Raw genomic sequence first — 55,183 nt, 5'->3', positions numbered from 1 at the left:
CACCCAGGGCACGCAGGATCTGGTGCAGCCCGAGAATGCGCGCATCTACTACTACGCCAGCACCCAGCATGGCGGCGCGGGCGGCGAAGCCAGCATCAGCTACGCGCCCGGCCGCAGCGTCTACCCTTCGGGCACGGTGGTGCATTTCAACGACACCTTCCGCGCGCTGTTCATTGCGCTTGAAGACTGGGTGACCACGGGCAGGCAGCCGCCCGCGAGCCAGGTGCCCAAGGTGGCCGATGGCAGCCTGGTGCGGCCCGAGCAGGTGAAATTTCCGGTGATGCAAGGCCTGCAATGGAAGGTCGGCAGCCAACTGACCGATATTCCGGCGTTCAACTATCTAGCGCGCTACAACGACTTCGAACTGCTGGACTTCGGCCCGCAGTTCCGCCCCGAGGATGAGGCCGGCATCGCCAGCATCTTCCCGCCGCGCCAGACCGGCAAGCACTATCCGATCATGGTGCCCCAGGTCGATGCGGGCACGGGCCTGACGCAGGCCGGCATACGCTCGGTCGAAGCCCAGGCGCCGCTGGGAACCAGCATCGAGTTCAACTACGTGGCCAGCGACAAGGTGGTCGACCTGGCGAATCTCGCGGGCAGCTACATTCCGTTCCACAAGACCCAGGCCGCGCGCCTGGCCGCGGGAGACACGCGGCCCTCGCTGCAGGAGCTCTACGGTTCGCAGCAAGGCTATGTGCAGGCGGTGCAGGCGGCCGCCGACCGTCTGGTGGCGCAGCGCCTGCTGCTGGCGCGCGACGCGCAAGCCATTGTGCAAAAGGCCCAAACCAGCGCGATCTTCGACTGAGGCGCCGGCGCCAGGCGCGGGCCTGCGGCTACTCCGCGGCCTGGCGCAGCGTGGTCATCACGGGGCGGCGCAGCACTTCGCGCAGCCCCCACCAGCCGGCCAGCCAGGCGAGCACGGCACCGGCCAGCGCACCGCCCAGCGGCACCCAGGGCGAGGCGCGCCAGGCGAAGTCAAACACATAGCGCGCCAGCGCCCAGCCCACGGCCATGGCGACGCAGCTGGCGAGAAAGCCCGCGAGCAGGCCCACGCCCGCCAGCTCGGCGCGCTGCACCTGGCGCAGCAGGCTGGCGCGCGCGCCGACGGCGCGCATGATCGCGTACTCGCGTGCCCGCTCCTCGCGCGTTGCCGTGACGGCCGCGAACAGCACCACCAGGCCCGCGGCCAGCGTGAAGATGAACAGGAACTCGACCGCGCGAATCACCTGGTCGAGCACCTGCTGCACCTGGGCCAGCGTGCTCGCCATGTCGACGTTGGTGATGTTGGGAAACTGGCGCACCAGCGCGTTGTCGAAGCCCGGCGTCTGCGGCGCGCGGTAGGCGGCCAGATAGGTCACGGCCACGTCGGGCAACTGCTCGACCGGATACATGGCAAAGAAGTTGGCGCGCATCGAGCCCCAGTCGACCTTGCGCAGGCTGGTGATGCGGGCCTCGTTCTGCACGCCGCCGATATCGAAGGTCAGACGGTCGCCGAGCTTGAGGCCCAGCGTCTCGGCCAGGCCTTCTTCCAGGCTGATCGCGCCTTTCTCCTCCGGCGTCCAGCGGCCCGCGACCACGGGGTTGTGCTCGGGCGCCTGCGCGGCCGTCGACAGATTGAACTCGCGGTCCACCAGGCGCTTGGCGCGGTCCTCGGTGTAGTCGTCGGGGTGGACCTCGCGGCCGTTGACCTGCACCAGCCGGCCGCGGATCATCGGATACCAGTCATAGCGCGCCACGCCCTGGTCCTTGAGCACTTTCTGGAAGTCCCGGGCCTGGTCGGGCATGATGTTGATGACGAAGCGGTTGGGGGCGTCGGGCGGCGAGGCCGCGCGCCAGCTGCCTATCAGGTCGGTGCGCAGCAGCACCAGCAGCACCAGCGCCAGCAGCCCCACGGCCAGGCTGCTGACCTGCAGCACGGCGTACACGGGACGTGCCGATATCTGCCGCGTCGCCAGCACCAGCCAGCGCGGCGCGGTCGATTCATTGACCAGGCGCCGCAGCATCTTCACGGCCAGCCAGGCCAGGCCGGCAAACAGCAGCACCGCGCCGCCGAAGCCGCCGACCGCGATCAGCCCCAGCTTCACATCGCGGCTCACGGCCAGCAGCAGCGCCGCGAAGCCGGTCACGCCCAGGCCCAGCACCAGCCACGAGGCCGGCTTGATCGCGCCCAGGTCGCGGCGCATGACGCGCAGCGGCGGCACCTGGGCCAGCTGCAGCACGGGCGGCAGGCCGAAGGTGAACAGCAGCGTCATGCCCATTCCCAGGCCGAACACCACAGGCCACAGGCTGGGCGCGGGCAGCGCGGCATCGACCAGGCCTGCCAGCAGCTGCACGAACACATGGTGCACGCCGTAGCCTATGGCCACGCCCAGCGCGCTGGAGAACAGGCCCACGAGCGCGAACTCAAAGGTGTAGGCGCCCGCGATGCGGCGCTGGCTCTGGCCCAGAACGCGCAGCATGGCCGAGGCATCGAGGTGGTCGTTGGCAAAGCCGCGCGCGGCCAGCGCCACGGCCACGGCCGACAGCAGCGCGGCCAGCAGCGCCACGAGGCTGAGGAATTTCTCGGCGCGCGCCAGCGTCTGGCGCATTTCGGGGCGGCCGCTGTCGAGCGACTCGACACGCATGCCATGCGCTTCGCGCGCCACCACGGCCGCGTCGGCCCAGGTCTGGAATTGCCGCACCGCGGCGGCGTCGCCGGCCACGGCCAGGCGGTACGTCAATCGGCTTGCCGGCTGCACCAGGCCCGTGGCGACCAGATCGGCCGCATTGAGCATCACGCGCGGCGCAAAGCTCATGAAGCCCGAGCCGCGGTCGGGTTCGAGCACCACGATGCGCGCGATGCGCAGCGAGGCATCGCCCAGCAGCAGCGCGTCGCCCATGCGCAGATTCAATGATTCGAGCAGCGGCGCATCGACCCAGACTTCGCCGGGCGCGGGAATATCACGCGTGGTCTGGCCCGCCTCGCCGGGAGCGTTGGCGATGCGCAGCGATCCGCGCAGCGGATAGCCCGCGGGAACGCTCTTGAGCGCCACCAGGCGGCTGGCGCCGCCCTGGGCATCGGACGCGCGGCCCATGGTCGGAAAGCTGGCCGTGACCAGGCTCTGCAGGCCCAGCTGCTGCGCGCGTTCGGCGAACTGCGCGGGCGGCGGGTTGTCGCTGACCACCACCACATCGCCGCCCAGCAGCTGGCGCGCATCGCGCTCCAGCCCGCCCTGCAGCCGGTCGGCAAAGAAGCCCACGGCGGTCAGCGCCGCCACGGCCAGCGTCACGGCGACGATCAGCAGGCGCAGCTCGCCCGCGCGCACATCGCGCCACAACGTGCGCCACCCCAAAGCCCAAGCAGAAGATCCGTTCATGGACGCAACAATAGCGGATCGCGGCGCGCGGCAATAGGTGAAAGACCGCATGGGATTGCGCGGCTGCCTGGCCATGGGCGTCCAGATGCGTTTGCGGGCGCCCTCTGCGTGCGCCGAAGCAGCATCGCGCAGGAACCCAGGCCCTGCGTTCATGGTTCGACAAGCTCACCACGAACGGGCAAACCGCGGGCCCCGGGCCTGTCTCGCCGGCCGCGTCAAAGCATGAGCGGCCGGTAGGTGGAAAATCAGGTGTTCTTGCTGACCGTGATGGTCGGGAACTTGGAGCTGAAGTCCTTGGCCTTGAGCGCGATCTTCACCGCCATGTCGCGCGCCACGCGCTTGTAGATCTGCGCGGCTTCGCTGTCGGGTTCGGCGACCACGGTCGGCTTGCCGCTGTCGGCCTGTTCGCGGATCTGCAGCGACAGCGGCAGCGCGCCCAGGTAGTCCATGCCGTAGTCGGCGGCCATCTTCTTGCCGCCATCGGCGCCGAAGATGTGCTCCACATGGCCGCAGTTGGTGCAGACATGGGCGGCCATGTTCTCGACGATGCCCAGGATGGGAACGCCGACCTTCTCGAACATCTTGATGCCCTTCTTGGCGTCGATCAGCGCGATGTCCTGGGGCGTGGTGACCACGATGGCGCCCGTCATGGGCACGCGCTGGGCCAGCGTCAGCTGGATGTCGCCCGTTCCGGGCGGCATGTCGACCAGCAGGTAGTCGAGGTCCTTCCAGTTGGTCTGGCGCAGCATCTGCTCGAGCGCCTGCGTGGCCATGGGGCCGCGCCAGATCATGGCTTCGTCCTGGTTCACGAGGAAACCGATGGACATGACCTGCACGCCGTAGTTCTCCAGCGGCTCCATGGTCTTGCCGTCCACGCTCTCGGGCTTGCCCGTGAGGCCCATCATCATCGGCTGGCTGGGGCCGTAGATGTCGGCATCCAGCAGACCCACGCGCGCGCCTTCGGCGGCCAGCGCCAGCGCCAGGTTGGCGGCGGTGGTGCTCTTGCCCACGCCGCCCTTGCCCGACGAAATGGCGATGATGTTCTTCACCTGGGGCAGCAGCTCGACGCCGCGCTGCACGGAGTGCGCAACGACCTTGCTGGTGATGCCCACCGAGACGTTCTCGACGCCGGCCACGGTCTTGGCGGCGTTGACGAACTGGCGGCGCAGTTCAGGCACCAGGCTTTTGGCGGGGTAACCGATCTCCACGTCGAATGCCACGTCGCCGGCACTGATCTGCAGATTGCGCAGCGCGCGCGTGCTGACGAAATCCTTGCCGGTATGCGGGTCCTGCACGCTGCTGAGTGCGGCCAAAAGCTCTTGTTCTGTGACTGCCATTCTCGATTCACTCCTTTGGGGAAAGCCAAGTCTATCGAAGGCCCGCTGCCCGCGCGAGAAGCAGGACAATGCAGGCTTGGCATTTTTCCCACGCACCGTACCGACCCGAGGATCCCGTGAAATTCAAGATGGCCCCCAATTCCCTGTTTGCGATCCTGCTGCGTTCGCGCTGGTGGCTCAGCTTTGCGCTGGCCGCGGGCGTGACGCTGATCTGCATGCTGGCCCTGCCCGCGAACATCGCGCCGTTCGGCGCGCTCGCGGCGACGCCGCTGTGGGTCGTGGGCGTCATCGCCGCCTGGCGCCAGCTGCGCGCTCCCAGCCCGGCCCAGGTCGACCGGCTGCTGACCGACGCCGCGAACCAGCCCTGGCGCGGTTTTGCCCAGCAGCTTGAGAGCGCCTGGCGCAGCGAAGGCTATGAAGTGCAGGCGCTCAACCAGGGCGTGATCGATTTCCGTCTCGAGCGCGCGGGCCAGACCACGCTGGTCAGCGCCAGGCGCTGGAAAGCCGGCCACCACGGCGTCGAGCCGCTGCGCGAGCTCGAGACCGCGCGCAACCGCGCGGCCGCGGCCAAGGCCGTCTATGTCGCGCTGCAGCCGCTGGGCGAGAACGCCGCCATCTACGCCCGCGACCAGCAACTGGTGGTGCTGGGCGGCGCCGACCTCGCGGCGCTGCTGTCCAAGGCGCGCGCCTGAAGTCGCGCCCGGCGACGCAAAAATCTAGGGTTTGACCCAAATACAGCCCAATGGCCGCGGAGCACACTGAGGACGCCTATGATCCAGACCTCCTTGCCTGACAGCAGCGCACGGATTGCTGTGCCTGCGTCCTCCCCCACCACGGGCCTGCTGCTCACGGGCGGCGGAGCACGCGCGGCCTATCAGGTCGGCGTGCTCGAAGCCATTGCGCATATCCGGCGCGGCTGCGGTCATGGCCATGGGCCCAATCCCTTTCCCATCATCACCGGCACGTCGGCCGGGGCGATCAACGCCGCGGCCCTGGCCTGCGGCGCCGACCATTTCGACCTGACCGTGCGGCAGATGGCGCAGATCTGGAGCCATCTGCACACCGAACATGTCTATCGCGCCGATGCGCTGAGCATGCTGCGCAGCGGCGCGCGCTGGCTGAGCCTGCTGTCGCTGGGCTGGGCGCTCACGCGCTGGCGCACCATGCGCCCGCGCTCGCTGCTGGACAACACGCCGCTGGGCGAGCTGCTGCAGACCGACCTCGTTCCGCTCGCACGCCTGCCCGGGCTGATTGCCCAGGGCCATCTGCGCGCGCTGTCCGTGACGGCCTCGAGCTATACCTCGGGCGAGCATGTGAGCTTCTACGAGACCAATGCCGCGCTGCAACCCTGGGTGCGCTCGCAGCGGCGCGCGATAGGCGGCCATATCAGCCACGCCCATCTGCTGGCGTCTTCGGCGATTCCTTTCATCTTCCCCGCGACCGCGCTCGACATAGGCACGCATGTCGAGTACTTCGGCGACGGCTCGATGCGCCAGACCGCGCCGCTCGCGCCGGCCATCCACCTGGGCTCTGACCGGGTGCTGGTGATTGGCGCAGGCCGCATGCAGGGCGCGCGCGAAAGCGCGCCCACGGGCGTGGTGGCCAGCTATCCGACGATTGCGCAGATCGCGGGTCATACGCTGTCGAACATCTTTCTCGATGCGCTGGCGCTCGACGTGGAGCGCGCCCAGCGCATCAATGCGACGCTGGCGCTGATCCCGCCCGAAGCGCGCGTCAACAGCGGCCTGCGGCCCATCGATCTGCTGGTGATCGCGCCGTCCCAGCGACTGGACGCGATTGCCGCGCGCCATGTCGCGGGCCTGCCGCGCAGCATGCGCGCGTTGCTGGGCGCCCTGGGCGTGACCACCGACGCCAATGACGCGCGCGGCGCGGGCCTGGCCAGCTATCTGCTGTTCGAGCCCGGCTACATCCGCGCGCTGATGGCGCTGGGGCGCAAGGACACGTTCGCCCAGCGCGCGGAAGTCGTGCGCTTCTTCCAATGGGACAAGGCCGCCGCGGCGCCTGCGGCCAGCGCGTGCGAAGCGGCCTGCGCATAGGCCGCGCAACCCCACTTCAGCCACAGGCCGCGCAAGCCTCTAAAATCACGGGTTCCCCTAGAGAAAGCGCTTTCCGATGTCTGCACGCAAGATCTTCGCTACCACAGCCCTGCCCTACGCCAACGGCAACTTCCATATCGGCCACATCATGGAGTACATCCAGGCCGACATCTGGGTGCGCTTCCAGCGAATGCAGGGCAACGACGTGAATTTCGTCGGTGCCGACGACGCCCATGGCGCGCCCATCATGATCGCCGCCGAGAAGGCCGGCATCACGCCCCAGCAGTTCGTCGCCAACATCGCGGCCGGGCGCAAGCAGTACCTCGACGGCTTTCACATCCAGTTCGACAACTGGCACAACACCGACGGCGAGGAGAACCATGTTCTCGCCAAGGAGATCTACCTGGACCTGAAGAAGGCCGGGTTCATCGACACCAAGGTCATCGAGCAGTTCTTCGATCCCGAGAAGAACATGTTCCTGCCCGACCGCTTCATCAAGGGCGAATGCCCCAAGTGCCACGCCAAGGACCAGTACGGCGACAACTGCGAAGTCTGCAGCGCCGTGTACGCGCCCACCGACCTGATCAAGCCCTACTCGGCGCTCAGCGGTGCCCAGCCCGTGCTCAAGAGCTCGGAGCATTTCTTCTTCCGCCTGTCGGACCCGCGCTGCGTGGAGTTCCTGCAGGAATGGACGCAGAACGGCAAGCATGTGCAGCCCGAGGTGGCCAACAAGGTCAAGGAATGGTTCAGCGTGCGCACCAATCCCGATGGCACGACCAGCGAAGGCCTGGGCGACTGGGACATCTCGCGCGACGCGCCCTATTTCGGCATCGAGATTCCCGACGCCCCGGGCAAGTACTTCTACGTCTGGCTCGACGCTCCCGTGGGCTACCTGGCCTCGCTGAAGAACCTGCTCGACCGCCGCGGTGAAGACTACGCGGCCTACATGGCCGATGAAAAGCTCGAGCAGTACCACTTCATCGGCAAGGACATCGTCACCTTCCACACGCTGTTCTGGCCCGCGATGCTCAAGTTCAGCGGCCGCAAGACGCCCAGCCAGATCTTCGTGCACGGCTTCCTCACCGTGAACAACGGCGAGAAGATGAGCAAGAGCCGCGGCACGGGCCTGGACCCGCTCAAGTACCTGAGCCTGGCGATGAACCCCGAATGGCTGCGCTACTACCTCGCCGCCAAGCTCAACGGCCGCAATGAAGACATAGACTTCAACCCCGAAGACTTCATGGCGCGCGTCAACAGCGACCTGATCGGCAAGTTCGTCAACATCGCCTCGCGCGCCGCCGGCTTCCTGTCCAAGCGCTTTGAAGGCCAGCTCGCGGCCCTGGGCGCCGAAGGCCAGGCCCTGCTCGAGCAGCTGCGCGCCCAGGCGCCGGCGATTGCCGAAGCCTTCGAGAAGCGCGACACCGCGCGCGCCGTGCGTGAAACCATGCAGCTGTGCGACCGCGTCAACGCCTACGTCGATGCCAACAAGCCCTGGGAGCTTGCCAAACAGGAAGGCATGGACGCGCGCCTGCAGGAAGTCTGCACCACCTGCATCGAAGCCTTCCGCCTGCTGGCCGTCTACCTCAAGCCCGTGCTGCCATCGGTCGTGCAGCAGGTCGAAGCCTTCCTCAACGTCGCGCCGCTGACCTTTGCCGATGCCCAGCAGCAGCTGGGTGCAGGCCACACAATCGGCCGGTACGAGCACCTGCTGCAGCGCGTCGATGTCAAGCAGCTGGACGCGCTGTTCGAGGCGCCGCCCGCTCCCGTGGTTGAAAAGGTGCTGCCCGGCGGCGAGGAGATTGCCGAGACGATTGGCATTGACGACTTCGCCAAGGTCGACCTGCGCATCGCCAAGATCGTTCACTGCGAAGCCGTCGAAGGCTCGACCAAGCTGCTGCGCCTGACGCTGGACGCCGGCGAAGGCCGTACGCGCAATGTGTTCAGCGGCATCGCCAGCCACTACCAGCCTGCCGACCTGATCGGCAAGCACACGGTGCTGGTCGCCAACCTGGCGCCGCGCAAGATGAAGTTCGGCATTTCCGAAGGCATGGTGCTGGCCGCCAGCCACGCCGACGAAAAGTCCCAGCCCGGCATCTATGTGCTGGAGCCGGTCGCCGGCGCCACGCCCGGCATGCGCATCCACTGAGATTGCCGCGCATGGCTTTGTCGCCACCATGGCGCTGGCTGCTGGCAGCCGGCGCGATAAGCCTGCTCGGCGGCTGCGCCGTCGTTGCCGTGACTTCGGCGGCCGTGAGCGTCACGGCCGGGGTGGTGGGCCTGGCGGCCGACGCCGCCATAGGCACGGCGCGCATTGCCGGTAAGGGAATCGGCAAGGCCGCGGACGCGATGCTGGGTGACGATGCGCCGGCGGCTGCCGACAGCAGCGGTGTGAACGTCAAGTACAACATCGCGCCGGCGCCAGCACCTGCGCCTTGATGGCGCATGAACTCCATCCTCCCGTTCGTCCTGAGCGAGGTAAGCGAGGCTAAGCCGCGCAAGGCGTTGAAAAGAAACAGCGGGCGCCCCCCGTTCGTCCTGAGCCTGCCTCGCCGGCCGCGTCGAAGGATGAACGGCCTGCCTTATAAATTCATTCACGGCCCATCGCGCTGCACCATGCTGCGCCCGGTGCGCAGCACCCGGCCATCGGGCCCGAACGTCACGGTGAACAGCATTTCCGTGGTCGGCGGATCGACATAGCGCCAGTCCCAGTCGGTTTCCTGCTTGCGTTCGTAGGTCGTGCGCTTGGCCGGCTTGCCGAGCATGCGGCGCACCTCCTGCTCGCTCATTCCCGCGCGCACCTGGCCGAACATGTGCGGCGCCACCACCTGACGCAGCGCCGTCATCTTGCCGTTGGGGCCTATGGTGATCATGTAGTTCTGGTGGCCCGCGGGCTGGCGGTTGTACTCGAAGGTGCGCGAACCGTCCGGCTCCTGCCAGATGTTCTCGGGCTCGCCAAAGCGGTCGCGCACGTCGACTTCGGTCGACACATCCTCTTCGAGTTCGGCAATGCGCTGCGGGTCGCAAGCCGTCAGCGCCAGCAGCCCGAAAGCCGCGCCCAGACTCCATATCCAGCGATAGATTGGTCGCATAGCGCCATGTCCCGTAAAATCATGTATTCCTACGAGGTTAACAGTCCATGTCTTTTTTCGCCCGCCCTGATTACAAATCCGACACCACCCAGTTCATCGAGCAGTTGCGCGCGCAAAAGCCCGATCTCGAAGCACGCCAGCTGGCCGGCCGCGCCCTGCTGTGGGACAAGGACGTCGACAGCGAAATCTGGCAGGAATACCGCGCCGGCCGCGTGGAACAAAAGCCCTACGTCTACCAGACCAAGGCCTGAGCCTGACGACGGCCAGGCAGCTGCCTGCTGAGACATGAGCGGCCCGACCGACGGCGCAGCCGTGATCGCCCTGCCGGGCGAGGCAGCTGCGGCGGCGCTCGCCCCCGACGGCCTGGTGGACATCGTCGACCGGGTGGCTTTGGCGCGCCTGTATGGCGAGCCGCTGTTTGCCCTGCCCAACGACCTGTACATTCCGCCCGACGCGCTCGAAGTCTTTCTCGAAGCGTTTGAAGGCCCGCTCGACTTGCTGCTCTATCTGATCCGCAAGCAGAACTTCAACATCCTCGACATCCCGATGCTGAGCGTCACGCGCCAGTATCTGCGCTATGTCGAAGAGATCCGCAGCCGCAACCTCGAGCTGGCCGCAGAGTACCTGCTGATGGCCGCGATGCTGATCGAGATCAAGTCGCGCATGCTGCTGCCGCCCAAGAAGTCGGCCGACGCGCTCGAAGCCGAGGATCCGCGCGCCGAGCTGGTGCGCCGGCTGCTCGAATACGAGCAGATCAAGCTGTCGGCCGCGCGGCTGGGCCAGTTGCCCCAGCATGGCCGCGACTTCCTCAAGGCCCAGGTGCATATCGAGCAAAGCCTGCAGCCGCGCTTTCCCGACCTCATGCCGGGCGAGCTGCAGCAGGCCTGGCAGGACATACTCAAGCGCGCCACGCTGATCCAGCACCACCGCATCACGCGCGAGGAACTCAGCGTGCGCGAGTACATGAGCCAGATCCTCAAGTCGCTGCAGGGCAAGCGCTTCGTGCCGTTCGAAGACCTGTTCCAGCCCGCGCGCGGCTCGACGGTGCTGGTCGTGACCTTCATCGCCCTGCTCGAGCTGGCCAAGGAAACGCTGATCGAGATCACCCAGGCCGAAGCCTTCGCACCGATCTATGTGCGGCTGGCCTACACACCGCTCTAGGCCGTGCGGCCTGAGCTGACCCGTCATCCTTCCCCGGACGTTTCACCATGGCATTGCACGATTTCGACGTACTCATTGTGGGCAGCGGCCTGGCCGGCCTCACCGCCGCGCTGGAGCTCGCGCCCACGCACCGCGTCGCGGTGCTGACCAAGCGCAGCCTCGACGACGGCGCCAGCAACCAGGCCCAGGGCGGCATTGCCGCGGTGCTGGCCGAAGACGACAGCTTCGACGCCCACATCAACGACACGCTGATCGCGGGCGCGGGCCTGAGCGACCTGCCGGCAACGCGCCAGGTGGTCGAGAACGCCCCCGCGGCCATTGCCTGGCTGCAGTCGCTGGGCGTGCCGTTCTCCGAGGAAAACGGCGAGCTGCACCTCACGCGCGAAGGCGGGCACAGCGCGCGGCGCATCGTGCACGCCACCGATGCCACCGGCGCGGCCGTGCAGCGCCAGCTGATAGAAACCGTGCGGCGCACGCCGGGCATCACCGTGCTCGAAGACCACACGCTGGTCGACGTGATCACCTCCAAGCGCCTGGGCCTGGACGGCGCGCCGCGCTGCCTGGGCCTGTACGCGCTCAACGGCAAGACCGACGAAGTCGACACCTTCCGCGCGCCGCACACCATCCTGGCGACGGGCGGCGCGGGCAAGGTCTACCTCTACACGACCAACCCCGATACCGCGACCGGCGACGGCATTGCGGCCGCCTGGCGCGCGGGCTGCCGCGTCGCCAATCTGGAATTCATACAGTTCCACCCCACCTGCCTCTACCACCCGCATGCCAAGTCGTTCCTGATCAGCGAAGCCGTGCGCGGCGAAGGCGGACAGTTGAAATTGCCGGCGGCGCTCGGCGGCCAGCGCTTCATGGATGCGCACGACGAGCGCGCCGAACTCGCGCCGCGCGACATCGTCGCGCGCGCCATCGACTTCGAGATGAAGAAGCACGGCCTGGACTGCGTCTACCTCGACATCTCGCACCAGAGCCCCGAATTCCTGCAGGCCCACTTTCCCAACATCCTGGCCAAATGCCTGGAGCTGGGCATAGACATCACGCGCGAGCCGATTCCCGTCGTGCCCGCGGCGCACTACACCTGCGGCGGCGTGCTCACCGACCTGGCCGGGCGCACCGATGTCGCGGGCCTGATGGCGATAGGCGAAGCCGCCTGCACGGGCCTGCACGGCGCCAACCGGCTGGCCAGCAACTCGCTGCTCGAATGCATGGTGTTCGCGCGCAGCGCCGCCGACGCGATCCGCGCCGCCGCGCCCGCCCAGGCCTGCGCCCTGCCCGGCTGGGACGACAGCCAGGTCACCGACGCCGACGAAGCCGTGGTGATCGCCCACAACTGGGACGAGCTGCGCCGCTTCATGTGGAACTATGTGGGCATAGTGCGCAGCAACAAGCGGCTGGAACGCGCGGCGCGGCGCATTGCCTTGCTCAGCGCCGAAATCGACGAGTTCTACGCGCGCTTTCATGTCTCGCGCGACCTGCTCGAGCTGCGCAACCTGGTGCAGGTGGCCGAACTCATCGTGCGCTCGGCGCAGATGCGCCACGAAAGCCGCGGCCTGCATTACAGCCGCGACTACCCCGCGCTGGCCGCGCCCAGCGCCCCGACCATCCTGGTGCCGCCGGCCACCCGCTGAGCGCGCCGCCCGTTTTTTACCGAGGAGACTTTCATGCCCCATCTTTACGTCGAATACAGCGCCAACCTGGCCGGCCTGCCCGAAAAGCAGCTGCTCACCGAACTCGTGACCACCGTCTGCGACCACCCGACCATCAACGACGAATTCGACGTCAAGGGCCGGATCGCCAAGACCCAGGACTACGTGATAGGCACCGTCGCCGGCGCGCGCGGCTTCATCCATGCCGAACTGCGTCTCATGGCGGGGCGCACGCCCGAAGTCAAGAAGGAGCTGTCGGACCGCATTGCCGAGGTGCTGCGCCGCCTCACGCCCCATCCCGAAGGCATGCTGGTCCAGGTCAGCGTGGAGATCGGCGACATGGACCGCGGCAGCTACCACAAGAGCAAGCTGTAAGCGCAGGACAAGCAGGCAGGGCCGAGGACTACAACGCCCGGCCCATCCACGGCACATAGTGTGAGGCTACCCCCCATAAGGAGCCCACGATGCCACGACAGCCTGCCAAGCCCACGCCCGCCAAAACCAGCGACACGGCCCCTCGCGGCCAGGGGGATGAACTCCAGCAGCAGGCCGGCAGCAGCCATCCCGTGCTGACCACCCAGCAGGGCATTGCCGTCCCCGACAACCAGAACTCGCTGCGCAGCACGCCGCGCGGGCCCACGCTGCTCGAAGACTTCATCCTGCGCGAGAAGATCACCCATTTCGACCATGAGCGCATTCCCGAGCGCGTGGTGCACGCGCGCGGCAGCGGCGCGCATGGCGTTTTCGAGCTCACGCATTCGCTTGCCGAGCACACCACCGCCAAGGTGCTGTCCGAGAAGGGCTTGCGCGTTCCGGTGTTCTGTCGCTTCTCCACCGTGGCCGGCGGCGCGGGCTCGGTCGACACGCCGCGCGACGTGCGCGGCTTTGCGGTCAAGTTCTATACGCCCGAAGGCAACTGGGACCTGGTGGGCAACAACATTCCGGTGTTCTTCATCCAGGACGCGATGAAGTTCCCCGACCTGGTCCATGCCGTCAAGATGGAGCCCGACCGCGCGTTCCCACAGGCCGCGAGCGCGCACGACACGTTCTGGGACTTCATCTCGCTGATGCCCGAATCCATGCACATGGTGATGTGGATCATGAGCGACCGCACGATTCCGCGCAGCCTGCGCATGATCGAAGGCTTTGGCGTGCACAGCTTCCGCCTGGTCAACGCCCAGGGCAAGAGCACCTTCGTCAAGTTCCACTGGCGCCCCGTGCTGGGACTGCAGTCGACCGTCTGGGACGAGGCCGTCAAGCTGCAGGCCGCCGACAACGACTTCCACCGCCGCGACCTGTTCGAGTCGATCACCGCGGGCAATTTCCCGGCCTGGGATCTGGCCGTGCAGCTGTTCAGCGAGGAAGAGGCCGATGCCTTCGACTTCGACCATCTCGATGCCACCAAGCTGGTGCCCGAGGAACTGGTGCCGCTGCAGGTCATAGGCCGCATGACGCTGGACCGCTGGCCCGACAACTTCTTTGCCGAGACCGAGCAGGTGGCTTTCTGCCCGGCCAATGTGCCGCCGGGCATCGATTTCTCCAACGACCCGTTGCTGCAGGGCCGGCTGTTCTCCTATCTCGACACCCAGCTCACACGCCTGGGCAGTCCGAACTTCACGCAGATTCCCATCAACGCGCCGCAGTGCCCGTTTGCCCACAACCAGCGCGACGGCCACATGCAGATGCAGCGCCCCAAGGGCCGCGTGGCCTACGAGCCGTCGAGCCTGCAGGCCGACAGCCCGCGCGCCAGCGCCGCCACCGGCATGCGCCACTTCGCCGAAGCGCCCGATGACGGCGTCAAGGGCCGGGTGCGCGCCGAGAGCTTTGCCGACCATTTCAGCCAGGCGCGCATGTTCTTCCAGAGCCAGAGCGCCATAGAGCAGGCGCACATGGCGTCGGCGCTGGTGTTCGAGCTGTCCAAGGTCGAGACGCCCGCAGTGCGCGAGGCCGTGGTCGGCCAGTTGCAGCACATCGACAAGGGCCTGGCCGAGCGCGTGGCCAAGGGGCTGGGCATGGCCAAGCTGCCCGCACCGCCGCCCGCGGCCCAGCCCGCCAAGGAAATGCCGGTCTCGCCCGCGCTGCGGCTGATCGACCGCATGAAGCCGACCCTGGTCGGCCGCTGCATAGGCCTGCTGGTGGCCGACGGCTCGGATGCGGAATCGATCGCCAAGATACGCAAGGCCGTGGAAAAGGCCGGAGCCACGCTCAAGCTGGTCGCGCCCAAGGTCCAGATCCAGCTCAGCGACGGCAGCACGCTGGCTGCCGACGGCCAGCTCGCGGGCACGCCTTCCGTGTTGTTCGATGCCGTGGCCTCGGTGATTCCGCTGGAACAGGGCTCGCTGCTGTCGCACGAGGCCGCGGCCGTCGACTGGTTCCGCGACGCCTTCGGCCACCTCAAGGCGATTGCCGCATGCAAGGGCACGCGCCACATTCTTGCGGCCGGCGGCGTCGAACCCGACGCTGGCGTGTTCACTCCCGAGCAGATCGCGGAGTTCCTCGAGGCCGCGCAGACCCGCCAGTGGGCACGCGAACCCAAGCTGCGCACGCTGGCCTGAGCGACCCGCCCCAGGCTGCAGCGGCCCTCCCGCGCGGGCCGCTGCACCGGCCGCGGATTGAAGTTACAGTCTGCGGCCTATGTCGACTCCCGATTCCCTCTCCTCCGTGTCGACCGCAGCCAGCGATCGCCAGCGCAAAATCCTGCTGGCGCTGAGCCTGCTGCTGATCGCCTGCAATCTGCGCCCGGTGTTCGGCAGCCTCTCGGTCGTTCTGCCCGAAATCATGCGCGACACCGGCCTGAGCGCCGCCGGTGCAAGCCTGCTGACCACGCTGCCGATTCTCTGCCTGGGCCTGTTTTCCGCGCCCACGCCCTGGCTGTCGCGGCGTTTCGGCGCCGAACGCGTGCTGCTGCTGGCGCTGCTGCTGATCGGCAGCGGCACCCTGCTGCGCGCCGCGGGCAGCCTGCCATTTCTCTTTGCCTCGTCCGTGCTGGCCGGCGCGGGCATCGCCATGGGCAATGTGCTGCTGCCCAGCCTGGTCAAGCGCCACTTCGCGCGGCATGCGGCGCTGATGACCGGCATGTACATCCTGGCAATCTGCATAGGCGCGACGATCGCCACCGCAGCGACCGTGCCGCTGGCCACCAACATGTTTGCCGGCGCCTGGCCCTATGCGCTTGCGGTCTGGGCCCTGCCCGCGCTGCTGGTGCTGGCGCTGTGGCTGCCGCAGGCGCTGCGCATGCACACCGAGCCCACCGATCCCGAGGCGCGCAGCGGCAGCCTGGGGCGCGACGCGCTGGCCTGGCAGGTCACGGCTTTCATGGGGCTGCAGTCGTCGCTGGCCTACATCGTCATCGGCTGGCTCGCTCCCATCCTGCGCGAGCGCGGGCTGGAAAGCGATCTCGCCGGCTATGTCGTGGCCATCTCCACGCTGTCGCAGCTTGTGACTTCGCTGGTCGTGCCTTCGATCGCCGCGCGTTGCCGCGACCAGCGCGCGCTGGCCGTGGGGCTCACGGCGCTGTCGTTCGCGGCGCTGATGGGCCTGATCCTCGCGCCGCTGGCCACGGTCTGGCTCTGGGCGCTGCTGCTGGGCTGCGGCCAGGGCGGCTTGTTTGCGCTGGCGCTGAGCCTGATCGTGATGCGCAGCGGCAATGCCCAGGTCACGGCCCAGCTGTCGGCCATGGCCCAGGGCTGGGGCTACATGCTCGCGGCCTGCGGGCCGCTGCTCACGGGGCTGCTGCACCAATGGACCGGCAGCTTCGCTTCGAGCATCTGGTTGATCGCGCTGCTTTCGGCCGCCATGGCCTGGAGCGGCTGGGGCGCGGGCCGCAATCTGCTGGTCCGGCCCGCGGCCGGCGCGCGATGAGCTCCGGCGCCGGGCGGGCGCTGTGCACGCGCTGCGCGCGCGCGCAGCGCAACTGCATCTGCGCGCTGGCCCAGCGCGTGGACTGCGCAGCCGAAGTGCTGATACTGCAGCACCCGCTGGAAGTGCACGAAGCCAAGGGCACGGCGCGGCTGCTGCATCTTTGCCTGGCGCGCAGCCGGCTGGAAATCGGCGAACAGTTCGACGCGCAGCAGCTGCAAGACTGGCTGCAGCAGGACTGGCAGGGCGACGCCGGCGCGCCCGCGCCGCGCAGCGTTCTGCTCTACCCCGAGTCCGCGCCTGACCCTGCCCTGCCGCTGGCGCCCGCGCCGGCGCTGCCCGCCGAGTGGCTGCAGGCACCCGCGCGACTGCGTCTGGTGGTGATTGACGGCACCTGGCGCAAGAGCCGCAAGATGCTTTACCGCAATCCGTTGCTGCAGCAGCTGCCTCGCCTGGCGCTGCACGAGCTGCCCGCATCGCGCTATGCGATACGCCGCGCGCACCGGCCCGGCCAGCTGTCGACGCTGGAAGCCACGGCCTGCGCGCTGGCGCAGCTCGAACCGCACAATCAAGAGTTGGACCGGCTGCTGCAGGCCATGGACGCACTGGTGCGGCGCGAGCAGCAGTGGCGGCCTCAGGGCTGAGGCGCCGACTCCAGTTCGGCCGCGAGCCAGCCACGCAGGCTGTTGAGAAAGGCCCAGGCCTCGACGCGCGGCACATCGTCCAGATGCAGCACGCCTTCGCGCACGCGCCCGGCGCGCAAGGCCACGGCGCGGCCCACGCCGGGCAGCAGGCCGCAGGCCAGTGGCGGAGTGATCCAGCGGCCATCGATCAGCGCCGCGATATTGCCGCGCGTGCATTCGGTGATTTCGCGCTGCTCGTTGAACAGCAGCGTGTCGAAGACCAGCGGATCGGACGGCGTGAACGCCTCGTAATGCGCACGCCGCGTGGTCTTGTAGCGCACGAACTGGCCATGGGCCCAGCGGTCTTGCAGCGGCGCCGCGGCCAGCTGCAGGCGCACCGGCGCGGGCGTGGACGCGCAGGCAAAGGCCTCGGCCACGGCCTCGCCCTGCGCGTCCAGCTGCAGCCGCACGCGCCATAGCCCGCTCGGATGCGCGGCGGCGACAGCCGCGAGGCTTTGCGCCACGCGTCCGGACCAGGGATAGGCGAAATGCGCGGCCGCATCCTGCAGGCGCTGCAGGTGCTCGGGCAGATGGCGCCACACGCCGTCTTCCAGCGCCAGCGTCTCGAGCAGCGCGAACGGCGCGCTCGCGCGCTCGACGAAGGCGCTCTTGTGCAGCCATTCGCGCCACTCGCCGTCGGCCTGCGCGCCCGATGTGATGCCGCTGCCTATGCCGCAGACCGCTTCGCTGCCGCGCAGCACCACCGTGCGGATAGGCACATTGAACGTGGCATGCATGCGGCCCGCGCCCGTGGGCCGCAGCACGCCCAGCGCGCCGCAGTAGACGCCGCGTGCATGGGGTTCGAGCGCATGGATCATCTGCATCGCCGCAACCTTGGGCGCGCCCGTGATCGAGCCGCAGGGAAACAGCGCGGAGAACACATCGGTCAGCCGCGTGCCGGAACGCGTCACGGCCTGCACGTCGGAAGTCATCTGCCAGACGCTGGGCAGGGCCTGGGTATGGAACAGCCGCGGCACCTTGACGCTGAACGGCTGGGCAATGCGCGACAGGTCGTTGCGCAGCAGGTCGACCACCATCACGTTCTCGGCGCGCTCCTTGGGCGCGCTGCGCAAGGCTTGGGCCAGCGCCGCATCCTGTTCGGGCGTGTCGCCGCGCGGCGCCGTGCCTTTCATGGGCCGCGCGAGAATGCGCTCGCCGTCCCAGTCGAAGAACAGCTCGGGCGATACCGACAGCACCTGCTCCTCGCCGGTGTCCAGACAGGCCGCGTAGCCGCCGGGCTGGGCGCGCAGCAGCGCGTCGAACAAGGCTTGGGGCCTGCCCTGCAACAGCTCGCCGCGCAGCGGCGCCGTGTAGTTGACCTGATAGAAAGCGCCGCCCGCTATGGCCTCGTGGATCTGCGCCATCGCCACGTCGAAATCCGCGCGCGTGAGCGTACTGCGCCATTCCACGCGCGCCGCGTCGCTGGCTTGCGGCAGCGCCGCGTCGCCATCGTCCCAGGGCAAGGCCTCGGAATAGGCCGCGAACCAGGCCAGCGGGCCGTCGGCCGCATGGGTGACCAGCGCCGGATCGAAGGCCGCAGCGGCTTCGTAGCGCACAAAGCCCAGGCACCAGGCGCCGGCGCGCGCCGCGGTTTCGGCCGCGTCGAGCACGGCGCGCACCTCGCCCGGCGCGCGCGCGATCCAGACGCTGTGCGGCGTGCCGAAACGCATGCGCAGGCGCGCTTCAGCGGCACCGGCCGCGCCCTGCGGCAGGGTGAAATCAATCCGAGTGTCCATGGTCCAAAGCGCTTTCCACGCCCGCAAAGCCGGCGCGGGCCGCCATCAAACCGGCATTATCCCGCCAGGACTCAGGCGGCGCCGAGATGCGGCACCAAGCCCGCAATGGGCGCACCGCTCCTGAGCGCCGCGGTGAATGCCAGCATGCGGTCTATGGGCTGGCGCGCGCGCGGAATCAACGCCGGATCGACATGGATCGCGTTGCGGCCGGTCTCGAGCACATCGGCAACCCCGGCCAGGCCGTTCATTGCCATCCACGGGCAGTGGGCGCAGCTCTTGCAGGTGGCGCTGTTGCCCGCCGTCGGCGCCTCGATGAAGCGCTTGTGCGGAAACAGCGTGCGCAGCTTGTGCAGCATGCCGTTGTCGGTGGCAACGATGAACTCGCTGGCGTCCATGTCGCGCGCGGCGTTCAGGATGCCCGAAGTCGAGCCCACGGCATCGGCCAGCGCCACCACATCGGCCGGGCTTTCGGGATGCACCAGCACCTTGGCGCCCGGATGCTCGCGCTTGAGCGCTTCGAGCTCGAAGGCCTTGAATTCGTCATGCACGATGCAGGCGCCGTTCCACATCACCATGTCGGCGCCGGTCTCGCGCTGGATATAGCCACCCAGATGGCGGTCGGGCGCCCAGAGGATCTTCTGGCCGTCGGCCTGGAGAGCGCGCACGATATCGAGCGCGCAGCTCGAGGTCACGACCCAGTCGGCGCGCGCCTTCACCGCGGCGCTGGTGTTCGCATAGACCACGACCGTGCGGTCGGGATGCTGGTCGCAGAAGGCGCTGAAGTCGTCGACGGGGCAGCCCAGGTCCAGCGAGCAGGTGGCATCGAGATCGGGCATCAGCACGGTCTTGTGCGGCGACAGGATCTTGGACGTCTCGCCCATGAACTTCACGCCCGACACCACCAGCGTCTGCGCCGCATGGTCGCGGCCGAAGCGCGCCATTTCCAGCGAGTCGCTGACCAGGCCGCCGGTTTCCTCGGCCAGATCCTGCAGGTCGGGGTGCACGTAGAAATGCGACACCATGACCGCGTTCTTCTCCTTGAGCAGCGCACGGATGCGGTCCTTGAGCGCCGCGCGCTCGACCGGGCCGGGCTCTGCCGGCACGCGCGCCCAGGCATGGCGCGTGGCGCAGACGCCCGCGTCGCTCAGCGGCTGCTCGTACTCCACGTCCATGCGTGCATCGGCGATGGCAATCATATTTCCTCCATGCGCATAGAGAAGTCGGTGGCGCGCACATCCTTGGTCAGGCCGCCGATAGAAATGCGGTCTACGCCGGTCTCGGCCAGCGTGCGCAGGCCTTCAAGCGTCACCCCGCCCGAAATCTCCAGCACCGCGCGCCCGGCGTTGATCTCCACGGCCGTGCGCAGCATGTCGAGCGGCATATTGTCGAGCAGCACCATCTTCGCACCCGCATCGAGCGCCTCGTGCAGCTCGTCGAGGTTCTCCACCTCGATCTCGATGAATGCGGCCGTGCTGGCCACGGCCTGGGCCGCGCCCAGCACGGCGGCGATGCCGCCGGCGGCCGCAATGTGATTTTCCTTGATCAGCACGGCGTCATGCAGGCCTATGCGGTGGTTGCTGCCGCCGCCGCTGTGCACCGCGTACTTCTGCGCCAGGCGCAGGCCAGGCAGCGTCTTGCGCGTGTCGACAATCTTCGCGCGCGTGCCGTCCACTGCGGCCACATACTCGGCGGTCTTGGTCGCCACGCCCGACAGCAGCTGCAGGAAGTTCAGCGCCGTGCGCTCGGCCGACAGCAGCGCGCGCGCCTGGCCTTCGGCTTCGAACACCAGCGCGTTGGCCGCCAGACGCTGGCCTTCGTGCGCATGCCAGGTGATCATCACACCCGGATCGAGCGCACGCAGCGCTTCCTCGACCCAGGGTCCGCCGCACAGAACGGCGCTTTCACGCACGATCACGCGCGCCCGCGCGCGGCGTGCCGGATCTATCAGTGCAGCCGTCAGGTCGCCTGCGCCCACATCTTCTTGCAGCGCCAGCGCCACATCGTGGCGGGCCAGTGCGCGGATGGCCTCTTTGTCGGTCCAGTCATTCATGGGCCCGAAGTCTAGACGCATAGCGTGCGCCGCGAACAGGAATTTGTGACCAATTCCAAGCCCGTGGGCAGGCCGCAACGTTGCCCGCCGTCAACCGGTGGCTGAAAGCCGCCGCGCCAGCGCCGCCGCCTCGTCCTGCAAGGCCTGCAGCAGCGGCTGCACTTCGGGCAGCGCGGGCCGGTGCAGCGGCAGCAATGCCTGCACGCGAAACGGAATCGAGAACGCCAGCGGGCGCCACAGCAGCCGCTCGCTGGCGCAGGCCAGGGCCGTGAGCGGATTGACGATGGCCAGGCCCAGCCCCTGCTCGACCATGGCGCAGACCGCCACCGCATTGTGCGTCTGCACGCGCAGATCGCGCGCCACCCCCGCCTGCGCGAACACCGCGTCGATCTGGCGCCGGTAGGGATCGTCGGCCGAGAGGCTCACGAACGGCTGGCCGGCGAAATCCTGGGCGTGCAGCACGGCGCGCGCCGCCAGCGCATGGCCCGCGGGCAGCACGCAGACTTCGTCGAGCGCCAGCAGCGGCAAGGCCTGGGTGCCCGCGGGCGCGGTTTCATGCTCGCTCAGGCCCAGGTCGAAGCGCTGCGCCGCCATCCATTCCTCGAGCAACGGCGACTCCTGCGGCGTGACCGCGAGCCTGGCCTGCGGATAGTGCGCCAGCAGCCGGGCAGCGGCGCCGGGCAGCAGCGCATGGCTCAGCGCCGGCAGGCACAGCACGCTGATCTGCGCGTCCTCGGCCCGGCCCAGCGCCAGCGCCTTGTCGACCACGCGTTCCAGCCCCTGCCACGAGCGCTGGACTTCGTCCCACAGCGCCAGCGCGCGCGCGTTGGGCCGCAGCCGCCCCTGGCTGCGCCCGAACAGCGCATAGCCCAGCAACTGCTCCAGGCGCGCGAGCTCGCGGCTCACCGTGGGCTGGGAACTCGCGAGCAACGCGGCCGCGCCCGTGGCGCTGCCCGTGGTCATGACGGCGCGAAAGACTTCGATATGGCGGTGGGTGATGCGGGAAGTCATCGCCAAAGCATATCGAAAATGAATGACATGGGAAAAACAAAGCATTGGACGGCATGCACAGACGCGCGCATGATGGCGGCCATTTCGCGGGCAAGCTGCCCTGCGCCCCTCCCTCTTTTTGCCTCTGGCCGCACTGCAATGACCTGCCCTTTCACTTCCGCCCAACTGTGGTCGCTGGCCGACCAATTCGGCACGCCGCTGTGGGTCTATGACGCCGCGACCATACGCGCGCGCATTGCCGAGCTGTCGCGCTTCGACACCATCCGCTTCGCGCAGAAGGCCTGCTCCAACATCCACATCCTCAAGCTGATGCGCGAACAGGGCGTGAAGGTCGACGCGGTCTCGCGCGGCGAGATCGAGCGCGCGCTGGCCGCGGGCTTCCAGCCCGGCGGCGCCCACGCCGAAATCGTCTTCACGGCCGACGTGATGGACGAAGCCACGCTGGCCACCGTGGTCGCGCACCAGGTGCCCGTGAACGCCGGCTCTATCGACATGCTGCACCAGCTGGCCGCGGCCTCGCCCGGCCATGCGGTCTGGCTGCGCATCAACCCCGGTTTCGGCCACGGCCACAGCAACAAGACCAATACCGGCGGCGAGCACAGCAAGCACGGCATCTGGCACACCGACCTGCACGAAGCGCTGGCCGCGATCCGCAGCGGCGGCCTGCACCTGGCCGGGCTGCACATGCACATCGGCTCGGGCGTGGACTACGGCCATCTGTCGGAAGTCTGCGGCGCCATGGTCCAGCTGGTGCAGACCACCAAGGACGCGGGCCATGACCTCGAAGCGATCTCGGCCGGCGGCGGCCTGTCGATTCCCTACCGCGCAGGCGAGCCGGTGATAGACACCGCCCACTACCACGGCCTGTGGGACGCGGCGCGCAAGCAGGCCGAAGCCATCGTCGGGCATGCGCTGGGCCTGGAAATCGAGCCCGGCCGCTTCCTGGTCGCCGAATCGGGCGTGCTGCTGGGCACGGTGCGCGCCACCAAGAACGCGGGCAACAACCACTTCGTGCTGGTCGACACGGGTTTCAATGAACTGATGCGCCCGTCGATGTACGGCAGCTTCCATGCCATGCACATCGAGCGCCGCGACGGCGTGAGCCTGCCGGCGCGCGACAGCGTGGTGGCCGGCCCGCTGTGCGAGTCGGGCGACGTGTTCACCCAGGGCGACGGCGGCGTGGTGCTGCCGCGTTCGCTTGCCGGCGCGACCGTGGGTGACCTGCTGGTGATCCACGACACCGGCGCCTATGGCGCGTCGATGTCAAGCAACTACAACACGCGTCCCCTGGCCGCCGAAGTGCTGGTCGACGGCGAACGCGTGCAGCTCATTCGCCGCCGGCAGACGGTGGAGCAGTTGCTGGCGCTGGAATTGGGGCTTTGAGCGGCACGCGCTGAAACGCCCTTAGACCGGCTCAGGAGGACCCGCATGGAGAGGTTCGATGCGGCCTGCTCTCGAGCAGGCCCTCAGGCTACTCTTCCCTGGGATCCCTGGCCATCAATGACTTGACGGCTTCGCTCACATGCAGCCGGCCGTCGAGCAAGGCCACCACGGTTTCCGTGATCGGCATGTCCACGCCCACGAGCTGCGCGCGCTGCAGCACGGTGCGCGCGCTGTACACGCCTTCGGCCACATGGCCCAGCGATTGCACGGCCTCGTCCAGCGTCTTGCCTTCGGCCAGCAGCAGGCCGACCTTGCGGTTGCGCGACAGGTCGCCGGTGGCCGTGAGCACCAGGTCGCCCAGGCCCGACAGGCCCATGAAGGTCTTTTCGGTCGCGCCCAGCGCCAGACCCAGACGTGTCATTTCCGCCAGGCCGCGCGTGATGAGGGCCGCGCGCGCGTTGAGGCCCAGCTGCAGGCCGTCGCACAGGCCGGTGGCGATGGCCAGCACGTTCTTCACCGCGCCGCCGACTTCGACACCGACGATGTCGGTGCTCGCATAGACGCGCACATGGCTGCTGTGGAAAGCCGCAACCAGCGCTTCGCTGACCTGCGCATGGCTGCTGGCCGCGACCAGCGCCGTGGGCTGCTGGCGCGCGACTTCGAGCGCAAAGCTCGGACCGCTGAAAACACCGGCGCGCAGTTGGGGCGCGACGGCCGCGCAGACTTCGTGCGCCATCAGGCCGGCGGCGCCGGATTGGGACGCGGCCTCGAAGCCCTTGCTGAGCCAGGCGACGGGCGCGCGGCTTTGCGCCAGGCGCTGCAGCCATTCGCGCAGCGCCGCCATCGGCGTGGCGACAATGATCAATTCTGCCTGGGCTGCGGCGGCCGTGATGTCGCCATCGATGACCGTGAGACCGGGGGGGAAGGCGATGCCCGCGAGATAGCGCGTGTTTTCGCGCGCCGCGCGCATCGCCTGGGCCTGGGCCGCGTCGCGTGCCCAGAGCCGGACCGCATGGCCCGCGGGATGCGCGGCCGCGCTCATGGCCAGCGCCGTGCCCCAGGCTCCGGCGCCGATGACGAGAATATTCATGGCTTGAATCCGCATGGACCGGCGCGAGGGCGGCGCGGCGCGGCCGCGCGCCCTCGGTGGCGACTTATTGCAGTGCGGGGTTGGCGTCAGCGCCCTGGGCAGCGGCCTGGGCCTGCTGCTGCTCGTACATCGCCTGGAAGTTGATTTCGGCGAGGTGCACGGGCGGGAAACCGGCGCGCGTCACGACGTCGGCGACGTTGCCGCGCAGGTAGGGATAGATGATCTGCGGGCAGGCGATGCCGATGACGGCGCCCATCTGGTCTTCGGGAATGTTGCGGATCTCGAAGATGCCGGCTTGCTTGGCTTCGACCAGGAACACGGTCTTGTCCTGGATCTTGGTCTGCACGGTCGCGGTCACGGCGACTTCGTACACGCCTTCGGCCACGGGGGTGGCTTCGACACCCAGCTGGATGTCGACGCTGGGCTGCTCTTGTTCCAGCAGGATTGCGGGCGAGTTGGGCTGCTCAAGCGACAAATCCTTGAGGTAAACGCGCTGAATCTGGAATACGGGATTTTCTTGGTCGGCCATGGCGTCGGTCTTTCTCACTTAAACGAACCGGAATCAAAACAAAGCCCGCCCGGGAGACGCTCCCGCAGCAGGCACTTGGGAAAAGCATTATGCAGCCGCGGACAGTGCCGCGGCCAATCTGCGCCGGCGATCAGGCCGCGAGCAGGGGCTGCAGGCCACCCTGCGCGTCGAGCGCGATCAGGTCGTCGCAGCCACCCACATGGGTCTCGCCGATGAAGATCTGCGGCACCGTGCGCCGGCCCGTGGTCTTCATCATGACGTCACGCGCGGCCGGATCCATGTCGATGCGGATCTCGTCGATCTGCTCCACGCCCTTGGACTTCAGAATCTGCTTTGCACGAATGCAGTAAGGGCAGACAGCGGTGGTGTACATCTTCACAGCTTGCATCGGAGTTCTTTCTTCTAAGGGGGACAAGACCCACAGATGGGGTCGGTTCAGCCTTTTTCAATCGGCAGGTTGGCTTCGCGCCAGGATTTCATGCCGCCGGCCAGCGCCTGGGCGCGGGGATAGCCGAGCTTGCGGGCAATGCCTTCGGCGCGCTGAGCGCGCGGTCCCTTGGCGCAGACCAGGATCACCGGCAAGGCCTTGTTCTTCACGATGCTGGGCAGGCGCTCCTGCAGCTCGCCCAGGGGCACGTTGCGCGAACCGTTGACATGGCCCGCGGCATATTCCTCGGGCTCGCAGACATCGATCACCACAGCCTTCTCGCGGTTGATCAGTTGCACCGCATTCGCGGCCGAAAGCGTTCCGCCCGTGCCGCCCTTGAGCATGGGAGCGAGCAGCATGGCGCCGGAAACCAGCGCCAGCAAAATTAAATACCAGTTATCGATGATGAAATTCACGTCATTCCTTGGGTTGGCAAACCGGTCAATTTTAGAATGGCAGTCTTTGACCTCCGGTCATCTCCTGCTTTGTCGTCTTAAGGGACCCCATGTTCAAGCTCGTTCTGATACGCCACGGTGAATCCACCTGGAACCTCGAAAACCGCTTCACCGGCTGGACCGATGTGGATTTGACCCCCACCGGCGTGGAACAGGCGAAGAACGCCGGCCGTCTCCTCAAGGCCGAAGGCTATGACTTCGACGTGGCCTATACCAGCGTGCTCAAGCGCGCCACGCGCACTCTCTGGCACACGCTGGATGAAATGGACCGCACCTGGCTGCCCGTGGTCCACAGCTGGCGCCTCAACGAACGCCATTATGGCGGCCTGCAAGGCCTCAACAAGGCCGACATGGCCAAGCAATACGGCGACGCGCAGGTGCTGCAATGGCGCCGCAGCTACGACATTCCGCCGCCGGCGCTCGAGCCCACGGACGAACGCAGCGAGCGCGGCGATGTGCGCTACGCCAAGCTGCAGCCCGAGCAGATTCCGCTGACCGAATGCCTCAAGGACACCGTGGCCCGCGTCATTCCATTCTGGAACGAAGCGATGGCGCCCGCCATCCTGGCCGGCAAGCGCGTCGTGGTCGCCGCACATGGCAACTCGATCCGCGCCCTGATCAAATATCTGGACAACATCTCCGACGACGAAATCGTCGGCGTCAACGTGCCCAACGGTATTCCGCTGGTGTACGAGCTCGACGACAACCTCAAGCCGCTGCGCAAATACTATCTGGGCGACGCCGAAGCCGCTGCCAAGGCGGCTGCGGCCGTGGCGGCGCAAGGAAAAGCCTGAGCTTAGCCGGCACGGCCTTCCACAAGACGGCACAATAGAGCACCGGTGCGTCGCGCGCCGGTGTCTCAAGGCTGCCCCGGTCAACCGCGTGGGGCAGACACCTGTCAGGTGTATATTGAAGCGGTAAAGGTGTTTTATGGGCCAAAAACTCAAAATTGCTGGATGGGTCTCCGCGGGCGTTCTTGCCGGTGCATTGACCACGGTGTCCCTGCAGACCATGGCCCGTGGCGCCATGTCTCCCCTGCCACTGGAAGAAATCCAGCAGTTGTCGGCGGTGTTCGGTCTGATCAAGACCGACTACGTCGAGCCTGTGGATGACAAGAAGCTGATCACCGATGCCATCTCCGGCATGGTGGCCAGCCTTGATCCGCACTCCCAGTATTTCGACAAGAAATCCTTCAAGGAATTCAAGGAAGGCACTTCCGGGCGTTTCGTCGGCGTTGGCATAGAGATCACGCAGGAAGACGGCCTGATCAAGGTGGTTTCACCCATCGAAGGCTCGCCCGCATTCCGCGCCGGCCTCAAGACCAACGACTTGATCACCAAGATCGACGACACCGCCGTCAAGGGCCTGTCGCTCAACGATGCGGTCAAGCGCATGCGCGGCGAACCCAATACCAAGGTGCTGCTGACCATCCTGCGCAAGGACGAAAGCCGCAGCTTCCCGGTCACGATCACGCGCGAGGAAATCAAGACCCAGTCCGTCAAGGGCAAGGTCATCGAGCCAGGCTACGCCTGGATTCGCCTGAGCCAGTTCCAGGAACGCACCGTCGACGACTTCGTGCGCAAGGTCGAGGAAATCTACGCCAAGGATCCCGGACTCAAGGGCCTGGTGCTCGACCTGCGCAATGATCCGGGCGGCTTGCTCGATGCCGCCGTCGCGATCTCGGCGGCTTTCCTGCCCGACGGCGCGACCGTGGTCTCGACCAACGGCCAGCTCGAGGAAAGCAAGGCGATCTACAAGGCCGCGCCCGAGTTCTACCTGCGCCGCGGCCAGGGTGATCCGCTGCAACGCCTGCCCGCGGCTCTGAAAAAAGTGCCCGTGGTGGTGCTGGTCAACGAAGGCTCGGCTTCCGCCAGCGAAATCGTTGCCGGCGCGCTGCAGGACCACAAGCGCGCCACCGTGCTCGGCAGTCAGACCTTCGGCAAGGGCTCGGTGCAGACCGTGCGTCCGCTGGGTCCGGACACCGGCATCAAGCTGACCACGGCGCGCTACTACACGCCCAGCGGCAAATCGATACAGGCCAAGGGCATCGTGCCCGATGTGATGGTCGACGAAACCGCCGAAGGCGACATGTTTGCCGCCTTGCGCATGCGCGAAGCCGACCTCGACAAGCATCTGGGCAGCGGCCAGGGCGACGAAAAAGCCGCCGAAGCCGCGCGCGAAAAGGCGCGCGAGGAAGCCCGCAAGCGCCTCGAAGCCGAAACCAAGAAGCCCGCGGCCGACCGCAAGCTGCCCGAATACGGCACGGCCGATGACTTCCGCCTGCAGCAGGCCTTGCGCCAGCTCAAGGGCCAGACCGTGGTCGTCAGCAAGACGCTGACCGAGCGCGAGATCGAAAAGAAAGAAGAGTAAGCCGCCCGCTGTCCCCCGGGCAGACTGAGCGCAACGGCCGGGCCCACAGCCCGGCCTTTTTCATGGACTATCCACATTCCATCGCCATGACTGATGACCAGCTGCTGCGCTATTCGCGGCACATCCTGCTTGACGAGATCGGCATCGAAGGCCAGGAGCGCATTCTTGCGGCCCATGCCGTGATCATTGGCGCCGGCGGCCTGGGCTCGCCCGCGGCCCTGTTCCTCGGCGCCGCGGGCGTGGGCCGGATCACCGTGATCGACGACGACACCGTGGATCTGACCAACCTGCAGCGCCAGATTGCGCACACTACCGAGCGCGTGGGCAGCCCCAAGGTCGAGTCGATACGCGCTGCGGTGCACGCCATCAACCCCGAAGTGCGCATCACGGCGCTGCAGCAGCGCGCGGATGCCGAGCTGCTCGACCGCCTGCTGCCGACTGCGACCGTGGTGCTCGACTGCTGCGACAACTACCGCACGCGCCATCTCGTCAACGCCGCCTGCGTGCGCCACCGCATTCCTCTGGTGGCCGCGGCGGCGCTGCGCTTCGATGCGCAGCTGATGGTCGTGGACCCGCGCGACGAGCAGGCGCCCTGCTACGCCTGCGTGTTCCCACCCGAAGCCCATTTCGAGGAAGAGCAGTGTTCGACCATGGGCGTGTTCGCGCCGCTGGTCGGCACCATGGGCAGCCTGCAGGCCGCGCAGGCGCTGCAGCTGATCGCAGGCTGCGGCCAGCCGGCCACGGGCCGGTTGATCATGTTCGACATCCGGCGCATGGATTGGTCGAGCATGCATGTCACCAAGATGACCCATTGCCCGGTTTGTGGTAACCATTCGTAGGAATCGGCCTACTTTTGCAGCACGCAGTCGCTGGCAAAATGTCCCGATGGACGTCCAAGCGAAACGTGGGCTGCCACGCCTGTCGCAGAGTCCCGAAGCTGCGGCAGCCGCCTATTACCTGGACACCACCGTGAAATTGCGTACGTATATTGTTGAAGACAATGCCACCATCCGAGAGAATCTGATTGCCACGCTCGAAGAGCTGGCCGAGATCGAGTCCGTAGGCATCGCCGAAACAGAATTCGAAGGCACTGACTGGCTTACGCGCCACACTGGGCAGTGGGATGTGGCGATTCTTGACCTGTTCCTGCGCCAGGGAAGCGGTCTGGGCGTGCTGGCCGCCTGCAGCAAACGCCTTGCGCACCAGAAGATCGTGGTGCTCAGCAACTACGCGACGCCCGACGTGCGCACGCGCTGTGCACAACTGGGCGTCGACGCAGTGTTCGACAAATCCAACGAGATCGACGCGCTGGTCGACTATTGTGTCGAGCTCAGCGCCCAACACAAAGCCAACAAACTCAATCAATCAGCCGGTTCTTGAGCGCGTAGTAGGTCAGATCGCTGTTCGACGACAGCGCCATCTTCTCCATCAGCCGCGTGCGGTAGGTGCTCACGGTCTTGACGCTCAGCGACAGCGACTTGGCGATGTCGCCTGCGGTCTCGCCGCGTGCCAGCTTCAGAAACACCTGGAACTCGCGCTCCGACAGCTGCTCGTGCGCAGGCGCATCGTCCTTGCGGTTGAGCTGCTGGGCCAGCAGATCGGCCACGGCCGGCGTCAGATAACGCCGCCCCAGAGCGATCGTGCGAATCGCTTCGGCAATCTCCTGCGGATCACATTCCTTGTTGAGATAGCCGCTCGCACCCTGACGAATCAGGTTGATCGCGTAATGCTCTTCGGGATAGCCGCTGAGAATCAGGATCCCCATTTCAGGCGCCTTGGCGCGCAGCATGGCCAGTGCATCCAGCCCGCTTTGGCCGGGCATGGAGAGGTCCATGAGCAACACATCAATTTCCTGCTCGCGCACCAGATCGATGGCTTCGCGGCCGTTGGCGGCCTCGCCCACCACCCGTAAATCTACATGTTCCGACAAAAATTGGCGCAGGCCGGAACGAACGATAGCGTGGTCATCCACAATGCCTATCTTGATCATTGAAGTCTTTCTCCCTAAGACGGGCGACTGCCCTTCAGTTACCACAAGTGAACACTTAGTTACGACACACCTGTTGAAAATCCGGTGTGTCGACGTGTCTTGATTATGCAGAATATCTCGCTGAAACTCCTCAGCAGGAGGAACAACATGCGTTGGTCACAATTACGCAGGCTCGCAATCAGCTTGCCGCTCGCCATTTTGGCGGCAGTTTTGCTCGTCGGAATCAATGAGGCAGGATACAAGCGCTCACGCGACGCGCTGGACAACCTGTCACACATTCACAACGCTCGCACATCGCTGAGCATGTTGCTGCAGAACATGCTCGATGCCGAGACCGGCATGCGCGGCTACCTGCTCACCAACGACGAGCGCTACCTCGAACCCTACGAAAAAGCCGTGGCGTCGGTGAACGGCAACCTCGACAACCTGCGCAACATCTTCATGACGTCGCGCCCCGACCTCGACTCCTTCGCGCCGCTGTCGCGCCAGGTCGCACGCAAGCTGTCGGAAATGGAGCTGAGCCTGCGCCTGTACCGTCAGGGCAACGAGGAGGCCTGGCGCTTCGTGCTGTTCACCGACCTGGGCAAGGAGAACATGGATGCCATCCGCGCCTACAGCCGGACCTTGATGGAAAGCACCACCGAGCGCAGTCGCATCAGCCAGGCGGACATCGAACAATCGCTGCTGCTGTCGCGCATAGGCATTGCTACCGTGACCGTCATCGGGCTGCTGGCGTTCTACATGTACCTGCGCCAGGCCCACAGCCTGCAGGCATCGAACGAACGCGAGCAGGCGCTGCAGCATGACGAACGCCTGCGCCTCGAGGAGCTGGTGCGCGAACGCACGTCCACGCTGACCGAGCTCGCCAACCACCTGCAACAGGTGCGCGAAGACGAGCGCGGCCATCTGGCGCGCGAACTCCACGACGAGCTGGGCGCGTTGCTGACCGCGGCCAAGCTCGATGTCGCGCGCCTGAAGTCGCGCATAGACATGAGTTCGCCGGAAATTTCCGAGCGCGTCCAGCATCTGATCGAAGCCCTCAACAGCGGCATTGCGCTCAAGCGCCGCATCATCGAAGACCTGCGCCCTTCATCGCTTGCCAACCTGGGGCTGATCACCTCGCTGGAAATCCTCACGCGTGAATTCGCCAACCGCAGCAACATCGAAGTCGAGGCCAACCTCGAACCGGTGGTGCTGTCGGAAACCACCCAGCTCACGGTCTACCGCATCGTTCAGGAATCGCTGACCAACATCGGCAAGTACGCCAAGGCCAGCCATGCGGTGGTCACGGTGCACAACTACCCCACCTACGTCGCGGTGCAGATCCAGGACGACGGCGAAGGCTTCGACACCGCCACGGTGCGCCTCAACTCGCACGGTCTGGCCGGCATGCGCCACCGGGTCGAAGCCGCTGGCGGGCGTCTGACCGTGTCCTCCGAGGTGGGCAAGGGCACGACCATTTCAGCGGTGATCCCGCTCACTTCGGCGACACCCGGCATCGCCTGAACTCCTGCGCCAGGCTGGGGCCTGGCAGCGCGGCGCGGCGCTGTAGGAGCAGGACCACTCAGGCAACCACCATAAGCCTGACGAGGTCGCCCGTTGGACACTGGCAGCGCGGCACCGGTCCGACTCCTACAGTAGTTGTTACAGCAACGCCTGCAGCAAGCAATCTTTCAAGCTTGCCGGTGCGGGCTTCTAAGGAGAATTGCATGTTGCATTACGCCGTCGTTTTTCTGGTCATCGCCCTGATTGCAGCCATCTTCGGCTTTGGCGGTATCGCCGCAGGCGCAGTGGGCATTGCCAAGATCCTGTTCTACATCTTCGTGATCATGGCCGTCGTCACGTTTGTGCTGAGCCTGTTGAAAAAACGCTGAGCCTGACCCCACGCCGCCGCGACCGAAATTTATTAGGAGGAATCCATGAGCTCGAATACCCCTGCAGACAACACCCAAAAAGCCGCTGATGCCACCAAGGATCTGGTGAACCACGCCGCCGAAGCCGCCAAGGAAGGCGTCAACGCCACGCGCAAGGTCGCCTCCGACGCCGTCGACAAGGCCCAGGAAGGCCTTGAAGCCGCTCAAAAGCAAATCAATCCGGTGATCGACGACCTCGCGGCACGTGCCCAGGACCTCGCCAACCGCAGCATCCATTTCTGTGCCGACAGCTCCGAGCGTGCGCGCCGCCAGCTCCAGTGCGCAGCCGAAGCCACCAACCGTTATGTGGTCGATCAGCCCGCAAAATCGTTGATGCTCGCAGCTGCCGCCGGCGCCGCCGTCGCCACCGCCCTGCTGTGGGGCTCGCGTTCACGGCATTGAGCCGGCGCGACCTTCCTTTGTTCTCCAAGGCCATGACGCCTGTCCCATTCTAAAAACGTATTTATCCACCTCTAAGGAAGACACCATGAAATTCACCCGCGCCATTGCTTTCGCTGTCGTTACCGGTGCCACTCTTGTGGCCGCGACTGGCTGTTCCGTTTTCCGTGACCAGCAGTCCGTTGGCTCCTACGTGGATGACGCCGGCATCACCACCGCAGTCAAGGCCAAGATGGCCGAAGACAAGTCGGTGGCGGCCAGCTCGATCAGCGTTGAAACGCTCAACGGCACGGTGCAGCTGTCCGGCTTTGCCAAGTCGCAGACCGAAAAGAGCCGTGCGGAACAAATCGCACGCTCGACCAATCACGTGCGTGAAGTGCGCAACAGCATCGTGGTTCGCCCCTGAGCTGCGGGGCCTGGCAACAGGTCCCACATCGCCCTACAAAAAGGGCCGGAAGCGATTCCGGCCCTTTTTGTCGTTAGAGTAGGCCCATGCAGGTATTCAATTGCGACCAATGCGGTCATCTGGTTTTTTTCGACAGCGTTCAGTGCCTGCACTGCGGTGCGGCGCTTGCTTTCCTGCCGCAATCGCTTGAAATGGTGGCGATGAAGCCGCTGGACGGCGGCTGGTGGCAGCGCGCCTTGCCTGCAGGCAGCAAAGCCGAGATCTATCGCTTCTGCCGCAACCGCACGCTGTACGACAGCTGCAACTTCACGGTGTCCGGCGGCGATGCCCATGCGCAGTGCGTGTCGTGCCGCCAGACACGCTGGCTGCCCGATCTGTCGGACCCGTCCAACCTGCGGCGCTGGAAACAGATAGAAGCCGCCAAGCGCCATCTCTATTACTGTCTCGCGCGCCTGGGACTGCAGCCGGTGCGCGGCGAGCGTGCACCGCAATACGATCTGCTCGAGGAAGTTCCGGGCCAGCCGCCCGTGATGACCGGGCATGCGAGCGGCACCATCACGCTCAACGTCGCCGAGGCCGATGACGAGGAACGCGCGCGCCGGCGCCTGGCACTGAACGAACCCTATCGCACGCTGATCGGCCATCTGCGCCATGAGTGCGGGCATTTCTTCTGGGACCTGCTGGTACGCGACACCGAGCATCTGGAAGGCTTTCGCGCGCTGTTCGGCGACGAACGCGAGGACTACGACCAGGCCCTGCAGAACTATTACGCCAAGCAGGACAAGCTGATAGGCTGGCAGGAGAAGTTCATCAGCAGCTACGCCCAGTCCCACCCCTGGGAAGACTGGGCCGAGACCTGGGCGCACTATCTGCACATGGTCGACCTGCTGGAAACGGCTGCCGCCTACCAGACCCATGTGACCGTGCCCGACCCGGCCCAGCCCCATGACCAGCTGGTGCAGGACCCGTTTGGTCCGACCCAGCCCGACTTCAACGCCATGCTCAAGCAATGGGTGCCGCTGACCCTGCTGCTCAACAGCCTCAATCGCAGCCTGGGCCACCAGGACGCCTACCCGTTTGCGCTCTCCGCGGGCGCACGCCGCAAGCTGCTGTGGGTGCACGAACTGCTGCAGCAGCACCGGCTGCGGCGACAGCCGGCGGCGCCCCTGTCATCCGTTGAATGACGGCCGGTCAGCCGCCCGCGGGTCCGGCGACTTTCTGGCGCAGGCGCGCGTAGACATCGGCCGAGACAAATTTATCGACTTCACCGCCCAGCGTCGCGATTTCGCGCACGAAGGTGCTGCTGATGAACTGGAACTTGTCGCTGGGCGTGAGAAACACGGTTTCCACTTCGGGCATCAGCGTGCGGTTCATTCCCGCAAGCTGGAATTCGTAGTCGAAGTCGGTCACCGCGCGCAGCCCGCGCACCATGGCCTTGCCGCCGCGCTGCACGACGAAATCACGCAGCAGGCCGGAAAAACTCTCGACTTCAACCTGGGGATAGGGGCTGACTGCCTCGCGCACCATGGCGATGCGCTCCTCGAGGCTGAACATCGTTTTCTTGTGGTGCCCTGCGGCCACGGCGACGATCACCCGGCCGAAAAGCTGGGTCGCGCGGCGTACCACATCCTCATGGCCCAGGGTGATCGGATCGAAAGTGCCGGGATAGACGGCAAGCACGTTTTCGGCCATGGCGTGGAAGTCTCCAAAGTAGCAAGAGGGCGGCGCTGCACCGTGAGGGTGCAGGCCTTGGCGCATTATGCCCAAGCGCCGGCACGCTGCGCGGCAGCTCAGTCCGCGGCCGGTGGCGCCTCTTCGGCAGCAGCGGCAACCGCTGCCACGATGGGCGCCTTGCGCAGCAGATGCGCATGCACCGCACCGGCCTTGAGGAAGCGCTGGCGCACCAGGCCCAGCGGCGCGAGCGCAGCGTCGTCCCACTCCGTGGGGCCCTCGAGATAGATCCAGCCGTCATCGCTGACCGCACTGCGCGCGGCGCGCAGCGCCGACGGAAACAGCGCGCTGTCGGTGAACGGCGGATCGATCAGCACCAGATCCAGGCTGTCCGCCGTGACCTGCTGCAAGATGCTCAGGCCGTCGCCGCGCTGCACCTTGACCGCCGTAGCCCCGAGGCGCTGCTGCAGGGACCGCAGCTGCGCGACCAGACCGGCATCGAGCTCGACCATGATCACGTCCTTGGCACCGCGCGATGCGGCCTCGAAACCGAGCACGCCCGTGCCCGCGAAGGCATCCATGCAGCGCCAGCCCGTGAGATCCTGGCCCAGCCAGTTGAACAGCGTTTCGCGCACGCGGTCGGGCGTGGGCCGCAGGCCGGGGCGCTGGGCCACGGACAGCCGCGTGCGCCGCCACTGGCCGCCGATGATGCGGATCTCACCCGAGCCGCCGGTCGTGCCGGCCTTGGCCGCGGCCGCGGCCTTGGCGGCCTTCAGGGCCTTGCCCTTGAGCGGCGCGGGCGCCTCGACGACTTCGGGCAGATCGCGCGTGCGCACGCGCGTCTTGTGTTCGAGTGCCTTGATCGCATCGGCCACGGCCATGGATTGCACATCGATATGAATACGTGAACGGCTCATTGTTTGCTTCCTCCCACCACCACAGTCACCATGCGATCGGGCTGGAGCATGCGGGCCATCGCGGCACGCACCTCATCGGCGGTCAGAGCCTCGACGCGTTTTGTCCAATGCTCGAGATAGTCGAGCGGTAAATCGTTCCAGGCGATGTTCGCGACGTTCGACAGCAGCTTGCGGTTGCTGTCGATGCGCAGCGCGAAGCCGCCGACCAGGTTGTCCTTGGCTGCGCGCAGCTCGGCCGCTGTCGGGCCCTTGGCGACGAACTCGGCCAGCACCTGCTGCGAGACCTTGACGGCCTCGGGCGCCTGGTCGGAGCGGGTCTGCAGGCCGATCTGGAACGCGCCTGCATGCAGTCCGGGCGCGAAGCCGCTGTAGACGCTGTAGCTCAGGCCGCGCTTTTCACGCACCTGCTCCATCAGCCGCGAGGTGAAGCCACCGCCGCCCAGGATATGGTTGCCGACCATCACGGCCAGGAAGTCGGGATTGCGCCGCGTGATGCCGGGCTGGCCGATCAGCACATGGGCCTGGGCCGAAGCAAACGGAATATCGATGGTGCGCGCAGCGCTGAGCGCCGGCACATCGGGCAGCGCGGGCGGCTGCGGGCAGGCCGAACCAGGCCGGGCGGCGGCGTCATGGGCCTGCAGCGGCGCGAGCAACTGGGTGACCAGCGCATCGGCCTGGGCGCGATCGAGCGCGCCGACGATGCTCACACGCGCGCCGCAGGCATTGATCAGCTTGCGGTGAAACGCCTGCATGGCGCTCACATCGATGCGCGCCAGCGTGGCTTCGGACGTCTGCTGGCCATAGGGGTGGCCGCCGTAAACGGCCGCGGAAAAGGCCTTGGCGGCGACGGTCGCGGGTCGGGTATCGGCTTCCTTGAGCGCGGCGCTCCAGCGCGCGCGGTCGCGCTGCCAGATGTCCTGCGGCCAGCTGGGCTCGGCGATCTGGCGCGCGGCCAGGCGCGTGGCCTTGGCCAGCAGATCGGGCTCGGTCAGCGAGCGCAGCACATAGCTGAAGCCGTCGTCGTCGGCCGCGGCACCGAAGTTCGCGCCCAGGTCCGCCCAGGCTTCGCCCAGCGCGTTCTCGTCCTGGGCCGGTGCGTCGCCGCTGGCCAGAACGCCCTTGGAGGCCATCAACGCCACGGCCGAGGCCAGGCCGGCCTGATCGGCGGGGTCACGGCGGTTGCCGGCGTCGAATGCCACCTGCACGTCGACCATGGGAATGCCCGGGCTGTCGACCAGCCAGACCTTGGCACCGCTGGGCTGGGTCCAATGCTGGATAGGCAGCAGCGCCCAGGCCGGCTGGGCGGCGAACAGGCCGCCGGTGAGGGCCAGCAGCAGGCTGGCGGTGCGTGTGGGAAATGCTTTCATGCGTTCACTCCGAAGCTGGCTCAATGCAGGGGCTGCTCGGAGGCAGACTCGGGACGGCGGGGCTTGGCCGGATCAAGGGGCTGGGGGTCCAGCGTGGCAATGGTCAGCTGGTCGTCGCCGAAATAGCGCGCGGCGACATCCTGGACCTGGGCCGAAGTGATCTGTTTCAGCTGCTGCAGCAGGCGCTCCTCGGCATCGACCGGCATTCCCATGCTCCAGTAGCTGCCCAGCGTCTGCGCCTGGCTGAACACCGAATCGCGCTCGTAGACCGTGCCCGCAATCCACTGCGTCTTCACGCGTGCCAGCTCGGTGGCGTCCACGCCTTCGCGCGCCACGCGCTGCACTTCGGCGCGCAGCGCGGCCTCGACTTCGGCCACCGTCTTGCCCGCCGCGGGAATTCCCGTCAGCATGAACATGCTCGGGCCGCGGCCCAGCAACGACGCCGAACTGCCGGCCGAATCGGCGACGCGCTGCGGGCCCTGTTCCAGCGCGCGCTCCAGGCGCGCACCGCTGTAGCCGCTGAGCACTTCCGACAGCATCATCAGCGCCAGTGCATCCCTGTCCTGGGGACCGATGTTCTCGAGCCGCGAAATGCCAGGCACCTTGAAGCCCAGCGTGACGAAAGCCTGTTCGGCCGGCAGCTTGAGCGCCACGCGGCGCAGGCCCTTTTGCTCGGGCTCGACCTGGGGCTTGCGCGCCGGAGTGGCCTTGGCGGGAATGCTGCCGTAGTACTTCTCGGCCAGGCGCCTGACCTTGGCGACATCGACGTCGCCGGCCACGACGACCACCGCGTTGGACGGCACATACCATTTGCGGAAGAATGCGCGCGCGTCGTCGGGTGTCATCGCTTCCAGGTCGCTCATCCAGCCGACCACGGGCCGGCGATAGGGCGACGCCGTATAGGCCGTCGCATAGAGCTGCTCGAACAGCGCGGCGCGCGGCTGGTCGTCGGTGCGCATGCGGCGCTCTTCCTTGACCACTTCGAGTTCCTTGCGGAACTCCTCGTCGGGCCACTGGTTGTGCGCAAAACGGTCCGATTCGAGGCGCATCACATCTTCGAGGCGCTGCGACGGAATCTGCTGGTAATAGCCGGTGTAATCGCGGCTGGTGAACGCGTTGTCGCGCCCGCCCAGCGCCGCGACGCGGCGCGAGAACTCGCCCGCGGCCAGGGCTTTGGAGCCCTTGAACATCATGTGCTCGAGCACATGGGCCACGCCCGAAGTGCCGTCGACTTCGTCCATCGAGCCCACGCGCACCCAGACCATGTGCACTGCCGTGGGCGCGCGCCGATCGGGTTGAACAATCAGCTGCATGCCGTTGGCCAGCGTGAACTGCTGCGCCTTGGTGACGGCGGCCGCATCGGCTTTTGCAGGGGGTTTTTGCGGGCTCGCAGGCGGCAAATTTTGCGCCCCGGCGCTCAGGCAGGCCACGAGGCCCAGGAGGGTAAGAGCACGTTTCATAGAATGCTCAGATTCTACGAACCCGCCAATGTTCAGTTTTTTCAAAAAAAAGCCCCTTCCTTCCGCCGTACCACCCGCCGATGAGCTGGTGAGTACGCCCGCGTCCGCGCCTATTGAGCACGAGCATGTTCCGGAAATTGTTCCGGACATTATCCCGGAGTCTGCGGCGAGCGCGCCGGATACGGGCACCGCGCGAAGTCCGCAGCTGATTTCCGCGGCACCGGCCGAGCCGGCGCCCGGAGCCATGGGCCGCCTGCGCCAGATGTTCGGCGCGGCCAAGCCCGTACCGGCCGAGGCGCCGGTCGCTGCTCCGCCAGTTGTTGTCACCGCGCCAGCCGCTGCGCCACCGCTGGCGGCCAAGGCGCAGGCTGCGGCTGTCCCCGCCCCTGACGCGGCGCAGCGCGCCAGCTGGCTGGGCCGGCTCAAGGCCGGACTGCGCAAGACCGGCAACAATATTTCGACGGTGTTCACGGGCACCAAGATCGACGAGGCGCTGTACGAAGAGCTCGAAGATGCGCTGCTGATGGCCGACACCGGCGTCAAGGCCACGCAGCATCTGCTCGCCGACCTCAAGCGCCGCGTCAAGGAAACCAAGGCCACCGAGCCGTCGGCCGTCAAGGAGCTGCTCGCGCAGTCGCTTGCCGACCTGCTGCAGCCGCTGGAGAAGCCGCTGGTCATAGGCCAGTTCACCCCCACGGTGATCATGGTCGCGGGCGTCAACGGCGCGGGCAAGACCACGTCCATAGGCAAGCTGACCAAGCACCTGGCCGACGAAGGCGCGAGCGTGCTGCTGGCCGCGGCCGACACCTACCGCGCGGCCGCACGCGAGCAGTTGGGCGTCTGGGCGACGCGCAATACCGTAGAGATCGTGAGCCAGCAAGGCGGCGACCCCGCAGCCGTGAGCTTCGACGCCGTGACCGCGGGCAAGGCGCGCAAGAAGGATGTGGTGCTGGTCGATACCGCGGGCCGACTGCCTACGCAGCTGCACCTGATGGAAGAACTCAAGAAGATTCGCCGCGTGGTCACCAAGGCGGACGCCACGGCGCCGCACGAAGTGCTGCTGGTGATCGATGGCAACACCGGCCAGAACGCGCTCGCCCAGGTGCGCTCGTTTGACGACGCGCTGCAGCTGACCGGCCTGATCGTGACCAAGCTCGACGGCACGGCCAAGGGCGGCGTGCTCGCCGCGATTGCCCAGGAACGCCCCATTCCCGTGTATTTCATCGGCGTGGGCGAGAAGCTCGAGGATCTGGAAACGTTCAATGCCAAGGAATTCGCCCAGGCATTGCTGAGCTGAGCGCTTCGGTGGTCGCAATGCAGGTCGCGCCATCCTGATTGGTATTGCCTGTTCCCATGCCGGTCGGCAAGATCGACCGGCCTGCGTGCCATCCTGACAAACGGTAGCAATGGACGATTGAACGGCAACTGCCCTGACTCGGATACATGTAGTATCAGACGTCACTATTTATTCCATTTAATCCCTGTGATCCCTCCCCGGAGCCAACAAGGTTTCTCGCTCGTCGAGATTCTCGTGTGCATTGCAGTTCTGTGCTTCGGCATGCTGGGTCTTGTGGGCCTGCAAGTCGCCGCCTTGCAGGCCAATCGCGAAGCACGCCTGCAGTCTGCCGCCGTGCGTCTGGCGGAGGAAATGGCAGAAATGATGCGCGGCAACAAGGCGCAGGCCATTGCCTTGACCAATAATCCGTATCTCGTCGATGTCAGCAGCACATCGACGCTGACCGCAACCAAGTGCGGCCTGCCCGGAGGAACCGGCACCTGCGACTCGATTGAGCTCGTCGCCAAGCGCGATGTCTATGAGTGGCTGACGCGCGCCGTGACGGGCGTCAAGGACTCCTCGGGTGCATTGTTGACGCCGCCCGAGCTTCCCGGCGCGAGAGTCGTCATCTGCCAGGACAATGCTCCCTACGATTCAGCCGGGCTGCCGCAGTGGAGCTGCAGCGGCACGGGGGGAACCTTGATGCTGAAGATTGGCTGGACCCGCAGCAACACGCTGCGCGGCGCGACCGGCACGGACGCCACCAATGTGACTGCCGCAAATACCGGTGCCTTCGACAAGGCACTGCGCCCCGCAGTCACTTTCCCCATCACGCCAGGAAGTATCAATGAGCCCTGAAAACTCTTCGCGTCGCCGCGCGATGCAGCGCGGCATGACGCTGGTCGAGCTATTGGTCGCTCTACTGCTGGGCAGCCTGATCGTCCTGGCGGCGGTGGCTGCACTGACGGTGTCGCGGCAAGGCTTTCTCGCCGTCGATGCTTCCGCACAGCTGCGCGACAATGCCCGCTTCGCCACCAGCATCATTCGCCGCCTGGCGACGCAGGCTGCATATTTGGATTTCAAGCATGCAAGCACCACAGCCGGAGCGGCATTCAAGGTCGGGGAGTCAACGACGGCCGCGATCGAGCCGAGCATCAAAGGATTCAACGATGCCGCCTACGATGTCCAGTTGATCAACGGCACGACCAACGCGGTCACGACGACCGGCCTCAACAACAGCGACATGCTGGTGGTGCGCTATCAGATGGGAACGGTCACCAAGACCGACGGCAGTGAAGGTCCGGACCAGACCATGATCGATTGCAGCGGCGCCACTTCCACGGCGACCGCGGCGACCATGTCCGAGCGCATGGTCAGCGTGTTCTACGTCGCGCAGGACCAGGGTGAACCCACACTGATGTGCGCCTGGCTCGACGGCAGCACCTGGAAGCAGCAGCCGCTGGTGCCCGGCGTGGAGAGCCTGCAGTTGCTTTATGGCGTTGACGGCGTCACCGCCGGGGCTGCGCCCAGCGCGGCCACCGACTCGATTCCCGAGCGCTACCTTCGCGCAGATCAACTGGTGACCAGCAGCTTGACCGACACCAATGCCAACTGGGATCGCGTTCGCTCCATACGCGTAGGCATGGTCATGCGTGGCCCGCCTGGTTCCTCGTCCAATGGAACGGTTGCCGCACAGTATCCACTGGGGCCGCAAGGCCTGATGAATTCCGCCGACGACCCGGGCAGCACATTTGCCGCAAAGACCGACGGCAGACTGCGCCAGACGGTCTCATTCACGATCCACCTGCGCAATGCAGCGATCACCCGCCAGGACGCCACCTGATGCGCGCCAAACGCTTTTCTTTTCTGCCTGCCACCGCCCCGCGGCCCGACCAGCGCGGCGTGTCGCTGATCGTGGTCATGATGCTGCTGGCCATCATCGCCATTCTGGGCATGGGAGCCATACAGATTTCTATGATGAGCGAACGCGGCGCGCGCAACGAACGCGACGTGCAGATCGCATGGCAAGGCTCAGAGGCCGGCCTCATGGATGCCGAATACGACATTCGCGGCCCTGGGACCGCGACACGCAAGAACCTGTTCACGAAGAACGATTCTTCGGCATTTGCAATCGGCAGCTGCGGAACCACCGGAACCGGCAAGGGACTGTGCGATCCTGCAACGGTGACGGGCAAGCCCCTGTGGCTCAGTGTGGATCTGGCAGCCGATAGCCCTGCCGCAGCGGTCTATGGCGACTTCACAGGACGCGCGTTCAAGTCGGGCAGCAGCGGGCTGCAGCCGGTCAAAAAGCCGCGCTACATCATTGAAGTGCTGCCGGACAGGAATTCTTTCGGCGACGCCAGCGGGCGGGTGGACAAGAAATTCGTGTACCGCGTGACATCGATGGGTTTCGGGCCTCGGGAAGACATCCAGGTCGTGACGCAAATACTTTTCCGCAAAGAATGATCCCGGAGTGACCATGAAACTATTGCCTCGTGTGCGCCTGGCTCGATGGGCGCTTGCAATTGTCGCCCCCCTGTCAATAGGTTACGCGGTTCATTCACTGAGCCAAAGCAGTCCGCCGAACATCACTGCGATCGCGCTGAGCGCTGACCCGCTGTATGCGCAGGGTTCGGGCCAGAAGCCCACGCTGACGCTGGCCATATCGGTCGAGCATCCTACCGTGGGCGCAGCCTACCGCGGCACCTATGCTCCGGCCACCTCCTACCAGGGCTACTTCGATCCGTTGAGTTGCTACACCTACGACAAAGCGTCCACGACCAAGCATTTCACGCGGTCCGCGGCCTCCGATGCCGCAACCCACAGCTGCAGCGGAGCAGGATTCAGCGGCAACTTCCTCAACTGGGCTGCAGCCTCGTCCATCGACATCATGCGCCTGGGCCTCACGGGCGGCGACCGGATCGAGGATTCCGAGTCCTCGACCATCCTGCAGCGCGCAGTAATTCCCAGCAACTTCTACGACGATGGTTCCTACTTTCCGCGCAAGAATCTCTCCAACGCCGTCGCGCGGCAGGCGCTGCCTGCCGAGTTCTTCACGAGCGGCGATACGAATACCGTGCGGATCAGCAACTGCCTGAATCGAATTCACATCTTCAGCAACGGTACGGCAGCGACCAAAGCGGGAGCCGATGCCTGCAATGACTCCGCCGCCGTGATGGGTCCGATACTCCAGCGCGAGACCAACTCGAACATGCCGAACGGCTACACGCAATGCGCCGCGGAAAACGCCACCTGCACGTTCACAGGAACGGCGGAAGTCATCTACGGCAGCGGCAAGAAGTGGCATCGCCGCCTGGTCACCAACGGCATCGCATGCAACAACAGCCAGTGGGGCGAGGACCCGGCGTCAGGCGCGGGCAAAAGCTGCCACTACAAGCCCACAAACACGGCGCTATCCACCCCCATGAAGACCATAGGGGGGGAAGAAGCGCTCTACGTTCGGGTGAAGGCCTGCAGTACATCGGGCGGCGCCCTGACCGACTCGCGCGCCTCCGTGTGCCAGCGCTACCCCAACGGCAACTACAAGCCCGTGGGCAACATGCAGAAGTACAGCGACCGCATCCGCCTCGCGGCTTTCGGCTACCTGATGGACAACGGCGACCAGCGCTACGGCGGGGTGCTGCGCGCGCCCATGACCTATGTCGGACCCAAGACCTACGACGCCAACGGTGACCCTTCGGTGGATCTGAACCCGAACCGCGAATGGAACCCTGACAATGGCGTTTTCATTGCCAATCCGCGGGATGCCACGGAGGGCATCAGCGGGGTGATGAATTACCTGAACACCTTTGGACGCACGGGCACGCCCGGTACCTACAAGGGCAACGATCCGGTGAGCGAGCTGTATTACGAAAGCCTGCGTTATCTGCAGGGCCTGGCGCCAACGCCGCAAGCGGTTTCCGGTCTCACTGCCAATGATGCCAGGCGTGCGGGATTTCCCGTGTACGCGAGCTGGACCGACCCGTTCGACGGTGGCTCCAGCGACAAGAACTACGCCTGCCTGCGCAACAGCGTCCTGCTGATCGGCGATGTGAACACCCACGCCGACCGCTCCATCCCCGGCAACTCGATCATCTCGAATTCCGACTTCGATCGAACCGCCGAAGTCAGCCTGGCGAACAACGTTCCGAACTTCAAGGACTGGACTCGTGTCGTGGGCGGCTTCGAGGCGGACCAAGCGATCAGATACCTTGACGGCCGTGGCGACTCGCAGGTCACCAGCAACACCACAACGATCAAGAACACCGGCCTGGCCGACCTGGACAACCTCAGCATAGGCTCTGGCGGCAAGTCGTCGTATTACATGGCCGGCATGGCCTACTGGGCGCATACGCATGACATCCGCGGCAGGGACTGGACGGAGACAGCCAAGCGCCGCCCCGGCATGCGAGTGACCACCTACGTGGTGGACGTGAACGAAAACAGCGCCAACAACGATGCCACGGCCCGCCGGCGGACCCACTTCTTCCTTGCGGCCAAGTACGGCGGCTTCAACGATGTGACCGGCACCGGCAACCCGTATGAGTCGTCGAACGACGCCCGCAACTGGGAGAAGGAAACCGATCCGGGCGAGGCCAAGACCTATTTCCTGGTCAGCGATGCAGACAAGTTCCTGCGCTCGCTGGACGACATCTTCTTCGCCGCGGCCAAGGCCAGCAATACGATTTCCTCGCCGGCAGCGTCCACCAACACCTTGTCCACCACGGACGGGTATTACTACACCGCCAGCTTCAATACGGAACGCTGGTCCGGGGACATCAAGCGCAACACCATCAAGGTCAGCGACAACGGCGATGTGAAGGTGGGCGACGCGGCATCGGCGGTCTCCGCCGCGGCGCGTCTCGACGCACTCACCGACACGCAAACCAGCGGACGCAAGATCGTTGTCGGGCTAGAAAGCGCGGCCAGCTCGGGCGGCTCGGCAGCCCTGTTCACCTGGAGCACGATAGGCGACACGCTCAAGGCCCACCTGAACAAGGCCTCGCCCACCGCCACGGCCGACAACGACGGTCAGAACCGCCTCAACTTCCTGCGCGGCTATCGCTCACAGGAAGCCGTCACCTTCCGCCAGCGCAATTCCCGCCTGGGCGACATCGTCAATTCCGCAGCGGCCTACTCCGCCGCGCCCACCACGCGCTACAACACGGCGGCCTATCGCACGTTCTACGATACCAACAAGAACCGCACAAAAGCCGTTTTTGTCGGCGCCAACGACGGCATGCTGCATGCATTCAACTCCACCACCATGGACGAGCTGTTCGCATACATCCCCAGCTGGATGGCTCCCAAGCTCTCGCAGCTGACCAACACCAATTACAACTCCTCCGGCCACACCAGCTACGTCGATGCGCCGCCCGCAGTGGCCGAAGCCCAAGTAGGCAGCGACTGGAAAACCGTGCTGGTGTCGGGCACCGGCGGCGGCGGGCAAGGCGTCTTCGCTTTGGACGTGACCAATCCGAGCGACTTTGCGGCCGACAAGGTCCTTTGGGAATTCACGGACCAGAACGATCTAGACATGGGCAACGTGGTGAGCCAACCGCGCATCGTGAAGCTGCGCACCAGCGCTCCCGGCGCCGCCACGGCCACCTACAAATGGTTTGCAGCGGTAGCCAGCGGCGTCAACAATTACGTCAATGATGGCACTGGCCGCTACAGCACCACCGGCAAGCCTGCGCTCTTCCTGCTGGATCTGTCGAAGGCATCAGGCACCGACTGGTCGCTGGGCACCAACTACTTCAAGGTGAGCCTGCCCATCAGCAACGTGGAGGCAACCGGCACGCAGGAAGTAAATGCGTCCGGAACCGGCACCGGTGTCGGCAAGGCCACCGGTCTGGTGAACTTCGATTTCACCAACGACCAGGCGGATGCCGTCGAATTCTTCTATATGGGCGACCTCCACGGCCAGTTCTGGAAGCTCGACATGGCCAAGGCCAACTTCTCGAGCGCCACCGAAACCAACTGGAACCTGCTGAGACTGACGTCCTATAAGAACAGTGACGGCACCAATCCGCTGCCCATGTACATCGCGAAAGACAGCAGCAACAAGGTCCAGCCCATCACCATGGTACCCACCATTGCGTTTGGGCCCTCCAACACTTACATCCTGGCATTTGGCACCGGCAAATATCTCGAAGCCAAGGACAACATGGTCGGCTCCAATACCCAGACACAGTCTTTCTACGTGCTGTATGACAGCGGCAACGCCGCATCGAAAGACGTCGAACCCGACACGGACGGCACAGCGCGCTTCAACGGCCGCGCGCGCCTGAAGGCCGGCTCGATCACGAACAGTGCAATCAGCGTGGAGTCGTTCTACTGGAATCGCCCGCGGGACAGCAACTCCACCGACAAGAAAGCAGGCTGGTATATCGACTATCCCAAGAGCGGCAGCCTGGGCGGTGAAAAACAGATCGGCGCCGCAGCGCTGTTCGGGCAGACCGTGCGCTTCACCAGCCTGCTGCCGCCAAGTGCGTCCACGGATGCCTGCGGAGGTGGATCGAGCTATTCATACGAAGCCAATCTGGCCAGCGGCCTGGGTACCGTCACGACCATGTCCAGTGGTGCGCAGGGCTCGCCGATGTTCTTCTATACGAACTCTTCGCTCTCGAACAGTGACTCCACCGGAGCGCGCGTCAAGACAGACAAAGGGGTATTCGTGCATCCCGACGCCACCGCCACTTCAGGCGTGAGCGTCTCCGAGCCAAAAACCGCCACATCGCAGGTCGGTCGCCTGAGCTGGCGCCAACTGAACAACTACCGCGAACTGAAAGACAAGACCTGGAATTGAACATGACCAAGCACAAACGGCGCATTGAAGGCTTTACGCTCATCGAATTGATGATCACGGTTGCCATAGTCTCCATTCTGGCAACCATAGCCTACCCGTCCTACGCGGAGTACATGCGAAAGACTCGCCGCGCCGAAGGCCGCACGGCGATGATGGAACTGCTGCAGCAGCAGGAGCGGTACATGACGCAGAACAATACTTACCTGGCCATCGCCACGGCAGGCGACAGCGCCGTAGCCTTCAAGACCTTCTCGGGGGACTCCCGCGGCAGTGCCGCGTACTGGCTTGGTGCGCGTGCCTGCCCCAGCCAGACCATCAACAATTGCGTTCAGGTGTTCGGCGTGCCCAAGTACTACACCGACCCGTCCATCACGGAACTCACCGTTACCAGCACGGGCGTGAAGAGCTGCACCGGCAACAACACGAGTGTCTGCTGGAAATGACGCCATTTGCCCCGCACGCCTCATCGACCACCAGAACAGGCGGACGGGGCTTCACGCTGATCGAGCTGCTGGTGACCATTTCGCTGCTGGTCATCATCATGGCCATTGCCGCACCCAGTTTCATGGGATATCTGCGCAATGCAGAACTGAGCGGCATCAGCAACAGCTTCCTGGCGGCCCTGAACGCGGCCCGCACCGAAGCAATGAAGCGCAACATGTTCGCTCTGGTGACGCCGAAGAACAACGACAATGACTGGGCAAAGGGCTGGGTGGTGTTTGTCGATACCGACAATGACATGACCTTCGACAGCACCAAGGACATCCTGGTGATGCAACAGGAGGCGCCCCCGCCCTACATCACGCTTTCGGGCAACAACAGCACGGCGGCCAATCCGAGCTATGTGCGATATGACGGCTCGGGCTTTTCGCGTCCCGCGAGCGGCGACCTGCCCAACACCACGTTGACCATAGCTCGCAGCGATGCAAGCACCGACTACCGCCAGATCCGACGTATCAAGATCGCTGTCACCGGGAGGGCCAAGATCTGCACTCCCAAGGCGTCGGATGATGCCAATTGCCTTTCCACGGACTGAGGATATGGACAGGCCTTTCTCCCGTCGCACGCTCTGGTGCCGGAGCCGCTAGCACTTGCACGCCTGGACTGAGCACCGGTTCGACGCCCTGAGGGCATTGCCCCGCAGGGTTGGCACAAGTTGTCAATGGTTAAGGAACTTCTGCCTTAGCACTCTCTCCAATAGACTGCTAATATGAAGATATGGAAGAAAGGACTTCAATGACCTCCACATCCGCAAACATTGCGACGACCACTTTGGCGCCCACCAACCCTTGGGCACTGGTGCCTCCACTGGGCAACCTGGACGCCTATATCACGGCAGTCAATCGTCTTCCCATGCTCACGCTGGAAGAAGAGCAGGATTACGCGCGTCGCCTCAAGAATGACAGCGACCTGGACGCGGCCGGCCGACTGGTGATGTCGCACCTGCGCCTGGTGGTGGCCATTTCGCGCCAGTACCTGGGTTACGGCCTGCCGCATGGCGACCTGATCCAGGAAGGCAACGTGGGCCTGATGAAAGCCGTCAAGCGCTTCGACCCCGAACAGGGCGTGCGCCTGGTGAGCTATGCCATGCACTGGATCAAGGCCGAGATCCACGAATACATCCTGAAGAACTGGCGCATGGTCAAGCTGGCCACGACCAAGGCGCAGCGCAAGCTGTTCTTCAACCTGCGCTCGATGAAGCAAGGGCTCAAGGCCGACGCCGCCGCGCTCGACGAGAGCACGCACCGCGACACGCTGAGCCCGCACGAGATCGACACCGTCGCGCAAAAGCTCAACGTCAAGCGCGAAGAAGTCATCGAAATGGAGACCCGGATGTCGGGCGGCGACGTGCTGCTCGATCCCTCTCCTTCCGATGACGGCGAGAACGCCTTCGGCCCCATCGCCTACCTGGCCGATGGTTCGCATGAACCCACGGCGATGATCGAGTCGCGCCAGCGCGACGCACTGGCCACCGACGGCATCAGCCTGGCGCTGGGCGGCCTGGACGAGCGCAGCCGGCGCATCGTCGAGGAGCGCTGGCTCAAGGTCAACGACGACGGCTCGGGCGGCATGACGCTGCACGAACTCGCTGCGGTCTACGGCGTCAGCGCCGAGCGCATTCGCCAGATCGAATCGGCGGCGATGAAGAAAATGAAGAAGACGCTGGCCGAATACGCCTGAGTCTCCCGGCAGGGATAATCGGCGCACCGCCTTTGCAGGCGGTGCGCTTTTTTCATGGCGCGCCGATTGCCAAAGACACTCCATTCCAATAATGATCCGAGGAGCCCGCATGATTTCCAGATTGAACCGCCGCACGCTGCTGGCCTCGGCGGCCTGTGCCGCGGCTGCCGCCTGCGCCCCTGCCCTGGCAGCCGATCCAGCCCAATGGCCCACGCGCCCGGTCAAACTGATCGTCGGCTTTCCGGGCGGCTCGTCGCCCGACCTGGTCGCGCGTACGCTGGCCGAGCCGCTGGCCAAGATGCTGGGCCAGCCGGTCGTGGTCGAGAACAAGGTGGGCGCGGGCGGCAACATCGGCGCCGACGCCGTCGCCCATGCCACCGACGACCATACGCTGGGGCTGATGATCAACGGCAACATGACCATCGCCAAGCTGATCAACCCCAAGGCGACCTATGACCCGCTCAAGGACCTGCAGCCCGTGAGCCTGATCGCCACCGCGCCGCTGGCGCTGGCCGCATCGGCCCAGGCACCGGGCAGCACGGCCGCCGAGTTCTTCGCCGCGGCGCGCGCCAGCGGCGACAAGTGGAGCTACGGCAGCCCGGGAATAGGCACGGTCGCGCATATCGGCATGGAGCTGCTCAAGGCGCGCGCCGGCATTGCACCGGTGCATGTGCCCTACCCCGGCAACCCGCAGGTGATCAACGCCATCATCGGCGAACAGGTGCAGCTCGCGCTGCTGCCGCCCGCCATGGCCGCAGCCCAGGCGCGTGCGGGCAAGCTGCGCGTGATAGGCGTGACCTCGACCAGCCGCTCGTCGCTGGTGCCCGAGTACCCCAGCCTGTCGGAAGCCGGCATTGCCAACTATCAGATGGAAATCTGGAATGCAGTCGCCGCGCCGCGCTCCATGCCCCGGCCCATCGTCGAGCGCCTGGGCACGCTGCTGAGCGAAATAGCACGCCACCCCGACATCCGCGCCAAGCTGTTCGCCCAGGGCTGGCAGGTTGCGGGAACCTCGTCAGAAGGCCTGGCCAACCGCATACGCACCGACGCCAAGGTCATGGGCGACATCATCCGCAGCCAGAAGATCACTGCGCAATGATCTGATCAGGCCTTCTCCGCCAGCAGCAGGCGTACATCGGCTGCCAGGACCTGGGGGCCCACGCCGTAGCGCTCGTAGACGCGCAGGCGCCCCGCGGGGTCATAGACATAGCTGCCGGCCGAGTGGTCCAGCGTATAGCTTTCCGGCGTAGGGCCTTCGACCTTCTTGTAGAAGATCTTGAAATCCTTGGCAATTGCCGCGGTCTGCTCCGGCGTGCCGCGCAGCGCGACAAAGCTGGGATCGAAGCTCTCCATGTAGGCCTTGAGCATCTCGGGCTTGTCGCGCTCGGGGTCCAGCGTGACAAAGATGCCCTGCAGGCGCTCGCCATCGGCGCCCAGCAGCTTCTTGACTTCGGCCAGCTCCTGCAGCGAAGTCGGGCAGACATCGGGGCATTGGGTATAGCCGAAGAACACCACCACGGCCTTGCCCGCGAAGTCCTTGAGGCTGCGCTGCTGACCCGAAGCATCGGGCAGCGTGAAATCGCGCGCGTACTCCGCGCCCGTCACATCCACTCCCTGGAAACTGGCCTTGGGTTCGCGACCGCAGCCCGCGAGCAGGCCTGCGGCCCCCGTGCCCAGCGCCGAGGCCAGCAACAACTTCAATACACGTCGTTTATCCATAGTCGTTCAAAAAATATAGTGGTCCGCCAATAGTGCGGCGAACAGAAGACTCAGGTGTATCAGCGAAAACCGGAAGGTCTTGCGCGCCAGGGCGTCGGAGTAGCTGCGCCACAGCCGATAGGCATACGCACAGAACCCCAGGCCCAGCACCACGGCCACCGCCAGATAGAGCCAGGAACTCATGCCGAAGACGAACGGCAGGAGGCATCCGGCAAACAATACCAGCGTATAGAGAAACACCTGCAAACGGGTGAATTCATTGCCATGCGTCACCGGCAGCATGGGCAGGCCGGCCTGGCGATAGTCTTCCACACGGTACAGCGCCAGCGCCCAGAAATGCGGTGGTGTCCAGAGGAAGATGATCAGGAACAGGATCAGCGACTCGGGCGTGACCTGGCCGGTCATCGCGGCCCAGCCCAGCACCGGCGGCATCGCGCCCGAGGCCCCGCCGATCACGATGTTCTGCGGCGTCAGCGGCTTGAGGATCAGTGTGTAGACCACGGCATAACCGACGAAGGTGGCGAGCGTGAGCCACATGGTCAGCGGGTTGACCCAGACATAGAGAACTGCCGAGCCGGCCGCGCACAGCAGTGTGGAAAACGCCAAGGCCTGGCCGTCCGACAACTGACCCTTGGCCGTGGGCCGCCAGGCCGTGCGCTTCATCTTGGCGTCTATGCCTTTTTCGACCAGGCAGTTGAACGCCGCGGCCGCGCCCGCGACCAGCCAGATGCCCGCGCAGGCCACGGCCATCAGCACCAGTTGCTGCGCTGCCGGCCAGCCGGGAATGGCCAGCACCATGCCGATCAGCGCGCAAAAGACGATCAATTGCACCACGCGCGGCTTGGTCAGCGCGTAGAACTGCGCAAAGCGCGACGGGGCGGAAACGGTGGCGGCGAGGCTCATGCGGAAACTCGAGAAGAAAGGGACGGCATTTCAGCGGGAAGGGGCGACGGTATCGGGGCGCCCCGCCTTATCCCAGGAGGCGGCCGCGCGCATCAGCCGGTCGAGGTCGCGCTTGGCCTTCGCGGCGCTCGCTTTGTCGAGCGATGCGGGCATGCGCATCATCCAGTTGCCCATGGGATCGACCAGATACAGATGGTCTTCGATGCGCTGGCCCGGCGCCGGCTCCAGCCAGCCGGCAAGGGCCTGCGGATCGACGCGCAGCACCTGGCCCTGGGCCATCGCGGGCGCGAGCGCCGCGGGCGGCTGGACCGCATCGTTGATCAGCCAGACCCAGTCGAGCCTGTCCTTTTCGCGGCCCAGGCTCTCGCGCAACTGGCGCTGCAGGTAAAGGTGTTGCTCGCAGGCCGAATTGCACTTCCCGCCCGCGACATTGACCAGCAGCCACTGGCCCTTGAGCGAAGCCAGCGGCACGGTGTCGCCGGTCAGCGTGCGCGCATTGATATCGGGCAGCGTGCGCTGCGGCTGTATCAATTCGCCGAAGTTGCGCCGGCCTTCGGGCCGAACCACGTAATAGGTGAAGTAGGAGGCGATGACCGGCGCCGCGCAGACCAGCAGCACGGCAATCATCTGCCAGCGCCCGGAACGCGTGCGCTGGGCCTGCATCGCCTCGCCCGCCGCAGGCAGGCCGTGCACGCTCAGGCCCAGCGGCTCGGCCGCGGCGCGCTCAGGCGCCGGGTTGCTGGCGTGGGCGAATGAAGCGTCGGAAGAGTTGAAACCAGACATAGAGAACCGCCATCAGGAGACTGATACCAAACCATTGAAATGCATAGCCGTAGTGCTTGTCCACCCCGGCATCGATGCGCGGCCAGTCGCGCTGCAGGCCTTCGCTGTCGGCGCCCGTCTGCACCACGCTCATGGCGAGCAAAGGCAGGCCGGTTTGCGCGCGAAACCGGGCCACATCAAGATTCTGTCGGATAGGCGACGTTTCGGAAACAGGGTCTGCACCGGGTGCCATTTCGTACAGCCGCGCGGGCGCCAGTGCAAGCCTGCCGGCGACTGCCACCGGGCCCGCGGGCGTATCGACAGGAGCGAGCGCCGTGCGGTCCTGGAAATTGCGCGCTATCCAGCCGCGCTGCACCAGCACCACCGCGGGCGTGGGCCCATCAAGGGCCAATGGCGTCAACACGAAAAAGCCCGGACGGCCATGCATCTGCCGGTTGTCGAGGTAGATCGTATGGGAGCCGAGCCAGCGGCCCTGCAGCGCCACGGGGCGGTGGACCAGGTCTGCGGCCGGCGTCTGTTGCAATGCCTGCTGCAGTGCCGCAGCGCCCAGCGGCGGCTGTTCGCCCCGTGCCTCGATGGCCGCGGCCAGCGCCTGCTTTTGTGCCGCGCGGTCCAGCTGCCAGCAGCCGAGCGCGGCCGTGGCGCCGATTCCCACCGCCGCTGCCAAGGTGATCACCCAGAAGCGCATGCCTGCTGGCGAACCCTCTGGCCTTGTGCTTTTACTCACCGGATAATGATCTCCATGAAAATCTTCATCGCCTTGGCCTTTCTGGGCATTCTCGCCAGCCTGGGCAGCGCCTTGTTCTTCATGATGCGCCGCCCGCCCGATGGCGTAGAGGATAACCGCAGGCGCAGCCAGCATATGGCGCGCGCGCTGGCGCTGCGCGTGGGCTTGTCGGTGCTGCTGTTCCTGTGCCTGCTGATCAGCTGGAAGCTGGGGTATATCCAGCCTACCGGGCTGCCGGTGGGACGCTGAAGCGGCGAAGCCGGCGCAAGGCCGGCTCTCGCACCGTGGTGGCCCAGGCCACCGCCTCACCGATTACATCCAGTAGACCAGCACGTACAAGCCCAGCCAGACCACGTCCACGAAGTGCCAGTACCAGGCTGCGCCTTCGAAGCCGAAATGCTTGTCGGCCGTGAAGTGGCCTTTTTGCAGCCGCAGCGTGATGAAGAACAGCATCAGCATGCCGACGAACACGTGGAAGCCGTGGAAGCCCGTGAGCATGTAGAAGGTCGAGCCGAAGATGCCCGACGACAGCTTGAGGTTCAGGTCGGTGTAAAGGTGGAAGTACTCATAGCCCTGCACGCACAGGAAGATGAAGCCCAGCACCACGGTGGCCCACATGAAGGCAATCGTGCGGCCGCGATGGTTCTCGCGCAGCGCGTGGTGGGCAATGGTCAGCGTCACGCCCGAAGTCAGCAGCAGCGCGGTGTTGATGGTCGGCAGCCAGAACGGACCCACGGTCTGGAACGGCTCCACCGTGCCCGCGGGCGAGGCCGTGGCACCGGCGGCCATGCTGGGCCAGATGGCCTTGAAGTCGGGCCAGAGCAAGGCGTTCTCTATGCCGCCGAGCGCCGGCACCGAATGCGCGCGGCCCCACCACAGCGCGGTGAAGAACGCGCCGAACAGCATCACTTCCGAGAAGATGAACCAGCTCATGCTCCAGCGGAACGACAGATCGATCTTGCGGCCGTAGAGCCCGCTCTCGCTTTCATGAATGGCGTCGCGGAACCACTGGTAAAGCACTACCAGCCACCAGGCCAGGCCGAAGAACAGGCTCCATTTGCCCCATTCGTGGCCGTTGATCCACTGCCCCGCGCCGAGGATCACGAAGAACAGGCCCGCGGCCGCCATGATCGGATGGCGCGATTCACCGGGCACGTAGTAGTAGGGCGTTGCGCCTTGGGTAGTTCCACTCATTTCCTGCTCCTGACTCTCTAGGTCCTTGCGTCCGTCTGTAGCTTGGCGCTCAGACGATCCAGTTCACAATCAAGATCAAGCCTGCGACCAATAGAAAAATGGCCACCAGCCCCCCCACCACCACCTGCAGCGGAGTGATGCTTTCAACGTCTTTCTGGTACTCGCTGCCCTTGCGCACCCCCAGCAAAGCCCACAGCATGGTGCGCGCGGTGCGCAGCGGCGAGGCTTTTTTCTGCGGTTGGTTCATAGCACGGGCTCCTTGGCACCGGGCGCCGCGGCCTGCTGCTTGAGACCGCCTGCGGGCGCGGGCGGCGTCTTGCCGCCGACTTCGAAGAAGGTGTACGACAGCGTGATGGTCGTGACGTCCTTGGAAATCTTCGGGTCGATCACGAAGGCCACAGGCCATTCCTTTTTCTCGCCCGGCTCCAGCGTGTACTGGTTGAAGCAGAAGCACTCGAGCTTGATGAAATGCGCGGCCGCCTGGTGCGGCGCATAGCTGGGAATCGCCTGCGCGGCCATGCGGCGGTTCTGCACGTTCTGGAACTCGTACTCGACCACCGTGAGCTCGCCCGGATGCACCTGCACCGAACGCTGGCGCGGCTTGAAGTCCCAGGGGCCGCGCGCGTTGGCGTCGAACTCGACGGTGATCGTGCGGCTCATGTCAACCTGGGAGTTGGCCGGCAGTTTGGCATTCGGGCCGATCTGGCCGTTGCCCGGCACCTGGCGCTCGGAAATCGCCAGGATGTTGATTCCCAGCGCTTCGCAGACATGCTTGTAGATGGGAATCAGCGCATAGCCGAAGGCGAACATGCCGACGGCAATCACCGCCAGCTTGCCGACCATCTTCGTGTTTTCCTGGCGCATTCCCACGGCGTTCCTTTTACTGCGCACCCAGCCACAGCATCTTGGCCACGAAGCCCGCCAGGAAGACGGCGGCGATCGAGGCCAGGATCAGTGCGAGGCGCAGATTGCTTTTACGTTGATCAGGTGACATTACCAATTTCCCCATTTATCCATGATGCTCTTGTTCCGCTCGCAGACCCTTGAATCGGCAAGGCCCAGCTCAGGGGCACCGAGCAAGGGCCGCCCCGCAGCGAGGGTGCCGTCCCCCTCCACCGAAGGATGAGAGGGGGAAGCGGCGCAGCCGCTCAGGGGGTGCTTCATTTCATCCAATCACGCGGGTTGCAGTCGCATCCAGCTTGGGCGGGTTCTCGAAGGT

The 55,183-nt window shown here is 65.8% G+C and carries 56 protein-coding genes (1 of these 56 cut by a window edge); 32 read left to right on the top strand and 24 right to left on the bottom strand.

Annotated elements, in window-relative coordinates; genetic code table 11:
- Window positions 1–805, top strand: the 3' portion of a protein-coding gene (locus RR928_RS00780; protein WP_442881464.1) for an alpha/beta hydrolase domain-containing protein. Its footprint begins 1,307 nt before the window's first position; the window shows 805 of its 2,112 coding nt (coding positions 1,308–2,112); its start codon lies beyond the left edge, outside the window; its stop codon occupies window positions 803–805.
- 28 nt (window positions 806–833) lie between these two features.
- Here the strand turns inward: RR928_RS00780 and RR928_RS00775 are convergent, their stop codons facing one another.
- Both RR928_RS00775 and apbC read right to left on the bottom strand, forming a co-directional pair.
- Window positions 834–3,356, bottom strand: coding sequence for an ABC transporter permease (locus tag RR928_RS00775; protein ID WP_332536258.1), 2,523 nt, complete (start codon window positions 3,354–3,356; stop codon window positions 834–836).
- 245 nt (window positions 3,357–3,601) lie between these two features.
- A complete protein-coding gene (gene apbC / locus RR928_RS00770) occupies window positions 3,602–4,693 on the bottom strand; it encodes an iron-sulfur cluster carrier protein ApbC (protein WP_332536256.1) in 1,092 nt (363 codons plus the stop codon).
- 128 nt (window positions 4,694–4,821) lie between these two features.
- Between apbC and RR928_RS00765 the strand changes: the two genes are divergently transcribed.
- The 4 genes from RR928_RS00765 to RR928_RS00750 all read left to right on the top strand — a co-directional run bounded on the left by RR928_RS00765 (window position 4,822) and on the right by RR928_RS00750 (window position 9,186).
- Complete coding sequence (locus RR928_RS00765) at window positions 4,822–5,385, top strand: restriction endonuclease (protein ID WP_332536254.1); 564 nt, start codon at window positions 4,822–4,824, stop codon at window positions 5,383–5,385.
- Between the two features lie 78 nt (window positions 5,386–5,463).
- Window positions 5,464–6,750: a patatin-like phospholipase family protein gene (locus tag RR928_RS00760; protein WP_332536252.1), complete on the top strand. Its 1,287-nt coding sequence runs from the start codon at window positions 5,464–5,466 to the stop codon at window positions 6,748–6,750.
- Between the two features lie 76 nt (window positions 6,751–6,826).
- Window positions 6,827–8,896 carry a methionine--tRNA ligase gene (gene metG / locus RR928_RS00755; RefSeq protein ID WP_332536251.1) on the top strand — a complete coding sequence of 690 codons (2,070 nt, stop codon included), beginning with the start codon at window positions 6,827–6,829 and terminating at the stop codon, window positions 8,894–8,896.
- A gap of 11 nt (window positions 8,897–8,907) precedes the next feature.
- Window positions 8,908–9,186 (top strand): hypothetical protein, encoded by a 279-nt coding sequence (locus tag RR928_RS00750; protein ID WP_332536249.1) that lies wholly within the window; start codon window positions 8,908–8,910, stop codon window positions 9,184–9,186.
- A gap of 155 nt (window positions 9,187–9,341) precedes the next feature.
- Here RR928_RS00750 and RR928_RS00745 read toward each other — a convergent pair whose 3' ends face one another.
- Window positions 9,342–9,839: an outer membrane protein assembly factor BamE gene (locus RR928_RS00745; RefSeq protein WP_332536247.1), complete on the bottom strand. Its 498-nt coding sequence runs from the start codon at window positions 9,837–9,839 to the stop codon at window positions 9,342–9,344.
- A 47-nt stretch (window positions 9,840–9,886) separates the two neighbouring features.
- Between RR928_RS00745 and RR928_RS00740 the strand changes: the two genes are divergently transcribed.
- From RR928_RS00740 to RR928_RS00710, 7 genes are all read left to right on the top strand, one after another.
- Complete coding sequence (locus RR928_RS00740) at window positions 9,887–10,090, top strand: DUF3460 family protein (RefSeq protein WP_332536245.1); 204 nt, start codon at window positions 9,887–9,889, stop codon at window positions 10,088–10,090.
- Window positions 10,091–10,124: 34 nt separating this feature from the next.
- Window positions 10,125–11,000, top strand: a complete 876-nt coding sequence (locus tag RR928_RS00735; protein ID WP_332536243.1) for a segregation and condensation protein A — start codon at window positions 10,125–10,127, stop codon at window positions 10,998–11,000.
- Window positions 11,001–11,047: 47 nt separating this feature from the next.
- The gene (gene nadB / locus RR928_RS00730; protein ID WP_332681211.1) at window positions 11,048–12,640 is read left to right on the top strand and encodes an L-aspartate oxidase; all 1,593 of its coding nucleotides are present in this window, start codon (window positions 11,048–11,050) and stop codon (window positions 12,638–12,640) included.
- A 33-nt stretch (window positions 12,641–12,673) separates the two neighbouring features.
- A complete protein-coding gene (locus RR928_RS00725; RefSeq protein ID WP_332536239.1) occupies window positions 12,674–13,033 on the top strand; it encodes a 5-carboxymethyl-2-hydroxymuconate Delta-isomerase in 360 nt (119 codons plus the stop codon).
- An 89-nt stretch (window positions 13,034–13,122) separates the two neighbouring features.
- Window positions 13,123–15,213: a catalase gene (locus tag RR928_RS00720; protein WP_332547736.1), complete on the top strand. Its 2,091-nt coding sequence runs from the start codon at window positions 13,123–13,125 to the stop codon at window positions 15,211–15,213.
- 106 nt (window positions 15,214–15,319) lie between these two features.
- Window positions 15,320–16,519, top strand: coding sequence for a CynX/NimT family MFS transporter (locus tag RR928_RS00715; protein WP_332536236.1), 1,200 nt, complete (start codon window positions 15,320–15,322; stop codon window positions 16,517–16,519).
- Entirely contained in the window at window positions 16,516–17,160 is a 645-nt protein-coding gene (locus RR928_RS00710) for a tRNA-uridine aminocarboxypropyltransferase (protein ID WP_332681208.1), read from the top strand. The genes RR928_RS00715 and RR928_RS00710 overlap by 4 nt, the downstream gene beginning before the upstream one ends.
- Here RR928_RS00710 and pabB read toward each other — a convergent pair.
- The 4 genes from pabB to RR928_RS00690 form a co-directional block, all read right to left on the bottom strand.
- Window positions 17,151–18,935 carry an aminodeoxychorismate synthase component I gene (gene pabB / locus RR928_RS00705; RefSeq protein ID WP_332681206.1) on the bottom strand — a complete coding sequence of 595 codons (1,785 nt, stop codon included), beginning with the start codon at window positions 18,933–18,935 and terminating at the stop codon, window positions 17,151–17,153. The genes RR928_RS00710 and pabB overlap by 10 nt on opposite strands.
- Window positions 18,936–19,006: 71 nt before the next feature.
- Window positions 19,007–20,131 (bottom strand): quinolinate synthase NadA, encoded by a 1,125-nt coding sequence (gene nadA, locus RR928_RS00700; protein WP_332547733.1) that lies wholly within the window; start codon window positions 20,129–20,131, stop codon window positions 19,007–19,009.
- Window positions 20,128–20,985 (bottom strand): carboxylating nicotinate-nucleotide diphosphorylase, encoded by an 858-nt coding sequence (gene nadC / locus RR928_RS00695; protein WP_332681204.1) that lies wholly within the window; start codon window positions 20,983–20,985, stop codon window positions 20,128–20,130. The genes nadA and nadC overlap by 4 nt, the downstream gene beginning before the upstream one ends.
- Before the next feature lie 90 nt (window positions 20,986–21,075).
- Complete coding sequence (locus RR928_RS00690; protein WP_332536228.1) at window positions 21,076–21,996, bottom strand: LysR family transcriptional regulator; 921 nt, start codon at window positions 21,994–21,996, stop codon at window positions 21,076–21,078.
- A gap of 138 nt (window positions 21,997–22,134) precedes the next feature.
- Between RR928_RS00690 and lysA the strand changes: the two genes are divergently transcribed.
- Window positions 22,135–23,379, top strand: coding sequence for a diaminopimelate decarboxylase (lysA, locus tag RR928_RS00685; protein WP_332536226.1), 1,245 nt, complete (start codon window positions 22,135–22,137; stop codon window positions 23,377–23,379).
- A gap of 88 nt (window positions 23,380–23,467) precedes the next feature.
- Here the strand turns inward: lysA and RR928_RS00680 are convergent, their stop codons facing one another.
- The 4 genes from RR928_RS00680 to RR928_RS00665 form a co-directional block, all read right to left on the bottom strand.
- A complete protein-coding gene (locus RR928_RS00680) occupies window positions 23,468–24,469 on the bottom strand; it encodes an NAD(P)H-dependent glycerol-3-phosphate dehydrogenase (protein WP_332536224.1) in 1,002 nt (333 codons plus the stop codon).
- 64 nt (window positions 24,470–24,533) lie between these two features.
- Window positions 24,534–24,998: a protein-export chaperone SecB gene (secB, locus tag RR928_RS00675; protein ID WP_332536223.1), complete on the bottom strand. Its 465-nt coding sequence runs from the start codon at window positions 24,996–24,998 to the stop codon at window positions 24,534–24,536.
- A 130-nt stretch (window positions 24,999–25,128) separates the two neighbouring features.
- Window positions 25,129–25,386: a glutaredoxin 3 gene (grxC, locus tag RR928_RS00670; RefSeq protein WP_332536222.1), complete on the bottom strand. Its 258-nt coding sequence runs from the start codon at window positions 25,384–25,386 to the stop codon at window positions 25,129–25,131.
- 47 nt (window positions 25,387–25,433) lie between these two features.
- Complete coding sequence (locus RR928_RS00665; RefSeq protein ID WP_332536220.1) at window positions 25,434–25,841, bottom strand: rhodanese-like domain-containing protein; 408 nt, start codon at window positions 25,839–25,841, stop codon at window positions 25,434–25,436.
- A gap of 89 nt (window positions 25,842–25,930) precedes the next feature.
- On the opposite strand from RR928_RS00665, the gene gpmA reads away from it, so the two are divergent.
- The 4 genes from gpmA (at window position 25,931) to RR928_RS00645 (ending at window position 29,630) form a co-directional block, all read left to right on the top strand.
- Window positions 25,931–26,674, top strand: a complete 744-nt coding sequence (gpmA, locus tag RR928_RS00660) for a 2,3-diphosphoglycerate-dependent phosphoglycerate mutase (protein WP_332536218.1) — start codon at window positions 25,931–25,933, stop codon at window positions 26,672–26,674.
- A gap of 136 nt (window positions 26,675–26,810) precedes the next feature.
- Window positions 26,811–28,250, top strand: a complete 1,440-nt coding sequence (locus tag RR928_RS00655; protein ID WP_332536216.1) for a S41 family peptidase — start codon at window positions 26,811–26,813, stop codon at window positions 28,248–28,250.
- A gap of 86 nt (window positions 28,251–28,336) precedes the next feature.
- Window positions 28,337–29,089, top strand: coding sequence for a HesA/MoeB/ThiF family protein (locus RR928_RS00650; RefSeq protein ID WP_332536214.1), 753 nt, complete (start codon window positions 28,337–28,339; stop codon window positions 29,087–29,089).
- A gap of 130 nt (window positions 29,090–29,219) precedes the next feature.
- A complete protein-coding gene (locus RR928_RS00645) occupies window positions 29,220–29,630 on the top strand; it encodes a response regulator (RefSeq protein ID WP_332536274.1) in 411 nt (136 codons plus the stop codon).
- Here RR928_RS00645 and RR928_RS00640 read toward each other — a convergent pair.
- Window positions 29,608–30,240 (bottom strand): response regulator, encoded by a 633-nt coding sequence (locus RR928_RS00640; protein ID WP_175502977.1) that lies wholly within the window; start codon window positions 30,238–30,240, stop codon window positions 29,608–29,610. The genes RR928_RS00645 and RR928_RS00640 overlap by 23 nt on opposite strands.
- A 147-nt stretch (window positions 30,241–30,387) precedes the next feature.
- On the opposite strand from RR928_RS00640, the gene RR928_RS00635 reads away from it, so the two are divergent.
- The 5 genes from RR928_RS00635 to RR928_RS00615 all read left to right on the top strand — a co-directional run bounded on the left by RR928_RS00635 (window position 30,388) and on the right by RR928_RS00615 (window position 34,142).
- Complete coding sequence (locus tag RR928_RS00635; protein WP_332536212.1) at window positions 30,388–31,746, top strand: sensor histidine kinase; 1,359 nt, start codon at window positions 30,388–30,390, stop codon at window positions 31,744–31,746.
- Between the two features lie 203 nt (window positions 31,747–31,949).
- Window positions 31,950–32,114 (top strand): DUF1328 domain-containing protein, encoded by a 165-nt coding sequence (locus RR928_RS00630; protein ID WP_213300659.1) that lies wholly within the window; start codon window positions 31,950–31,952, stop codon window positions 32,112–32,114.
- Window positions 32,115–32,159: 45 nt separating this feature from the next.
- Window positions 32,160–32,555 carry a hypothetical protein gene (locus RR928_RS00625; protein ID WP_332536210.1) on the top strand — a complete coding sequence of 132 codons (396 nt, stop codon included), beginning with the start codon at window positions 32,160–32,162 and terminating at the stop codon, window positions 32,553–32,555.
- An 85-nt stretch (window positions 32,556–32,640) separates the two neighbouring features.
- Complete coding sequence (locus RR928_RS00620) at window positions 32,641–32,958, top strand: BON domain-containing protein (RefSeq protein ID WP_332536209.1); 318 nt, start codon at window positions 32,641–32,643, stop codon at window positions 32,956–32,958.
- Window positions 32,959–33,044: 86 nt separating this feature from the next.
- Complete coding sequence (locus RR928_RS00615) at window positions 33,045–34,142, top strand: zinc-binding metallopeptidase family protein (protein ID WP_332536208.1); 1,098 nt, start codon at window positions 33,045–33,047, stop codon at window positions 34,140–34,142.
- 7 nt (window positions 34,143–34,149) lie between these two features.
- Here the strand turns inward: RR928_RS00615 and coaD are convergent, their stop codons facing one another.
- The 4 genes from coaD to RR928_RS00595 all read right to left on the bottom strand — a co-directional run bounded on the left by coaD (window position 34,150) and on the right by RR928_RS00595 (window position 38,373).
- Window positions 34,150–34,650, bottom strand: a complete 501-nt coding sequence (gene coaD, locus RR928_RS00610; protein WP_332536206.1) for a pantetheine-phosphate adenylyltransferase — start codon at window positions 34,648–34,650, stop codon at window positions 34,150–34,152.
- 98 nt (window positions 34,651–34,748) lie between these two features.
- A complete protein-coding gene (rsmD, locus tag RR928_RS00605; protein ID WP_332536204.1) occupies window positions 34,749–35,546 on the bottom strand; it encodes a 16S rRNA (guanine(966)-N(2))-methyltransferase RsmD in 798 nt (265 codons plus the stop codon).
- Window positions 35,543–36,913 (bottom strand): M16 family metallopeptidase, encoded by a 1,371-nt coding sequence (locus RR928_RS00600; RefSeq protein WP_332536202.1) that lies wholly within the window; start codon window positions 36,911–36,913, stop codon window positions 35,543–35,545. Before RR928_RS00600 ends, rsmD begins: the two co-directional genes overlap by 4 nt.
- Before the next feature lie 20 nt (window positions 36,914–36,933).
- Window positions 36,934–38,373, bottom strand: coding sequence for a M16 family metallopeptidase (locus RR928_RS00595; protein ID WP_332536201.1), 1,440 nt, complete (start codon window positions 38,371–38,373; stop codon window positions 36,934–36,936).
- Between the two features lie 28 nt (window positions 38,374–38,401).
- Here RR928_RS00595 and ftsY point away from each other — a divergent pair, with 28 nt between their 5' ends.
- From ftsY to RR928_RS00550, 9 genes are all read left to right on the top strand, one after another.
- On the top strand, window positions 38,402–39,670 hold the full coding sequence (gene ftsY / locus RR928_RS00590) for a signal recognition particle-docking protein FtsY (RefSeq protein ID WP_332536199.1): 1,269 nt from the start codon (window positions 38,402–38,404) through the stop codon (window positions 39,668–39,670).
- A gap of 186 nt (window positions 39,671–39,856) precedes the next feature.
- Complete coding sequence (pilV, locus tag RR928_RS00585) at window positions 39,857–40,507, top strand: type IV pilus modification protein PilV (RefSeq protein WP_332536197.1); 651 nt, start codon at window positions 39,857–39,859, stop codon at window positions 40,505–40,507.
- Entirely contained in the window at window positions 40,497–41,492 is a 996-nt protein-coding gene (locus RR928_RS00580) for a PilW family protein (RefSeq protein ID WP_442881897.1), read from the top strand. Before pilV ends, RR928_RS00580 begins: the two co-directional genes overlap by 11 nt.
- On the top strand, window positions 41,492–42,115 hold the full coding sequence (locus tag RR928_RS00575) for a pilus assembly PilX family protein (protein ID WP_332681186.1): 624 nt from the start codon (window positions 41,492–41,494) through the stop codon (window positions 42,113–42,115). Before RR928_RS00580 ends, RR928_RS00575 begins: the two co-directional genes overlap by 1 nt.
- Before the next feature lie 13 nt (window positions 42,116–42,128).
- Window positions 42,129–46,457 (top strand): pilus assembly protein, encoded by a 4,329-nt coding sequence (locus RR928_RS00570; RefSeq protein ID WP_332536191.1) that lies wholly within the window; start codon window positions 42,129–42,131, stop codon window positions 46,455–46,457.
- Between the two features lie 2 nt (window positions 46,458–46,459).
- Entirely contained in the window at window positions 46,460–46,900 is a 441-nt protein-coding gene (locus RR928_RS00565) for a type IV pilin protein (protein ID WP_332536189.1), read from the top strand.
- Complete coding sequence (locus RR928_RS00560; RefSeq protein WP_332536188.1) at window positions 46,897–47,493, top strand: GspH/FimT family pseudopilin; 597 nt, start codon at window positions 46,897–46,899, stop codon at window positions 47,491–47,493. Before RR928_RS00565 ends, RR928_RS00560 begins: the two co-directional genes overlap by 4 nt.
- Window positions 47,494–47,693: 200 nt before the next feature.
- A complete protein-coding gene (gene rpoH / locus RR928_RS00555) occupies window positions 47,694–48,638 on the top strand; it encodes an RNA polymerase sigma factor RpoH (protein WP_159911244.1) in 945 nt (314 codons plus the stop codon).
- Between the two features lie 109 nt (window positions 48,639–48,747).
- On the top strand, window positions 48,748–49,737 hold the full coding sequence (locus RR928_RS00550; protein ID WP_332540141.1) for a Bug family tripartite tricarboxylate transporter substrate binding protein: 990 nt from the start codon (window positions 48,748–48,750) through the stop codon (window positions 49,735–49,737).
- A 5-nt stretch (window positions 49,738–49,742) separates the two neighbouring features.
- On the opposite strand, the gene RR928_RS00545 is transcribed toward RR928_RS00550, so the two are convergent.
- From RR928_RS00545 to RR928_RS00530, 4 genes are read right to left on the bottom strand one after another with little or no spacing between them, the layout of a single operon-like run.
- Window positions 49,743–50,357, bottom strand: coding sequence for an SCO family protein (locus tag RR928_RS00545; protein ID WP_332540140.1), 615 nt, complete (start codon window positions 50,355–50,357; stop codon window positions 49,743–49,745).
- Between the two features lie 6 nt (window positions 50,358–50,363).
- Window positions 50,364–51,260 carry a heme o synthase gene (cyoE, locus tag RR928_RS00540; protein WP_332540139.1) on the bottom strand — a complete coding sequence of 299 codons (897 nt, stop codon included), beginning with the start codon at window positions 51,258–51,260 and terminating at the stop codon, window positions 50,364–50,366.
- Window positions 51,261–51,290: 30 nt separating this feature from the next.
- Window positions 51,291–52,043 carry a hypothetical protein gene (locus tag RR928_RS00535; RefSeq protein ID WP_332681182.1) on the bottom strand — a complete coding sequence of 251 codons (753 nt, stop codon included), beginning with the start codon at window positions 52,041–52,043 and terminating at the stop codon, window positions 51,291–51,293.
- Window positions 51,985–52,731: an SURF1 family protein gene (locus RR928_RS00530; RefSeq protein ID WP_332548781.1), complete on the bottom strand. Its 747-nt coding sequence runs from the start codon at window positions 52,729–52,731 to the stop codon at window positions 51,985–51,987. Before RR928_RS00530 ends, RR928_RS00535 begins: the two co-directional genes overlap by 59 nt.
- Window positions 52,732–52,785: 54 nt before the next feature.
- Between RR928_RS00530 and RR928_RS00525 the strand changes: the two genes are divergently transcribed.
- The gene (locus tag RR928_RS00525; protein WP_332540134.1) at window positions 52,786–53,019 is read left to right on the top strand and encodes a twin transmembrane helix small protein; all 234 of its coding nucleotides are present in this window, start codon (window positions 52,786–52,788) and stop codon (window positions 53,017–53,019) included.
- 63 nt (window positions 53,020–53,082) lie between these two features.
- Here the strand turns inward: RR928_RS00525 and RR928_RS00520 are convergent, their stop codons facing one another.
- The 4 genes from RR928_RS00520 to RR928_RS00505 are packed head-to-tail and all read right to left on the bottom strand — an operon-like array spanning window position 53,083 to window position 54,958.
- Window positions 53,083–53,964, bottom strand: a complete 882-nt coding sequence (locus RR928_RS00520; RefSeq protein ID WP_332540132.1) for a cytochrome c oxidase subunit 3 — start codon at window positions 53,962–53,964, stop codon at window positions 53,083–53,085.
- Between the two features lie 49 nt (window positions 53,965–54,013).
- Window positions 54,014–54,211, bottom strand: coding sequence for a DUF2970 domain-containing protein (locus tag RR928_RS00515; protein WP_332540130.1), 198 nt, complete (start codon window positions 54,209–54,211; stop codon window positions 54,014–54,016).
- Window positions 54,208–54,834 (bottom strand): cytochrome c oxidase assembly protein, encoded by a 627-nt coding sequence (locus RR928_RS00510; RefSeq protein WP_332540128.1) that lies wholly within the window; start codon window positions 54,832–54,834, stop codon window positions 54,208–54,210. Before RR928_RS00510 ends, RR928_RS00515 begins: the two co-directional genes overlap by 4 nt.
- A 10-nt stretch (window positions 54,835–54,844) precedes the next feature.
- On the bottom strand, window positions 54,845–54,958 hold the full coding sequence (locus tag RR928_RS00505; protein WP_332681178.1) for a cytochrome oxidase small assembly protein: 114 nt from the start codon (window positions 54,956–54,958) through the stop codon (window positions 54,845–54,847).
- Between the last annotated feature and the right edge of the window lie 225 nt (window positions 54,959–55,183).

The organism is Comamonas sp. (assembly GCF_036666375.1).
Classification (GTDB): Bacteria; Pseudomonadota; Gammaproteobacteria; order Burkholderiales; family Burkholderiaceae_C; genus Comamonas.
Note: the sequence above shows the minus strand (reverse complement) of the source record. Positions and strands in the feature narration are given on the sequence as shown.

What these genes read in the sequence shown, in the direction of transcription:
- RR928_RS00775 (WP_332536258.1), bottom strand. Translation starts at nt 3,356, where the DNA reads ATGAACGGATCTTCTGCTTGGGCTTTGGGGTGGCGCACGTTGTGGCGC.
- apbC (WP_332536256.1), bottom strand. Translation starts at nt 4,693, where the DNA reads ATGGCAGTCACAGAACAAGAGCTTTTGGCCGCACTCAGCAGCGTGCAG.
- RR928_RS00765 (WP_332536254.1), top strand. Translation starts at nt 4,822, where the DNA reads ATGGCCCCCAATTCCCTGTTTGCGATCCTGCTGCGTTCGCGCTGGTGG.
- RR928_RS00760 (WP_332536252.1), top strand. Translation starts at nt 5,464, where the DNA reads ATGATCCAGACCTCCTTGCCTGACAGCAGCGCACGGATTGCTGTGCCT.
- metG (WP_332536251.1), top strand. Translation starts at nt 6,827, where the DNA reads ATGTCTGCACGCAAGATCTTCGCTACCACAGCCCTGCCCTACGCCAAC.
- RR928_RS00750 (WP_332536249.1), top strand. Translation starts at nt 8,908, where the DNA reads ATGGCTTTGTCGCCACCATGGCGCTGGCTGCTGGCAGCCGGCGCGATA.
- RR928_RS00745 (WP_332536247.1), bottom strand. Translation starts at nt 9,839, where the DNA reads ATGCGACCAATCTATCGCTGGATATGGAGTCTGGGCGCGGCTTTCGGG.
- RR928_RS00740 (WP_332536245.1), top strand. Translation starts at nt 9,887, where the DNA reads ATGTCTTTTTTCGCCCGCCCTGATTACAAATCCGACACCACCCAGTTC.
- RR928_RS00735 (WP_332536243.1), top strand. Translation starts at nt 10,125, where the DNA reads ATGAGCGGCCCGACCGACGGCGCAGCCGTGATCGCCCTGCCGGGCGAG.
- nadB (WP_332681211.1), top strand. Translation starts at nt 11,048, where the DNA reads ATGGCATTGCACGATTTCGACGTACTCATTGTGGGCAGCGGCCTGGCC.
- RR928_RS00725 (WP_332536239.1), top strand. Translation starts at nt 12,674, where the DNA reads ATGCCCCATCTTTACGTCGAATACAGCGCCAACCTGGCCGGCCTGCCC.
- RR928_RS00720 (WP_332547736.1), top strand. Translation starts at nt 13,123, where the DNA reads ATGCCACGACAGCCTGCCAAGCCCACGCCCGCCAAAACCAGCGACACG.
- RR928_RS00710 (WP_332681208.1), top strand. Translation starts at nt 16,516, where the DNA reads ATGAGCTCCGGCGCCGGGCGGGCGCTGTGCACGCGCTGCGCGCGCGCG.
- pabB (WP_332681206.1), bottom strand. Translation starts at nt 18,935, where the DNA reads ATGGACACTCGGATTGATTTCACCCTGCCGCAGGGCGCGGCCGGTGCC.
- nadA (WP_332547733.1), bottom strand. Translation starts at nt 20,131, where the DNA reads ATGATTGCCATCGCCGATGCACGCATGGACGTGGAGTACGAGCAGCCG.
- nadC (WP_332681204.1), bottom strand. Translation starts at nt 20,985, where the DNA reads ATGAATGACTGGACCGACAAAGAGGCCATCCGCGCACTGGCCCGCCAC.
- RR928_RS00690 (WP_332536228.1), bottom strand. Translation starts at nt 21,996, where the DNA reads ATGACTTCCCGCATCACCCACCGCCATATCGAAGTCTTTCGCGCCGTC.
- lysA (WP_332536226.1), top strand. Translation starts at nt 22,135, where the DNA reads ATGACCTGCCCTTTCACTTCCGCCCAACTGTGGTCGCTGGCCGACCAA.
- RR928_RS00680 (WP_332536224.1), bottom strand. Translation starts at nt 24,469, where the DNA reads ATGAATATTCTCGTCATCGGCGCCGGAGCCTGGGGCACGGCGCTGGCC.
- secB (WP_332536223.1), bottom strand. Translation starts at nt 24,998, where the DNA reads ATGGCCGACCAAGAAAATCCCGTATTCCAGATTCAGCGCGTTTACCTC.
- grxC (WP_332536222.1), bottom strand. Translation starts at nt 25,386, where the DNA reads ATGCAAGCTGTGAAGATGTACACCACCGCTGTCTGCCCTTACTGCATT.
- gpmA (WP_332536218.1), top strand. Translation starts at nt 25,931, where the DNA reads ATGTTCAAGCTCGTTCTGATACGCCACGGTGAATCCACCTGGAACCTC.
- RR928_RS00655 (WP_332536216.1), top strand. Translation starts at nt 26,811, where the DNA reads ATGGGCCAAAAACTCAAAATTGCTGGATGGGTCTCCGCGGGCGTTCTT.
- RR928_RS00650 (WP_332536214.1), top strand. Translation starts at nt 28,337, where the DNA reads ATGACTGATGACCAGCTGCTGCGCTATTCGCGGCACATCCTGCTTGAC.
- RR928_RS00640 (WP_175502977.1), bottom strand. Translation starts at nt 30,240, where the DNA reads ATGATCAAGATAGGCATTGTGGATGACCACGCTATCGTTCGTTCCGGC.
- RR928_RS00635 (WP_332536212.1), top strand. Translation starts at nt 30,388, where the DNA reads ATGCGTTGGTCACAATTACGCAGGCTCGCAATCAGCTTGCCGCTCGCC.
- RR928_RS00630 (WP_213300659.1), top strand. Translation starts at nt 31,950, where the DNA reads ATGTTGCATTACGCCGTCGTTTTTCTGGTCATCGCCCTGATTGCAGCC.
- RR928_RS00625 (WP_332536210.1), top strand. Translation starts at nt 32,160, where the DNA reads ATGAGCTCGAATACCCCTGCAGACAACACCCAAAAAGCCGCTGATGCC.
- RR928_RS00620 (WP_332536209.1), top strand. Translation starts at nt 32,641, where the DNA reads ATGAAATTCACCCGCGCCATTGCTTTCGCTGTCGTTACCGGTGCCACT.
- RR928_RS00615 (WP_332536208.1), top strand. Translation starts at nt 33,045, where the DNA reads ATGCAGGTATTCAATTGCGACCAATGCGGTCATCTGGTTTTTTTCGAC.
- coaD (WP_332536206.1), bottom strand. Translation starts at nt 34,650, where the DNA reads ATGGCCGAAAACGTGCTTGCCGTCTATCCCGGCACTTTCGATCCGATC.
- rsmD (WP_332536204.1), bottom strand. Translation starts at nt 35,546, where the DNA reads ATGAGCCGTTCACGTATTCATATCGATGTGCAATCCATGGCCGTGGCC.
- RR928_RS00600 (WP_332536202.1), bottom strand. Translation starts at nt 36,913, where the DNA reads ATGAAAGCATTTCCCACACGCACCGCCAGCCTGCTGCTGGCCCTCACC.
- RR928_RS00595 (WP_332536201.1), bottom strand. Translation starts at nt 38,373, where the DNA reads ATGAAACGTGCTCTTACCCTCCTGGGCCTCGTGGCCTGCCTGAGCGCC.
- ftsY (WP_332536199.1), top strand. Translation starts at nt 38,402, where the DNA reads ATGTTCAGTTTTTTCAAAAAAAAGCCCCTTCCTTCCGCCGTACCACCC.
- RR928_RS00580 (WP_442881897.1), top strand. Translation starts at nt 40,497, where the DNA reads ATGAGCCCTGAAAACTCTTCGCGTCGCCGCGCGATGCAGCGCGGCATG.
- RR928_RS00575 (WP_332681186.1), top strand. Translation starts at nt 41,492, where the DNA reads ATGCGCGCCAAACGCTTTTCTTTTCTGCCTGCCACCGCCCCGCGGCCC.
- RR928_RS00570 (WP_332536191.1), top strand. Translation starts at nt 42,129, where the DNA reads ATGAAACTATTGCCTCGTGTGCGCCTGGCTCGATGGGCGCTTGCAATT.
- RR928_RS00565 (WP_332536189.1), top strand. Translation starts at nt 46,460, where the DNA reads ATGACCAAGCACAAACGGCGCATTGAAGGCTTTACGCTCATCGAATTG.
- RR928_RS00560 (WP_332536188.1), top strand. Translation starts at nt 46,897, where the DNA reads ATGACGCCATTTGCCCCGCACGCCTCATCGACCACCAGAACAGGCGGA.
- rpoH (WP_159911244.1), top strand. Translation starts at nt 47,694, where the DNA reads ATGACCTCCACATCCGCAAACATTGCGACGACCACTTTGGCGCCCACC.
- RR928_RS00550 (WP_332540141.1), top strand. Translation starts at nt 48,748, where the DNA reads ATGATTTCCAGATTGAACCGCCGCACGCTGCTGGCCTCGGCGGCCTGT.
- RR928_RS00545 (WP_332540140.1), bottom strand. Translation starts at nt 50,357, where the DNA reads ATGGATAAACGACGTGTATTGAAGTTGTTGCTGGCCTCGGCGCTGGGC.
- cyoE (WP_332540139.1), bottom strand. Translation starts at nt 51,260, where the DNA reads ATGAGCCTCGCCGCCACCGTTTCCGCCCCGTCGCGCTTTGCGCAGTTC.
- RR928_RS00535 (WP_332681182.1), bottom strand. Translation starts at nt 52,043, where the DNA reads ATGTCTGGTTTCAACTCTTCCGACGCTTCATTCGCCCACGCCAGCAAC.
- RR928_RS00530 (WP_332548781.1), bottom strand. Translation starts at nt 52,731, where the DNA reads ATGCGCTTCTGGGTGATCACCTTGGCAGCGGCGGTGGGAATCGGCGCC.
- RR928_RS00525 (WP_332540134.1), top strand. Translation starts at nt 52,786, where the DNA reads ATGAAAATCTTCATCGCCTTGGCCTTTCTGGGCATTCTCGCCAGCCTG.
- RR928_RS00520 (WP_332540132.1), bottom strand. Translation starts at nt 53,964, where the DNA reads ATGAGTGGAACTACCCAAGGCGCAACGCCCTACTACTACGTGCCCGGT.
- RR928_RS00515 (WP_332540130.1), bottom strand. Translation starts at nt 54,211, where the DNA reads ATGAACCAACCGCAGAAAAAAGCCTCGCCGCTGCGCACCGCGCGCACC.
- RR928_RS00505 (WP_332681178.1), bottom strand. Translation starts at nt 54,958, where the DNA reads ATGTCACCTGATCAACGTAAAAGCAATCTGCGCCTCGCACTGATCCTG.